The 57,304-nt window shown below is 73.6% G+C and carries 48 protein-coding genes (2 of these 48 cut by a window edge); 24 read left to right on the top strand and 24 right to left on the bottom strand.

Annotation, left to right across the window (positions count from 1 at the left end):
• From ACFVXH_RS12505 to ACFVXH_RS12490, 4 genes are all read right to left on the bottom strand, one after another.
• Positions 1-675, bottom strand: the 5' portion of a protein-coding gene (locus tag ACFVXH_RS12505; RefSeq protein WP_049652195.1) for an NAD-dependent epimerase/dehydratase family protein. Its footprint begins 447 nt before the window's first position; only the first 675 of its 1,122 coding nucleotides appear in the window; its start codon is at positions 673-675; the stop codon falls past the left edge of the window.
• 152 nt (positions 676-827) lie between these two features.
• On the bottom strand, positions 828-926 hold the full coding sequence (locus tag ACFVXH_RS12500) for a 30S ribosomal protein bS22 (RefSeq protein WP_003948845.1): 99 nt from the start codon (positions 924-926) through the stop codon (positions 828-830).
• A 189-nt stretch (positions 927-1,115) separates the two neighbouring features.
• Positions 1,116-1,325, bottom strand: coding sequence for a helix-turn-helix domain-containing protein (locus ACFVXH_RS12495; protein WP_045699258.1), 210 nt, complete (start codon positions 1,323-1,325; stop codon positions 1,116-1,118).
• A 225-nt stretch (positions 1,326-1,550) separates the two neighbouring features.
• Complete coding sequence (locus ACFVXH_RS12490; protein WP_049652196.1) at positions 1,551-2,747, bottom strand: acetoin utilization protein AcuC; 1,197 nt, start codon at positions 2,745-2,747, stop codon at positions 1,551-1,553.
• A 238-nt stretch (positions 2,748-2,985) separates the two neighbouring features.
• Between ACFVXH_RS12490 and ACFVXH_RS12485 the strand changes: the two genes are divergently transcribed.
• Together ACFVXH_RS12485 and ACFVXH_RS12480 are read left to right on the top strand one after the other, a co-directional pair.
• Positions 2,986-3,450, top strand: a complete 465-nt coding sequence (locus ACFVXH_RS12485) for a DUF11 domain-containing protein (protein ID WP_049652197.1) — start codon at positions 2,986-2,988, stop codon at positions 3,448-3,450.
• A 124-nt stretch (positions 3,451-3,574) separates the two neighbouring features.
• On the top strand, positions 3,575-4,108 hold the full coding sequence (locus ACFVXH_RS12480; RefSeq protein WP_107086457.1) for a hypothetical protein: 534 nt from the start codon (positions 3,575-3,577) through the stop codon (positions 4,106-4,108).
• Between the two features lie 53 nt (positions 4,109-4,161).
• On the opposite strand, the gene ACFVXH_RS12475 is transcribed toward ACFVXH_RS12480, so the two are convergent.
• Entirely contained in the window at positions 4,162-5,337 is a 1,176-nt protein-coding gene (locus ACFVXH_RS12475) for an MFS transporter (RefSeq protein WP_387822892.1), read from the bottom strand.
• A gap of 175 nt (positions 5,338-5,512) precedes the next feature.
• Complete coding sequence (gene proC / locus ACFVXH_RS12470; protein WP_049652199.1) at positions 5,513-6,340, bottom strand: pyrroline-5-carboxylate reductase; 828 nt, start codon at positions 6,338-6,340, stop codon at positions 5,513-5,515.
• 249 nt (positions 6,341-6,589) lie between these two features.
• On the opposite strand from proC, the gene ACFVXH_RS12465 reads away from it, so the two are divergent.
• Both ACFVXH_RS12465 and ACFVXH_RS12460 read left to right on the top strand, forming a co-directional pair.
• Positions 6,590-7,039: a hypothetical protein gene (locus tag ACFVXH_RS12465; protein ID WP_147409126.1), complete on the top strand. Its 450-nt coding sequence runs from the start codon at positions 6,590-6,592 to the stop codon at positions 7,037-7,039.
• Positions 7,040-7,163: 124 nt separating this feature from the next.
• On the top strand, positions 7,164-8,393 hold the full coding sequence (locus tag ACFVXH_RS12460; RefSeq protein WP_387822732.1) for a hypothetical protein: 1,230 nt from the start codon (positions 7,164-7,166) through the stop codon (positions 8,391-8,393).
• Positions 8,394-8,399: 6 nt separating this feature from the next.
• On the opposite strand, the gene ACFVXH_RS12455 is transcribed toward ACFVXH_RS12460, so the two are convergent.
• The 8 genes from ACFVXH_RS12455 to ACFVXH_RS12420 all read right to left on the bottom strand — a co-directional run bounded on the left by ACFVXH_RS12455 (position 8,400) and on the right by ACFVXH_RS12420 (position 19,891).
• On the bottom strand, positions 8,400-8,930 hold the full coding sequence (locus ACFVXH_RS12455; RefSeq protein WP_107418827.1) for a hypothetical protein: 531 nt from the start codon (positions 8,928-8,930) through the stop codon (positions 8,400-8,402).
• Between the two features lie 196 nt (positions 8,931-9,126).
• Entirely contained in the window at positions 9,127-10,971 is a 1,845-nt protein-coding gene (ilvD, locus tag ACFVXH_RS12450; RefSeq protein WP_074004027.1) for a dihydroxy-acid dehydratase, read from the bottom strand.
• Positions 10,972-11,152: 181 nt separating this feature from the next.
• Positions 11,153-11,923: a class I SAM-dependent methyltransferase gene (locus tag ACFVXH_RS12445; protein ID WP_375877599.1), complete on the bottom strand. Its 771-nt coding sequence runs from the start codon at positions 11,921-11,923 to the stop codon at positions 11,153-11,155.
• Positions 11,924-11,969: 46 nt separating this feature from the next.
• Positions 11,970-12,797, bottom strand: a complete 828-nt coding sequence (locus ACFVXH_RS12440) for a sugar phosphate isomerase/epimerase (RefSeq protein ID WP_079272395.1) — start codon at positions 12,795-12,797, stop codon at positions 11,970-11,972.
• A 564-nt stretch (positions 12,798-13,361) separates the two neighbouring features.
• Positions 13,362-14,324: a Ppx/GppA phosphatase family protein gene (locus tag ACFVXH_RS12435; RefSeq protein WP_117488326.1), complete on the bottom strand. Its 963-nt coding sequence runs from the start codon at positions 14,322-14,324 to the stop codon at positions 13,362-13,364.
• Positions 14,325-14,442: 118 nt separating this feature from the next.
• Positions 14,443-15,753: an SUKH-4 family immunity protein gene (locus ACFVXH_RS12430; RefSeq protein WP_387822727.1), complete on the bottom strand. Its 1,311-nt coding sequence runs from the start codon at positions 15,751-15,753 to the stop codon at positions 14,443-14,445.
• Positions 15,754-16,622: 869 nt separating this feature from the next.
• Positions 16,623-19,424, bottom strand: a complete 2,802-nt coding sequence (locus tag ACFVXH_RS12425; RefSeq protein WP_387822724.1) for a toxin glutamine deamidase domain-containing protein — start codon at positions 19,422-19,424, stop codon at positions 16,623-16,625.
• Positions 19,425-19,462: 38 nt separating this feature from the next.
• Positions 19,463-19,891, bottom strand: coding sequence for a hypothetical protein (locus tag ACFVXH_RS12420; protein ID WP_380739269.1), 429 nt, complete (start codon positions 19,889-19,891; stop codon positions 19,463-19,465).
• A gap of 252 nt (positions 19,892-20,143) precedes the next feature.
• On the opposite strand from ACFVXH_RS12420, the gene ACFVXH_RS12415 reads away from it, so the two are divergent.
• A complete protein-coding gene (locus tag ACFVXH_RS12415; RefSeq protein WP_387822721.1) occupies positions 20,144-21,040 on the top strand; it encodes a hypothetical protein in 897 nt (298 codons plus the stop codon).
• Positions 21,041-21,092: 52 nt separating this feature from the next.
• Here the strand turns inward: ACFVXH_RS12415 and ACFVXH_RS12410 are convergent, their stop codons facing one another.
• Entirely contained in the window at positions 21,093-22,262 is a 1,170-nt protein-coding gene (locus ACFVXH_RS12410; protein WP_387822718.1) for an NADH-quinone oxidoreductase subunit D, read from the bottom strand.
• Positions 22,259-23,275: an SAM-dependent methyltransferase gene (locus tag ACFVXH_RS12405; RefSeq protein ID WP_387822715.1), complete on the bottom strand. Its 1,017-nt coding sequence runs from the start codon at positions 23,273-23,275 to the stop codon at positions 22,259-22,261. The genes ACFVXH_RS12410 and ACFVXH_RS12405 overlap by 4 nt, the downstream gene beginning before the upstream one ends.
• A 165-nt stretch (positions 23,276-23,440) precedes the next feature.
• On the opposite strand from ACFVXH_RS12405, the gene ACFVXH_RS12400 reads away from it, so the two are divergent.
• From ACFVXH_RS12400 to ACFVXH_RS12365, 8 genes are all read left to right on the top strand, one after another.
• Positions 23,441-24,637 carry a sensor histidine kinase gene (locus tag ACFVXH_RS12400; RefSeq protein ID WP_380739296.1) on the top strand — a complete coding sequence of 399 codons (1,197 nt, stop codon included), beginning with the start codon at positions 23,441-23,443 and terminating at the stop codon, positions 24,635-24,637.
• Between the two features lie 38 nt (positions 24,638-24,675).
• A complete protein-coding gene (locus ACFVXH_RS12395; protein WP_074001698.1) occupies positions 24,676-25,365 on the top strand; it encodes a response regulator transcription factor in 690 nt (229 codons plus the stop codon).
• A 103-nt stretch (positions 25,366-25,468) separates the two neighbouring features.
• Positions 25,469-26,413, top strand: coding sequence for a Rossmann-like and DUF2520 domain-containing protein (locus ACFVXH_RS12390; RefSeq protein WP_074002121.1), 945 nt, complete (start codon positions 25,469-25,471; stop codon positions 26,411-26,413).
• The gene (panC, locus tag ACFVXH_RS12385; protein ID WP_074001699.1) at positions 26,400-27,305 is read left to right on the top strand and encodes a pantoate--beta-alanine ligase; all 906 of its coding nucleotides are present in this window, start codon (positions 26,400-26,402) and stop codon (positions 27,303-27,305) included. Before ACFVXH_RS12390 ends, panC begins: the two co-directional genes overlap by 14 nt.
• Positions 27,306-27,358: 53 nt before the next feature.
• Positions 27,359-27,808 (top strand): aspartate 1-decarboxylase, encoded by a 450-nt coding sequence (gene panD / locus ACFVXH_RS12380; RefSeq protein WP_387822710.1) that lies wholly within the window; start codon positions 27,359-27,361, stop codon positions 27,806-27,808.
• A gap of 15 nt (positions 27,809-27,823) precedes the next feature.
• Complete coding sequence (locus ACFVXH_RS12375; protein WP_387822707.1) at positions 27,824-29,494, top strand: L-aspartate oxidase; 1,671 nt, start codon at positions 27,824-27,826, stop codon at positions 29,492-29,494.
• A gap of 4 nt (positions 29,495-29,498) precedes the next feature.
• Entirely contained in the window at positions 29,499-30,467 is a 969-nt protein-coding gene (gene nadC, locus ACFVXH_RS12370; protein ID WP_387822704.1) for a carboxylating nicotinate-nucleotide diphosphorylase, read from the top strand.
• A 47-nt stretch (positions 30,468-30,514) separates the two neighbouring features.
• On the top strand, positions 30,515-31,303 hold the full coding sequence (locus ACFVXH_RS12365; protein WP_074001702.1) for a type III pantothenate kinase: 789 nt from the start codon (positions 30,515-30,517) through the stop codon (positions 31,301-31,303).
• Positions 31,304-31,310: 7 nt separating this feature from the next.
• On the opposite strand, the gene ACFVXH_RS12360 is transcribed toward ACFVXH_RS12365, so the two are convergent.
• Together ACFVXH_RS12360 and ACFVXH_RS12355 are read right to left on the bottom strand one after the other, a co-directional pair.
• Positions 31,311-32,234, bottom strand: a complete 924-nt coding sequence (locus tag ACFVXH_RS12360; protein ID WP_387822701.1) for a hypothetical protein — start codon at positions 32,232-32,234, stop codon at positions 31,311-31,313.
• A 50-nt stretch (positions 32,235-32,284) separates the two neighbouring features.
• Positions 32,285-32,839: a SigE family RNA polymerase sigma factor gene (locus ACFVXH_RS12355; protein ID WP_049661170.1), complete on the bottom strand. Its 555-nt coding sequence runs from the start codon at positions 32,837-32,839 to the stop codon at positions 32,285-32,287.
• Positions 32,840-33,001: 162 nt separating this feature from the next.
• Here ACFVXH_RS12355 and ACFVXH_RS12350 point away from each other — a divergent pair, with 162 nt between their 5' ends.
• The 7 genes from ACFVXH_RS12350 to ACFVXH_RS12320 all read left to right on the top strand — a co-directional run bounded on the left by ACFVXH_RS12350 (position 33,002) and on the right by ACFVXH_RS12320 (position 42,957).
• A complete protein-coding gene (locus ACFVXH_RS12350) occupies positions 33,002-33,742 on the top strand; it encodes a hypothetical protein (RefSeq protein WP_074001704.1) in 741 nt (246 codons plus the stop codon).
• Positions 33,743-33,837: 95 nt separating this feature from the next.
• Entirely contained in the window at positions 33,838-35,394 is a 1,557-nt protein-coding gene (gene lysX / locus ACFVXH_RS12345; RefSeq protein WP_387822696.1) for a bifunctional lysylphosphatidylglycerol synthetase/lysine--tRNA ligase LysX, read from the top strand.
• Between the two features lie 243 nt (positions 35,395-35,637).
• Positions 35,638-36,075 (top strand): BlaI/MecI/CopY family transcriptional regulator, encoded by a 438-nt coding sequence (locus ACFVXH_RS12340; RefSeq protein ID WP_074001706.1) that lies wholly within the window; start codon positions 35,638-35,640, stop codon positions 36,073-36,075.
• A 10-nt stretch (positions 36,076-36,085) separates the two neighbouring features.
• A complete protein-coding gene (locus ACFVXH_RS12335) occupies positions 36,086-36,622 on the top strand; it encodes an amino-acid N-acetyltransferase (RefSeq protein ID WP_049652520.1) in 537 nt (178 codons plus the stop codon).
• Positions 36,623-36,713: 91 nt separating this feature from the next.
• Positions 36,714-37,067: an Lsr2 family protein gene (locus tag ACFVXH_RS12330; RefSeq protein WP_049652521.1), complete on the top strand. Its 354-nt coding sequence runs from the start codon at positions 36,714-36,716 to the stop codon at positions 37,065-37,067.
• A 677-nt stretch (positions 37,068-37,744) separates the two neighbouring features.
• Entirely contained in the window at positions 37,745-40,264 is a 2,520-nt protein-coding gene (locus ACFVXH_RS12325) for an ATP-dependent Clp protease ATP-binding subunit (protein WP_049652522.1), read from the top strand.
• Between the two features lie 344 nt (positions 40,265-40,608).
• Positions 40,609-42,957: an immune inhibitor A domain-containing protein gene (locus tag ACFVXH_RS12320; RefSeq protein ID WP_049652524.1), complete on the top strand. Its 2,349-nt coding sequence runs from the start codon at positions 40,609-40,611 to the stop codon at positions 42,955-42,957.
• Between the two features lie 100 nt (positions 42,958-43,057).
• Here the strand turns inward: ACFVXH_RS12320 and ACFVXH_RS12315 are convergent, their stop codons facing one another.
• Positions 43,058-44,284 carry a threonine aldolase family protein gene (locus ACFVXH_RS12315; protein WP_387822691.1) on the bottom strand — a complete coding sequence of 409 codons (1,227 nt, stop codon included), beginning with the start codon at positions 44,282-44,284 and terminating at the stop codon, positions 43,058-43,060.
• Positions 44,285-44,638: 354 nt separating this feature from the next.
• Between ACFVXH_RS12315 and ACFVXH_RS12310 the strand changes: the two genes are divergently transcribed.
• Positions 44,639-45,571 carry a M23 family metallopeptidase gene (locus ACFVXH_RS12310; protein ID WP_375877322.1) on the top strand — a complete coding sequence of 311 codons (933 nt, stop codon included), beginning with the start codon at positions 44,639-44,641 and terminating at the stop codon, positions 45,569-45,571.
• Positions 45,572-45,608: 37 nt separating this feature from the next.
• Here the strand turns inward: ACFVXH_RS12310 and ACFVXH_RS12305 are convergent, their stop codons facing one another.
• Positions 45,609-46,241 carry a TetR/AcrR family transcriptional regulator gene (locus ACFVXH_RS12305; protein WP_053112112.1) on the bottom strand — a complete coding sequence of 211 codons (633 nt, stop codon included), beginning with the start codon at positions 46,239-46,241 and terminating at the stop codon, positions 45,609-45,611.
• A 222-nt stretch (positions 46,242-46,463) separates the two neighbouring features.
• Here ACFVXH_RS12305 and ACFVXH_RS12300 point away from each other — a divergent pair, with 222 nt between their 5' ends.
• Entirely contained in the window at positions 46,464-48,065 is a 1,602-nt protein-coding gene (locus tag ACFVXH_RS12300; protein WP_387822688.1) for an MDR family MFS transporter, read from the top strand.
• A 65-nt stretch (positions 48,066-48,130) separates the two neighbouring features.
• Here ACFVXH_RS12300 and ACFVXH_RS12295 read toward each other — a convergent pair whose 3' ends face one another.
• Positions 48,131-49,057 (bottom strand): A/G-specific adenine glycosylase, encoded by a 927-nt coding sequence (locus ACFVXH_RS12295; protein WP_375877324.1) that lies wholly within the window; start codon positions 49,055-49,057, stop codon positions 48,131-48,133.
• 193 nt (positions 49,058-49,250) lie between these two features.
• Here ACFVXH_RS12295 and ACFVXH_RS12290 point away from each other — a divergent pair, with 193 nt between their 5' ends.
• Positions 49,251-50,114: a hypothetical protein gene (locus ACFVXH_RS12290; RefSeq protein WP_074001711.1), complete on the top strand. Its 864-nt coding sequence runs from the start codon at positions 49,251-49,253 to the stop codon at positions 50,112-50,114.
• Positions 50,115-50,335: 221 nt separating this feature from the next.
• On the opposite strand, the gene disA is transcribed toward ACFVXH_RS12290, so the two are convergent.
• Both disA and radA read right to left on the bottom strand, forming a co-directional pair.
• Positions 50,336-51,394, bottom strand: a complete 1,059-nt coding sequence (gene disA, locus ACFVXH_RS12285) for a DNA integrity scanning diadenylate cyclase DisA (protein ID WP_049659060.1) — start codon at positions 51,392-51,394, stop codon at positions 50,336-50,338.
• 200 nt (positions 51,395-51,594) lie between these two features.
• Entirely contained in the window at positions 51,595-53,118 is a 1,524-nt protein-coding gene (radA, locus tag ACFVXH_RS12280; RefSeq protein ID WP_375877325.1) for a DNA repair protein RadA, read from the bottom strand.
• A gap of 297 nt (positions 53,119-53,415) precedes the next feature.
• Here radA and ACFVXH_RS12275 point away from each other — a divergent pair, with 297 nt between their 5' ends.
• Entirely contained in the window at positions 53,416-55,260 is a 1,845-nt protein-coding gene (locus ACFVXH_RS12275) for a sigma-70 family RNA polymerase sigma factor (protein ID WP_387822683.1), read from the top strand.
• Between the two features lie 845 nt (positions 55,261-56,105).
• Here the strand turns inward: ACFVXH_RS12275 and ACFVXH_RS12270 are convergent.
• Positions 56,106-57,304, bottom strand: partial view of a DUF1254 domain-containing protein gene (locus tag ACFVXH_RS12270; protein ID WP_117488356.1) — the 3' portion only. Its footprint extends 136 nt past the window's final position; 1,199 of the gene's 1,335 nt are visible here — the last part of the coding sequence; the start codon falls outside the window, past its right edge; it ends in the stop codon at positions 56,106-56,108.

The raw sequence follows: 57,304 nt of genomic DNA, 5'->3' as shown, positions 1-57,304 counted from the left end.
CCGGCAGAGCACCGCGACGGCGTCGTCCTCGTGCACGAACTGCAGCCGCGGGTCGTAGCCGAGCACGGTCGGCAGCACGGGCAGCGCGAAGTACTCGCTGAGCGGGGTGTCCGCGTTCGGGCCGACGATGTTGGCGAAGCGCAGCACCGTCACCGCGACGTCCGGGCGGCGCCGGGCGAAGCCGCGGACGTAGCCCTCGACCTCCGCCGCGTCCTTGGCGAAGCCGCCGCCGGGCGGGTCCTTGGGCTGCATCCGCTCGCTGAACACCGCCGGGTCGCGGGGCGCGGAGCCGTAGACACCGGTGGTGGACTTCACCACCAGCCGGCGCACCCCGGGGGCCTTCTGGCAGGCGCCGAGCAGCTGCATGGTGCCGATCACGTTGGACTCCTTCACCGCGGAGCGGTTGGTGGAGCCCAGGCCGGTGGCGCTGACGCTGAGGTGCACCACGGTGTCCACCCGGTGCTCGGCGAGCACCCGGGAGAGCGCCGGACGGCGCAGGTCGAGCTGGTGGAAGCGGTACGGGGCGGCCGGGCCGGACGGCTCCTCGGGCGGCAGCCGGGGCGGCTGCACGTCCACGCCGACCACCAGGTCGACGCCCGGCCGGCGGCGGACCTCGGCGGCGAAGCGGGCACCGAGCCGGCGCGCCACGCCGGTGACGAGCACGACCACGCCCACGGTGCTGCACCCCCGTTCCCTCGGCCCGAGCGGCCTGCGTGCACCGTACCGCGCCGCCCCACGGGGCCGTGAAACGACACCGCCCGCCCAGGCCACGACGGGCCTGGACGGGCGGTGGAAGCGCTGGGCGCGCTAGGCGCGGCCGGGGCCGCTTACTTCTTGTTACGACGCTGAACGCGAGTGCGCTTGAGAAGCTTGCGGTGCTTCTTCTTGGCCATACGCTTGCGACGCTTCTTGATGACAGAGCCCACGGAACAACCCTCGCTCACTGAGACTCTCGCCCGTGAGAGACGGAGTCCATACGACTGACGTGAGGGCCTAGCCTACCGTCGATGGTGCGAAGGCCGTAATCGTGTTCCCCGGGACCGGGAAACTCGCGGGAAATCCACGGCGAACGGGGGCGGGTCCAACGGTCGTGGACCCGCACCCGCGCGCCGCCGCTACGCGCTCTCGAGCCGCACGTAGGACTCCTTGAGGTACTCGTGCACCGCCTGCTGGGGCACCCGGAAGGACCGTCCGACCCGGATGGCCGGCAGCTCTCCGCTGTGCACCAGCCGGTACACCGTCATCTTGGACACCCGCATGACCGCGGCGACCTCCGCCACGGTCAGGAAGACGACTTCCTGAAGGGGGCGCTCGACGGAACTCATGACCATCACCCGACCCTTACCCGTGTGCAAGGCACCGGCTTCCCCTCCGGTGACTCCACCGGCACACGTGTATCCCCAGAGTAGTTATGGGTGGTACCAGTGGGAAGAGGGGAAGTGCAGTCCTCGTACGGTGGGAGATAGGACGGTTGCAGTACGTCGCCGCTCTGCGGATGGCACCGCCCCTCGTACGCACCTCCCGGGCTGGGCACTTCCGGGACGGCGGGTTCAGGCCAGCAGTCCGTGGTGGGGGAACACCGCGCGGCGGGTGGCGAGGATGGCCTGATCGAGTCGGTCGGCCGGATCGTAACCCGAGTCGAAGTCGCGCCAGGCCGGGCGGGCGCCGTCGGTCATCCGCAGCGGGGCCGGGCGGCGGGTGCGGCGGTAGACCTCGGCGCGCCAGGACTCGGGGGTCTCGGTGGCCGGGTCGACGGGCCGGGCGGCGGCGGTGGCGACCAGGTGGGTCCAGGTGCGCGGGACGACGTCCACCACCGCGTAGCCGCCCCCGCCGGTGGCCACCCAGCGGCCGCCGGCGTGCTGGTGGGCGAGGTCGTGCAGCGCCTCGGCGATCAGCCGCTGGGCGTCCACGGTGACGGCGAGGTGGGCGAGCGGGTCCTCCAGGTGGGTGTCGGCGCCGTGCTGGGTGACCAGGACCTGCGGCCGGAAGGCGTCGAGCAGTTCGGGCACCAGGGCGTGGAAGGCGCGCAGCCAGCCCGCGTCGCCGGTGCCCGCGGGCAGCGGCAGGTTGGCGGCGGAGCCGGGGGCGTCCTCGCCGCCGGTCTCGATCGACCAGCCGCTCTGTGGGAACAGCGTGGCGGGGTGCTCGTGCAGCGAGACGGTGAGCACCCGGGGGTCGTTCCAGAAGGCCGCCTGGACGCCGTCGCCGTGGTGGACGTCCACGTCGACGTAGGCGACCCGCTCGGCGCCGAGTTCGAGCAGCCGGGCGATGGCCAGCGCCGGGTCGTTGTAGACGCAGAAGCCGGAGGCCTTGCCGGGCATCGCGTGGTGCAGTCCGCCGGCGAAGTTGACGGCGTGCGGGGTCTCGCCGCGCCAGACCGCCTCGGCGGCGGCCACCGACTGGCCGGCGATCAGCGCGGAGGCCGAGTGGATCGCCGGGAAGGACCAGTTGTCGTCGGTGCCGAGTCCGTGCAGCGGGTCGGAGCGGTCGGGGTGGGCGGCGGCGTTCCGGACCGCCTCGACGTACTCCCGGGTGTGCACCAGCCGGAGGGTGGAGTCGCCGGCGGGCGGTGCGGAGCGGACGGTCACCCCGGGGCCGGTGTCCAGTCCGAGGGCCTCGACCAGGCGCATGGTGAGGGCCAGCCGGGTCGGGTCCATCGGGTGGCCGGGGCCGAAGTCGTAGGCGGTGACGGCCTCGTCCCAGAAGAGGTGCAGGCCGCAGGGGGTGTCACGCTCGGCTTCGGGCATGGCCTCCACCGTAGCGGGTGGCGGTGGCCGGGCCGCCGTCAGGGCGCGCCGGGGCGGCGCTCGTGGGGACGGCCGGGCGGCAGGTGCGCGATGAAACTACGGAAGTTGTGGGGCGACTGTGGAGGCGGGTGTTGAGGCGGTGCAGACAAAAGCTTTGCGACTCCATATCCTCTCCGCCATGAAGCCATTCAGCGTGCAACGCCTTGGGGTAATTCTCGCTGCAATACTGGGTTTTGGCGTGTTCTTTGCCGCCCAGCCGGCCTCCGCCGCGGTCAGCGGCACCACCTTCGCGGTCGACAAGTCGACGGCGAAGGCGGGAGACCAGCTGACCCTGACGCTGTCGCTCACCAACAGTGAGAACAGTCCCATCTACTTCGCCTACGAGGCCGTCCAGCCGACCTGGCCGGCCAACACGCAGGCCGGAGCGTTCACCATCACCGGCTGCACCGGTGACACCTCCGACTGCGCGTTCACCGGGAACAGCGCCAACTTCCACTTCAACGCGCCGATCGCACCCGGCGCGACGAAGAGCGTCACGCTCACCGTCAAGATCACCGACACCCCGGCGTGGGGCACCGCCCCGTACACGCTGAACTGGGCGCCGTACGTCTACTACGAGTTCGGCCAGGTGGGCACCACCGGCACCGCCAAGGACCAGACCTGGACCTTCGGGGTGCCCTCACTCCAGACCGTGATCAGCTGACCCCCGTCCCGTCGAACGCCCCCGCCGTCACCCGACGGCGGGGGCAAGGGCTTTCCGGCAACGGTTGAAGATGGCGTGAAGGAGCCGCAGACGCGGCCTTCACAACTCCCTATTCTCATCCGCCATGAAGCCATTCAGCGTGCAACGCGTCGGGGTAATTCTCGCCACGGTACTGGGACTTGGCCTGATCTTCGCCGCCCAGCCGGCCTCCGCCACCACCCGCGACGACGGCGTGATCACCGGCGTCTCGGCCTCCGTCGACAAGAAGACGGCGGCACCGGGCGATGAACTGACCCTGACCCTCTCCCTCACCAACACCGAATCCGCCCCCATCACCTTCGCGTACGAGTGGATCGGGCCGAGCTTCCCCTCCAACCAGCTGACCGGCGCGTTCACCTTCACCGGCTGCGGCGGGGACCAGGTGGACTGCGTGTTCGGCGGCAACTCCGTCAACTTCCATCCCACGGTGCCGATCGCGCCGGGCGCCACCCGCACCGTCACGGCCACCGTCAGAATCACCTCCACGCCGCCCTGGACCGGGTCGTACACACTGAACTGGGCCCCGTACGTCTACGCCGAGTACGGCTACCCGGTCGTCAAGACCAGGAGCGGCCCCTTCCTCGACGGCATGCCCGGCCTGCAGACCGTGATCAGCTGACCCCCGCCCCGCCGACCGCCCCCGCCGTCACCCGGCGGCGGGGGCCGGGAGCGTCACCCGGCGGCCGGGGCCACCGCCTGCGCCGGCGCCGGCGCCGGGGCGAAGCGGTCGGCCAGCGGCAGGACGGCGAGCACCAGCAGCATCGGGGCGAGCAGCGCCCAGCGGTACGAGCTCGCGTCCGCGATCGCCCCGACCAGCGGCGAACCGACCAGGAAGCCCACGTAGTTGAAGAGGTTGAGCCGGGCCACCGCGGCGTCCGAGTCGGCCGGGAAGAGCCGGCCGCCGGCCGCGAACACCTGCGGGATGATCGCGCAGATGCCGAAGCCCAGCACGGTGAAGCCGGCGATGCCCGCCCAGGCGGCGGGCGCGACCGCGGCGAGGCCGAAGCCGAGCGCGGCCAGCGCGGCACCGACGCGGACCACCGGGACGGCGCCGAAGCGCTGCACCGCGCGGTCGCCCAGGGCCCGGCCGAGCAGCATCGCGACCATGTAGCCCAGGTAGGAGAGCTTGGCGAGGTCCTCCCGGCTGCCCAGCCCGTCGGTGAGGTACTTGACGCTGTAGTTGGAGACCGAGGAGTCCGCGATGTACGCGAAGGCCATCGCCAGGCAGAGCGGCAGCAGCGGACGCCAGGGGACGGACCGGGCGGCGGCCTCGGCCGCCTCCCGGACGGCGTCGCCGAGTTCGGCCGGACCGGCGAAGAAGGCGCCGGCCAGCAGGGCGAGCGGGGCGATCACCGCCGCGGCCGTGCCGAACAGCAGCGGCAGCCCGAGGTCGTAGTGCGAGCCGAGGCCCGCGAGGGCCGCGCCGAGGATGCCGCCGAGGCTGAACGCGGCGTGGAAACCGATCATGATCGAGCGGCCGTAGCGGTGCTGGAGCCCCACCCCGAGCATGTTCATACTGGCGTCCAGCGCGCCCACCAGCAGCCCGAACGCGCCCAGTGCCAGGGCGAGTTGCCACAGCGCCCCGCCCAGTCCGGCGGCCGCCAGACTCAGGCAGACGGCGGGCTGGACCACCCGCAGCACGGCCCGCGCGCCGGTGCGCTTCACCAGCCGCTCGGAGGCGATCGACCCGACCCCGGCCAGCACCGGCACCGCGGCCAGGAAGACCGGCAGCAGCCCGTCGCTCAGCCCGTACCGGTGCTGGATCTCCGGGATGCAGGTGACCAGCAGGGCGAAGGTGACGCCCTGGAGCAGGAAGGCGGCGGCGAGCGCGGCCCGCCCGGTGCGCAGACCGGGCGCCGCCGGGGGCGGCGACGCGGCGGGCGGAACGGGCGGGACCACGGGCGGGGCGGCACTCAAGCGGACCTCCAGGCGGACTCCACACGAACCGCGCTACCGGCCGGTAGGACGATGTTGGCGAGAGCGTAGGGGGTGCGCCGCGATTACGGGAGGGGTCGCGCAGCGGTCATTTCCCGCCCGAGGCCAGTTCCCGGGAGCGGTCCCGGGCCGCCTCCAGGGCGCCGAGCAGGGCGGCCCGCACCCCGTGGTTCTCCAGCTCGCGGATCGCCGCGATGGTCGTGCCGGCCGGGGAGGTGACCGCCTCGCGCAGCTTCACCGGGTGCTCGCCGGAGTCCCGCAGCATCACCGAGGCGCCGATCGCGGACTGCACGATCAGGTCGTGCGCCACCTGCCGGGGCAGCCCGAGCAGGATGCCGGCGTCGGTCATCGCCTCCACCAGGAAGTAGAAGTAGGCCGGCCCGGAGCCGGACAGCGCGGTGGCCGCGTCCTGCTGGGACTCGGGCAGCCGCAGCGCCTTGCCGACCGAGCTGAAGATCTCCTCGGCCCGCGCCAGGTGCTCCTCGCCCGCGTGCGAGCCCGCCGAGATGACGCTCATCCCCTCGTCCACCAGGACCGGGGTGTTGGGCATCACCCGGACCACCGGGGTGCCCGCCGCGAGCCGCTCCTCGAACCAGGCGGTGGGAACGCCGGCCGCGGCCGAGATCACCAGCCGGTCCGCGCCGACGTGCGGGGCCAGCTCCTCCAGCAGGGCGCCCATGTCCTGCGGCTTGACCGCGAGGATCAGGGTGTCGGCGAGCTTGGCGGCCTCGGCGTTGGAGACGGCCACCACGCCGTAGCGGTCGGCGAGTTCGGCCGCCCGCTCGGGACGGCGGGCGGTCACCAGGACGTCGGCCGGGTCCTTGCCGGCCCGCAGCAGACCGGAGAGCAGGGCCTCGCCGATCTTGCCGGTGCCCAGGAAGGCGATCTTCTGTCCGTGTGCTCCGCTGCTGCCCATGGTCCGCTCCCGCTCCTTGCCTCGGTACTGCCGCCATCCTCGCACCGCCCGGCGGCCCGCGCGGGGACCGTCCGCTCCGTGGTCGCGGCCCGCGCGGGGACCATCGGCTCCGTGGTCGCCGCCCGTGCGGGGACCGTCCGCTCCGTGGTCGCCGCCCACCCGGCCGCCTGGCGGAGGACAGGCCCCTAGGGAGAAATCTCGGGGGTTTCCCCTATGGCCTCCCGGCTCCCACGGGCGCACCGTGGAGCCATGGCACACGACGAAATGTCCCGACGTGAGAACCGGCAACTCGCCGTCGCCTCGGCGACCGTGGGCCCGTGGCGGACCGCCGCGGGGGTCGGTGCGGTGGTGGGGGCGACGGCCCTGGGGATCGATGCGATCACCGGGGACTGGTCGCTGAGCATGCTGGCCTCACCGGCCGGCTGGGGCCTGTTCTTCTTCTTCCTGGTCGGCACCGTCGGCGGCCGGCTGCGGCGCGACACCACCGACCGGAGGCTGCGCCGCTGGGCGAACGAGCACCCGTGGCAGTCGGCGCTCCCGGCCGCCGGCGGGCTGCTGGTCCTGAACACGCTGGCCCAACTGTTCCTCGGCGACGAGGGCCTGTTCGGCGCCTTCTTCATCTCGCTGCTGCCGGCCGGCCTGCTGCTGGCGATCGCCGGGGTGGTCGGCTCGGTCAAGCAGGCCCGCGGCAAGGACTGAGCGGGCGCCCGCACCGGCGCGCTTCCGGACGAACGGCACCGGTCCCGCGGACGACGCACAGGTGTTCACCACACGGTGTGCCCCCGATCGAGGGATCGTCAGACCCCGTCGGCATACTGGCGCGATGCCGATCGCCGAAGAACCGGAACCGCGCCCCGCCGGGGGCGACGAGCCGAACGGGTCCGACCCGTCCGGGGCGGGCCGGAAGGACCCGTTCGCCGACCTCGTCCTGGACGAGGAGTTCGTCCGCAACGCCACCGTCAAGGAGCAGAGCGGGCGCACCCGCATGCTGTCCGCCCGGTGGAAGCACACCCCGCCGGTCGATCCGGGCGGCCGCCGCTCGGTCAACGACGGCCCCGCGGCGCGCGGGCGCCGCTTCCGCCGCAAGCCCGTCCGCCCGGCGCGGGCGGTCGACGCGTGGGGCGACCCGCGTCCGCGCCGCCGCCTGGAGTGGCGCACGCCGCTCTACGTCCTGCTGACCGTCGCCGTGCTGCTCGTGGCACTGAACATCGACGGGCTGAAGCTCTGGTACTCCACCCACTTCGGCTACGCCTCCGACCACCCGGTCTCCGCGAGCCCGGCGGCGGAGCGCGACGGACGGCAGCCGACCCCCGACCACCCGTGGGCCGGCTCCCCCGCCGAGGACTGGGCCGCCGGCACGGACGGGATCGAGCTGCCGAAGACCCCCCGGGCCACCGGCGCGTTCGGTGCCGACGAGGTGGCCGCCCGGCTGCAGTCGGTGCGGGCCTACCTGGCGGCGGCCCATCTGGACCCGAAGGTGGTGTCCGGCGGCCGCCCGGACGCCGCGCTGGCGATGCTCGACGGCCGCACCCGGGAGGCCGCGGCCGCGTCGCTGGACCACCCCTCGGCGACCAGTGACCCCACCGCCTGGTTCACCCGCTTCGACCCGCGGGAGGCCGTCCCGGTCACCGACGTGGTCAAGGTGCGGGGCCGGATCGACGTCACGGCCGACGGGGAGAACGGCGTCCTGATGCGGGCCGACGTCAGCTACGTGTACGCGCTGCGCCCCGGCCCGAAGACGGCCGACCAGGCGGCCTCGGCGAACGGCTCCGCGGACCTCGCGGAGACGGTCCGGACCATCGTCCGGCAGGTGGACACCTTCCACTTCTACGACCCGGCCAAGTACCAGGTCGATCCGGGGAAGCTCGCGATCGACGAGACCGTGGAGAGCTTCGGCAACAGCACCTGCGGCCGCTACGACGGCTTCCTGCACCCGGAGTTCGACCGGTCCACCCGGCCCGGCCCGGTACCGACCGGGCCGACCGCGGACCCGTACGACCGGGACCGGGTGCCGCCGGGCACCGGGAACTGCGGCTCCGCCAGCCGGACCTGACCGACGTCAGCGCTTGCGCTTGGCCCGGCCCGGCGCCTTGGTGTCGGGCCGGCGGCCGCGGCCCGCCTGGCGCTTCTCGTACTGGGCGACGGCCCGCTCGTGGGCGGCCCGCCGGACCGCCTCGCCGGGAGCCTCGACCAGGCTGCGGACGAAGTAGGCGGCCAGGCTGCCGGCCCCGCCGATCAGCCAGACCGCGCCGAGCGACTTGTCCTCGGCCATCCAGCCGGTCAGCTGGTCCCGGCCCTCGGTGAGCACCTTCCAGGTGCGCCGTACGGCCATCATCGAGCAGACCGCGATGGCGGCGGTCAGCAGCCCGTTGAGGAAGGTGCCGTCCTCGGAGAGCGCGATGCCCTCGATGCCGAAGCGCAGCACCAGCACGGCGGCGGCGGTCGCGGCCAGGGCACCGACCGAGACACCGACCCGGCGCGGCCAGTAGCCGTTGTCCCGGTTGAGCCAGGACGTGCCGAAGAAGCGGATCGGCTCCGGCTCGGGGGCGCCAGCGGGAGTGGGGGCGGGGGTGGGGGGCTGCTCGCTCACGCCGTCGATTATCACCCGAGCGCCGCACACGGCGGAGGAGCCGTCCCGGCCGGTGGGACGGCTCCTCCTCGTTCGGTGCGGGCCCGGTGTTCCGGTTCCGTACGGGCCCGGTGTTCCGCTTCCGTGCGGGCCCGGTGTTCCGTTTCCGTACGGCCCGGCGTTCCGGTTCCGTACGGGCCCGGTGTTCGCCTCGGGCTCAGCCGAGCTTGGACACGTCGCGGACGGCGCCCTTGTCGGCGGAGGTGGCCATCGCGGCGTAGGCCCGCAGGGCCTGGCTGACCTGGCGCTCGCGGTTCTTCGGCCGGTAGCCGCCCGTGGCCTCCAGGACGCGGCGGCGCTCGGCCAGCACCTCGTCCGGGACCTCCAGGGAGATCCGGCGGCCGGGGATGTCGATGGCGATGGTGTCGCCGTCCTCGACCAGCGCGATGGTGCCGCCGGAGGCCGCCTCCGGGGAGGCGTGGCCGATGGACAGGCCCGAGGTGCCGCCGGAGAAGCGGCCGTCGGTGACCAGCGCGCAGGCCTTGCCCAGGCCCCGGCCCTTCAGGAAGGAGGTCGGGTAGAGCATCTCCTGCATGCCCGGGCCGCCCCTGGGGCCCTCGTAGCGGATGACGACGACGTCGCCCTCCTTGACCCGCTTGGCGAGGATCGCCTCGACCGCGTCCTCCTGGGACTCGACCACGACGGCCGGGCCGCTGAAGGTCCAGATCGACTCGTCCACGCCGGCGGTCTTCACGATGCAGCCGTCCTCGGCGAGGTTGCCGTACAGCACGGCCAGGCCGCCCTCGACCGAGTAGGCGTGCTCGGCGCCGCGGATGCAGCCCTTGGCCGAGTCGGTGTCCAGCGACTCCCAGCGCTCGGACTGCGAGAAGGCCTCGGCGGAGCGGACGCAGCCGGGGGCGGCGTGCCACAGCTCCACGGCCTCGGCGGACGGCGAACCGCCGCGCACGTCCCAGGTCTTGAGCCACTCGGCGAGCGAGTCGGCGTGCACGGTGTGGACGTCCTCGTTGAGCAGCCCGGCCCGGTACAGCTCGCCGAGGATGGCCGGGATGCCGCCGGCCCGGTGCACGTCCTCCATGTAGTACGAGCCGTTCGGCGCGACCTTGGACAGGCAGGGCACCTTGCGGGAGATCGCGTCGATGGCCCGCATGTCGAAGTCCAGCTCGGCCTCCTGGGCGGCGGCGAGCAGGTGCAGGATGGTGTTGGTCGAGCCGCCCATGGCGATGTCCAGGGCCATGGCGTTCTCGAAGGCGGCGCGGGTGGCGATCGCCCGGGGCAGCACCGAGGCGTCGTCACCGCCGTAGTAGCGGTTCGCGATCTCGACGACGTTCTGCCCGGCCCGCTCGTACAGGGCCCGGCGGGCGGTGTGGGTGGCGAGCACCGAGCCGTTGCCCGGCAGCGAGAGGCCGATCGCCTCGGTCAGGCAGTTCATCGAGTTGGCGGTGAACATGCCGGAGCACGAGCCGCAGGTGGGACAGGCGTTCTCCTCGATGATCGCGATGTCCTCGTCGGAGACGTTCTCGTTGACCGCCTGGGAGATCGCGTCGACCAGGTCGAGCTTGCGCACGGTGCCGTCGACCAGGGTGGCCTTGCCGGCCTCCATCGGGCCGCCGGAGACGAAGACGGTCGGGATGTTCAGGCGCAGCGCGGCCATCAGCATGCCCGGGGTGATCTTGTCGCAGTTGGAGATGCAGATCAGGGCGTCGGCGCAGTGCGCGTTGACCATGTACTCGACCGAGTCGGCGATCAGGTCGCGCGAGGGCAGCGAGTAGAGCATGCCGCCGTGGCCCATCGCGATGCCGTCGTCCACGGCGATGGTGTTGAACTCGCGCGGGATGCCGCCCGCCTGCTTGATCGCCTCGGAGACGATCCGGCCGACCGGCTGGAGGTGGGTGTGCCCGGGGACGAACTCGGTGAAGGAGTTGGCCACCGCGATGATCGGCTTGCCGAAGTCCTCGCGGGCTACGCCGGCCGCCCGGAGAAGCGCCCGGGCGCCTGCCATGTTGCGACCGTGGGTGACCGTACGGGACCTCAGCTCGGGCACTGTGCTCCACTCCTTCGGGGCTCTCGCGGGCACCCCGCTGCTGGGAGGGTTCGGGGGCCGCTGTGGGTACCGAGCCTACGCCCGCCGTCCGGCCGGCGGACGGTCCGTCCGCGATGCGGGCAGGCGGGGACGCGGGCGGGCGGGCAGCGATGCGGACGGACGGCGGTGCGGGCTCCGGGCGTCAGCCGGGCTTGACGGCCACGGTGAGATCCAGGCTGAACGGCTCGACCACGACGCCGTCCGGGAACGCGGCGACCATGGCCTCCCGTTCGGCCGCCAGCACCGGCGCGCGCTCCTCGGGGCTGAGCGAGGCCAGGTAGGAGCGGGAGGTGAGGTCGGTGAGCACGTGCTCGACGGTGACCCGCCGCTCCCAGCGCAGTGCCGTCCGTTCGACCGCGAGGCCGGCCGGGGCGAAGTGCCCGACGTGGCCGCTGATCCCGCCGTAGCCGTGGAAGCGGCCGGGGAGGGCGGCGGCCATCCGCTCGCTCCTGGCCCGGATCCACGGCACGGTCTCGTCGTACACGTTCCACCAGGCGGCGACGGCGCCCCCGGGCCGCAGCACCCGGACCGCCTCGGGGACGGACTTCTCGGGGTACGTCCAGTGGAAGGCCTGGGCGTAGGCGACCAGGTCGACGGACCCGTCGTGGAAGGGCAGGTCGTCGCCGGTGCCCCGGACCAGCGGCAGGCCCGGCGAGGAGGCCAGGAACCGGGCGGCCATGCCGGGGCTGGGCTCGACGGCGACGACCTCCGCGCCACGCGCGGCCAGCAGCCGGGTGGCGATGCCCGTCCCGGCGCCGACGTCCAGGACCCGGGCACCGGCGAGGCCGCGACCCCAGAGCCGCTCCAGCGCGTCGAACAGCTCGTCGGGATAGCCGGGACGGCCCTGCTCGTACTCGGCGGCGACCCCGCCGAAGCTCGCGGCGGCCTCGCGGTAGTTCCGACTCTCCGTCATGCGTCCCCCTTCGTACGGCAGTTGACGCCCGGGCGGACCGGACGGCTCAGCGTACGCGCGAGGGGGTGGCCAGGTGCAAGCGGGTAAAAGCGAGGGCCTCGGCCAGGTCGGCCTCGCGTTCGGCGGGGGAGGCCGAGCGGCGGGTGTTGACCTCCAGCACCACGTGGCCGTCGAATCCGGTCCGGGCGAGGTGCTCCAGCAGCTCGGCGCAGGGCTGCTTGCCGCGGCCGGGGATCAGGTGCTCGTCCTTGCCGGAGCCGCTGCCGTCGGCCAGGTGGACGTGGGCGAGCCGGTCGCCCATCCGCTCGACCATGGCGAAGGTGTCGATCCGGGAGGTGGCCGCGTGCGAGAGGTCGATGGTGAAGTGCCGGTACTCCTCGTCGGTGACGTCCCAGCCGGGGGCGTACGCGAGCATCTCGCGGTCGCGGTAGCGCCACGGGTACATGTTCTCGACGGCGAAGCGGACGTCGGTCTCGCCCGCCATCCGGTGGATCCCCTCCACGAACTCCCGGGCGTACTGGCGCTGCCAGCGGAACGGCGGGTGGACGACCACGGCGCTCGCGCCGAGCTTCTCGGCCGCCGCCCGGGCCCGGACCAGCTTGGTCCACGGGTCGGTGCTCCACACCCGCTGGGTGATCAGCAGGCAGGGCGCGTGCACGGCCAGGATGGGCAGCCGGTGGGCGTCGGAGAGCCGGCGCAGGGCGTCGATGTCCTGGCTGACCGGGTCGTTCCAGACCATCACCTCGACCCCGTCGTAGCCGAGCTTGGCGGCCAGCTCGAAGGCGACGGCGGTGCTCGCCGGGTACACCGAGGCGGTGGACAGCGCCACCTTGGTGTCCGGGATGTGCAGGGCCGGATGCCGGGGCAGCACCAGCCGGTCGGTGGTGCGCAGCAGCGGCGGGCGGGCGGCGTCCCGCTTGGCGGCCTTGACCGAGCGGACGGACTGGACGGCGGCCTTGGCGGCGCCGGCGGCCCGGGCGGTGCGGGTCTCCTTCGGGGCGGCCTTGGCGGCGGGCTGCTTCGTCTTCGGGGCGGGCTGCTTCGCGGTGGACTGCTTCGTGGTGGGCGTCTTCGCCGTTCTCGCCGTCTTCGCCGCGGCGGTCTTCGCGGTGCGCTGGGCGGCCTTGACCGCCTTCGAGGCCTGCTTGGCGGCCTGGGCGGCGGTGGCGCCCGTGACCGCCTTGCCGAGCCTGCGGCGCGGGCCGTCCGGCCGCGACTGCCCGCTCCCGGGAGTGCGGTCCTCCTGCGTTCCGTCCTCGCCCGCTGGTTGCACCACGGGAGACAGCGTAAGCGGAGCACGCGGCGAACGGGGCGGGACGACCGGCGCAGTGACCATCGGCACGTTGCCCCGGGGCGGTCGGTCGGCGGTCGGTCGGGACGGGTCCGGACGACTGTCCGGGCGACCGCCCGGGTGCGCGCCCCGGGGTGCGCGCCCGGCTTACGGGGTGAGCGCCGGGCGGCGGCGGTCGGCCGGGCTGTCCATGGTGTCCAGGCGGCGCAGGATGATGCCCTCGCGCAGCGCCCACGGGCAGACGTCCAGCTCCTCCAGCCCGAACAGGTCCATCGCGGCGTCGGCGACCAGCGCGCCGGCCAGCAGCTGCTTGGCCCGGCCCTCGGAGACTCCGGGGATCCGGGCGCGCTCGGCGACGGTCATCGCGGACAGCCGGGGCAGCCAGGCGGCCAGCCCGCTGCGGGTGAGCCGGCGGTCGGTGTACGGACCGGCGTCGGCGGGGGCGGCGCCGGTCATCCGGGCCAGCTGCTTGAAGGTCTTGGAGGTGGCGACCGCGTGCCGGGCGGGGCCGAGCCGGGTGATCTCGCCGACCACGGTGGCGAGCTCGGCCCGGATGTGGCGTCTCAGCTCGCGCAGCCCCTCCGGGTCGGCGACGTCCCCCGGCAGCCAGCGGGCGGTCAGCCGGCCGGCGCCCAGCGGCAGCGAGCAGGCGACGTCCGGCTGCTCGTCCAGGCCGCAGGCGATCTCCAGCGAACCGCCGCCGATGTCCAGGTTGAGCAGCCGGCCCGAGGACCAGCCGAACCAGCGGCGGACGGCCAGGAAGGTGAGCCGGGCCTCGTCCTGCCCGGAGAGCACGCGCAGCTCGACGCCGGTCTCGGCGGCCACCCGGCGCAGCACCTCCTCGCCATTGGCGGCCTCGCGCACGGCGGAGGTCGCGAACGGGAGGATGTCGACGACGCCCTTGTCCTCGGCGACCCGCAGCGAGGACGCGACGTGGCCGACCAGCCGCTCGACCCCGGCCTCGCTTATCGCGCCGCCCTCGTCCAGCAGCTCCGCCAGACGCAGCTCGGCCTTGTGCGAGTACGCGGGCAGCGGAGCAGCGCCCGGATGGGCGTCCACCACGAGGAAGTGGACCGTGTTGGAACCTACGTCGAGCACACCGAGTCGCATAACTCTCCACGCTACGCGATCCGGGCCCTGGTGAGAGGGGGTGCGACGGTATTCGCGCCGGTCCGGAACCGGTCCGCGGGCCGGTGGGCGGGCCGGTCCTCCGGCGGCCCGCCGTCCGTCAGAGGAGGCCGTCCCACAGCTGCTCGACGATGACGGCCCACCAGTTCTCTGGGTCGGCGAAGACCGTGCCGTCCACGGCCGCCAGCGCGTGCTGCAGGGCGTCCACCGCCCCGCCCGCGGCCACCGGGTCGAGCCCGCGCAGGGCCGGCCACCAGCCGGCGAACACCTCCAGGCAGCGGACGAAGGCGCGCAGGTCCGCGTTGCAGTGGCGGGCGGTCGCGTAGTCCGGGTCCACCGCACGGACGGCGCCGTCCACCGGGTCGAGGGCCAGCAGTGCCCAGCCGTCCGTCCCCAGCACCAGCTGCCCGGCGAGCGCCAGGCGCTCCCGCTCGGCCACCCGGGTGCCGCGGCCGAGTCCGGCCAGGTGCGCGGCGAGCGGGGGCAGGACGGTGCCCTGGCGGGTGCCGTCGGCGATCGCCTCCGCGCCCGGGTGGTGCAGCGCGAAGAACCCCGGCACGGCCACCGGGACGCCCACCGCCAGCAGCAGCGCGGCCGCGTCCCCGGGCAGTTCGGCCCGGGCGACGTCGGCCGGCTCGAAGCGCTGGACGCCCGCCGGGCCGAACCGCTCCGCGAGCCGGGCGGCGAGCGCGGCGTCGGGCTCCCCGGATGTGCCGGGAGCGCCGGATGCGTCGCGCACCGCACGGGGGAAGGGCACCCGGTTGCGAGCCGGACCGTCCGGCGGCGCGGGCAGCGCCCGTACGGCGGCGGCCCGGTGGTCGAAGCGCGGGCCGTACGGAAGCTCGAAGTCGACCCGGACGTCCGGCAGTTCGACGGCCAGCGCGTACGACCAGTAGCCGCCGGGCAGGGCGCTCGGCCGCAGGTCGGTCCGGACGGCCAGCACGTCCTCGGCGGCGACGCCCTGCTCGCGCAGCCACCACCAGCCGCGCAGCGCCGGGTGCGGCAGGCCCGCCGCGGACCGCAGGGCCAGCGACCGCTCCTCGCCGGTGCCGTCCCGGTAGGTCAGCTCGGCCCGGGCACCCCGGCCAGTCGCCGGCGGGAGGGTCGGGTCGTAGCCGCCCGCGCCGACGAAGTCCCGGTACAGCCCCACCACTTCGTCCACCGGCACCGAGGGCCACACCGTGAACCGCCCGCTCTCCCGGTCCACCACGGCGCAGGCCGCCCCCACCTCCTCGGGCACCCGCCGCTCCCCCGTCCGCGGGTCGACCACCACCCGGGCGGGCTCCGCCCACACCACCCAGCCGAGCTCGAACTCATGGGTGCACACCCGCCGCACCACTCCGGCCCCCTGCGGCAGATCCCCGTTGATCCACCGCTGCCCCGCCTCCACCGCCTGCGCCCGCGAAATCATCCGGCCCTCCCCGACCCCGACCCTGCCCGACCCGCGACCCTACGCCCCCACCGACTCCCCGCCCCGCGCAGGAAGTCGGCCCGGCCGACTTCTCACGCATCCCCCACGAGGTATGCGACGACCGGCCTGCACGCCCTTACTGGCCCACACCCCCTGCACGAAAAGTCGACCCCACCGACTTCTGGCGTAGCTCCCTCTGCCGCCGACCCCACCCCTCTGCGCACGAGAAGTCGATCAGCCCGACCTTCCATGCACCCCTGGGGGACGCCCCACACCTCCCCCGCGCACGAAAAGTCGACCCCGCCGACTTCCTGTGCAGAACCCGGACAAATACGACGGCCGGCCTACCTGGCCCCAGGTACACCCTGGCCCGGCCAGCCCGAAAGCGCATAGGAAGTCGGCCCAGCCGACTTCTCATGCGAGCCCGTCCAATGCACGCGCGAGGGATATGACGGTCCGGACTACATAGATCGCCGCCGGCCTCGCCCCTCTGCGCGCGAGAAGTCGACTCCGCCGACTTCCTATGCAGCACCTGGTGAACCTCGACCTGGCCGGCCCGATCGCGCACAGGAAGTCGGCCGGGCCGACTTCTCACGCGGGCTACCCCCGGTTCCCGTGTGGCAAATATGGCGACCGGTCTACAGATTTCTCCGCAGAAGGGGTGTCGTGTGCGGCTGCGCAGGAAGTCGGGCGGGCCGACTTCCTGCGCGGGGTGCGGGGTCCGGGTCAGTGACGCGGGTCAGGCGGCAAGGGGGCAAGGGGGTGCGGCTCAGGAGGCGAGGTGGCAGGGGGCACTGCGTCCGGCTGCGCAGGAAGTCGGGCGGGCCGACTTCCTGCGCGGGGTGCGGGGTCCGGGTCAGTGGCGCAGGTCAGGCGGCGGGGGTGAGGGGGAGGGGGCGGCCTTCGGGGGTGAGGGCGATGGCCCAGAGGCCGTGGGTGGCGGGGTGGAGGGGGGTGGGGGCCTGGCGGGCGAGCTGGTGGTCGAGGTAGGTGACGGCGTCCTGGTGGTTGACGGCGTTCCAGGCGTGCGGGCGGCCGTAGGCGTCGAGCGTGAGGAGCACCGCCTGCGAGCCGTGGCCGGCGCGGCGGAGGTCGTCGGCGAGGCGGTCGAAGGCCGGGGCGCCGTCGCCCAGGTCCCGGAAGGGGGCGCCGAGTTCGCGTTCGGCGCGGTCGCGGCCCCCGCGTTCGCCGGCGTCGCCCTCGGTGGGGATTCGCGGGGCCGCGCAGGTGGGGCGGCCGGTGTAGCACTCGACCGCCGAGAGGGCGATCTCCAGGCTGTTGTTGGCCCGGCCCGGTTCGCGGTGGCCGCCGTCGTTGACGGCCTCCGCCCAGCCGCCGGCGGCCGGGTCGGGGTGGCGGACGGGCAGGCCGTCCGCGTCCCGGGGGGCGCGGCGTTCGAGTTCGGCCTGGTGCTCCGGGTCGACCGGTGCGAGCCCGCCCGGCAGGCCGTACGGACGGCTGTCGGCGATGCTGCGCGGCCGGAACGCCGGATCCTCCGGCTGGGCTCCGCGCCGGGCGCGCAGGGCGAGTTGGAGGGCCATCGCGTGGGCGGTCGCGACCGGGACCGCGCCCCAGGCGAGGGTCGGGTCGGCGGGGACCGCCGCGTTCTCCCGCCGTCGGGCCTCCACCGGGTGCGCCTCGGGGCGGCCGATCACCGGGGTGGTCCCGACGACCGGGGGTGCGGCCGGGGAAGGCGGCGCGGTGTGGACCGTCGGCGGTCCGACGACCGGGTGCGGCGCCGCGCCGACCGGGGTCCGGGCCACCGGCGCGCCGGTCTGCGGCCCTCCAGCGGCCGGACCGCCGACGGCCTGCCCACCGCCCACCACGCCGCCGGGGCCGCCTGGACTGCCGGTCGCCCCCGCCCCGACGCCGCTGCCGAACGGGGCCGCCACGTTCGCGGGTCCGCCGCCGGTGCCCGCCAGCGGCCCCGGCCCGACGGTGGCGACCGGACCGGCCGCCTGGTACGTGCCGTACCCGCCGCCGTACGCCGGGGTCCCGAACTGCCCGGGCACCCCGACCGGCCGGACCGCCGAGGGGGTCTCCGGCGCCGGGCCGTACGCGGGTCCTCCGGCGGACGGTGCGGTGACGGGCGCGATGGCGGGCGCGGGCGAAGCGCTCACCGAGTCCGTCCGTACGGCCACCGGCCCGCCCGTACTCCCGCCGCTGTGCGAGGCGGCCGCGGGCGCCTGGAGCGGGTAGTCTCCGTCCGACCAGCCCGCCGACCCGCCGCCCTGCCGGACCGGCGCGGCAACGGCCGGTACCGGCGGTGCCCAGTCACCGCCGCCCCCACCCCCACCGCCCGTCGCCCGGTGCTGCCCCGGCGAGCCCCCGGCCGCCACGGAACCGCCCGCCGACGCGCCCACGGGAGCGCTCGCCGCGCTCGCCACGTCCGACGCGCCGACGACCGCCCCCGGGTCCGCCACCGCGACCGCGGCCACCGTCACCGCGCCCGGCGCCGTCGGCACCGTCGGCCCGTCGGGCGCCGCACCCGCAAGCGGCTTGTCGCCACCCGGCCCGACCGCCGACGGCCCGACCACCCCCGGCCCGTCCGCCCCCGGTGTCAGCCCGGCGAGCGGCACCCCGCGGAGCGCCTTGCCGTCCTCGTCGGTGAGCACCGGCTGCCCGTGTTTGTCCAGCCGGACCGCCAGGTCCGCCACCCCGACCACCGGCTTGCCGTCCGGCCCCGGGACGACCAGCAGCCCGGTGGCGTCGGCCACCGGCGTGCCGTCGGCGCGGAGGATGACCGGCTGCCCGTCCGGGCCGAGGACGGGCTTGCCCTGCTCGTCCACCTTGACCGTCAGCCCGGGCACGCCGACCAGCGGCTTGCCGTCCTTCCCCGCGAGCAGCACCAGCCCGGAGCCGTCGGCGCCGAGCACGCCCGGTTCGCCGAGGGCGGCGGGCAGCCCGGCGGCGAGCGGGTCGAACGCGCCGTTGCGGTACGAGGCGGCGGTGACCTCCGTCCCCGGCGTGCTGCCGAGCTTCAGCAGGGCGACCGCGGCCGGCTCCTTGAGCACGCCGGACAGGGCGTCCTTCATGGCGCGGCCGAGTTCGGCGAGCAGTCCGCCGATCTTCAGCGCGGCAGTCTCGACGGCGACGGCCGCCACCCCCGCCGCGACCTGCTCGGTGGCGGCGTTCTCCACCGTGGCCGCGAGGCCGCCGACGGCCTTCCGCAATCCGCCGACCACCCCGTTCCCGGCCACCTCGCTCCCGGCCACCCCGTTCCCGGCCGGGTCGCCGCCGGTCACCGCCGCGGCGACCTTGCCGGCCGCCTCCTTGGCCTTGGCCGCCTGCTCCTCCGCCTGCCGGAGTTCGGCGGCGAGCTGCCGCAGGGTCGCGATGATCTCGGCCTTGCAGGTGTCCACGGCCCGCGCGGACGTGTCGAAGGCCCCGGCGACCAGCCCGACCGCGCTGTGCGCGTCGTCCAGGTGGCCCTTGCCGCCGCCGCTGAAGGCCTGCCAGTACGCGCCGAAGGCCTCGACCGCGTGGCCGGAGTTGTCGGCGGTGACCCGCCGGACGGACTCGCCGCAGCGGCGGGTGAGCCGGTCGGCCTCCTTGCCGAACTCGCGCCAGACTCCGGCGGCCTTGCGCAGGCCCTCCTCGTCGGCCTGCGGCCACAGCCGGCCGGTCCGGGCCAGCACCGGGACCAGTTCCTCGGGCAGTTTCCGGGACACGCGCTTCCCCCTTCGAGCCGGGCTTCGGGCCGGGTCCGTCAGACCGACATGTCCTTGGGGACGGCGGGCACCACCCCGGGGGTTGCCCCCGGCACCCCGGGAACTCCCGCGACCCCCGGCACCGCCGTCGCCCCGAACCCACCCGCCGCCGCGCTGTCCGCGTCCGCCGTCCGCGCGGCCATCGTGTGCAGCCCGGCCCCGACCCCGGCCACCCGCCCGGCCAACCCCCGCAGCCCGCCGACGAGTTCACCGCGCGCCTGCCCGTACACGGTGGCGAACCCGCTGCCCGGCTGGTCCGCGCCCCAGGGGGCGCCGAGCGCGGCGAGGCCCTGCTCCAGGGCGGCGACGGCCTTCGTCAGTTCGCCGCCGAGCTTCTCGAACTCCCGGCCCTCGCCGTGCAGTTCCCACGGCTTGAGGACGAACTCCCCGCCCGCGCCGCCGGACGCCCCGGTGCTGCCGCCTGCCATCCCCGTACCTCCCCGTAGCGGTCCCGTCGCGGACCCCGCCGCGGACCGGCCGCCATCCTAGGCGCGCCCCCGGGCCCGCCCGCAGCGCCCGACGGACCTCTTCACCCCGCCTTCACCCCGGCCGACCCCGCCACCACCGACCCCGCCCCGTGCTCCGCCGGGCCCCGCCGCAAACCCGCCCCGACCCCACCCCCGACCCCGCCACCGGTCCCGCCACCGCGCTCCCGCCCCCGAAAGCTCTACCCTTGCCGGGTGGCACCAGCAGAAACGTCCAAGAAGAAGTCCAAGGCGAAGCCCAAGGCCTCCCCCGCCCCCGTCGACCTCGCGATGCCGAGCCTGCGCCGCGAGATCCCGCGCGACGAGGTCCCGCTGGACTTCGCCCGCGCCTGGGTCGAGTTCGCCGACCCCGCCGACGAGGAGCAGGTCTTCCGCTGCGACCTCACCTGGCTGACCTCCCGCTGGTCCTGCGTCTTCGGCCAGGGCTGCCACGGCATCCGCGAGGGCCGCGGCGAGTCGGACGGCTGCTGCACGCTGGGCGCGCACTACTCGGACGAGGACGACGAGAAGCGCGTCCTGGGGCACGCGACCCGGCTGACCCCCGAGCTGTGGGAGAACTTCGCCGAGGGCACCGACGCCAAGGGCCGGATCGTCTCCGACGGCGGCATCACCATGCTGGACGAGGACGGCGACCGCCAGACCCGCCGGGTCGGCGGCGCGTGCATCTTCGTGAACAGCCCGGACTTCGCGGGCGGCGCCGGCTGCGCCCTGCACGCGCTCGCCCTCAAGGAGGGCCGCGAGCCGCTGGAGACCAAGCCGGACGTCTGCTGGCAGCTGCCGATCCGCCGCACCTACGACTGGATCGACCGCCCCGACGACACCCGCTACCTCCAGGTCACGATCGGCGAGTACGACCGCCGCGGCTGGGGCCCGGGCGGCCACGACCTGCACTGGTGGTGCACCGGCGCCCCGGCGGCCCACCAGGGCGCGGACGCGGTGTACGTCAGCTACCGCCCCGAGCTCACCGAGCTGATGGGCCGGAAGGGGTACGAGGTGCTGGCCCGGCTGTGCGAGGAGCGGATCGCCACCAAGGGCGACCGCAAGGTGGCCCCGCACCCGGCGGACCCGGTCAGAAAGGCCAAGAAGGACTGACCCGCCCCCCTGGTGCCCGCCCCCGGTGCCCGCCCCACGCGGCGGCACCGGCCTACTTGTCGATGTCCCCGACCACGAAGAACATCGACCCCAGGATCGCCACCATGTCCGCGACCAGCGTCCCCGGCAGCAGCTCGGTGAGCGCCTGGATGTTGTTGAAGGACGCCGACCGCAGCTTGAGCCGCCACGGCGTCTTGTCGCCGCGCGAGACCAGGTAGTAGCCGTTGATCCCGAGCGGGTTCTCGGTCCACGCGTAGGTGCTGCCCTCGGGCGCCTTGAGCACCTTGGGCAGCCGCTGGTTGACCGGGCCGGGCGGCAGCGTGGCGAGCTTGTCGAGGCAGGCGTCGGCGAGGTCGAGCGCGTTGAGGGTCTGTTCCAGCAGGCACTCGAAGCGGGCCAGGCAGTCGCCCTCCTCGCGGGTGACCACGGTGAGCACCTGCCGCAGTTCCTCGGAGCCGTACGCCAGGTACGGCTCGTCGCGGCGCAGGTCGAGGTCGAGGCCGCTGGCCCGGGCGATGGGGCCGCTGACGCCGTACGCCTCGGCCTGCGCCCGGGTGAGGACGCCGACCCCGGCGGTGCGGGCGCGGAAGATCTCGTTGCCGAGGACGAGGTCCTCGAAGACGGGCAGCTGCGAGCGCACGGTGGCGACGGCGGTGCGGGCCCGGCCGAGCCAGCCGGCCGGCAGGTCCTCCTTGAGGCCGCCGACCCGGTTGAACATGTAGTGCATCCGGCCGCCGGAGGCCTCCTCCAGCACGTGCTGGAGGTCCTCGCGACCGTTGAAGGCGTGGAAGACCGGGGTGATCCCGCCGAGCTCCAGGGGGTACGAGCCGAGGAACATCAGGTGGTTGAGCACCCGGTTGAGTTCGGCGAGCAGGGTGCGGATCCAGACCGCCCGCTCCGGGACCTCCATGCCGAGCATCCGCTCGACGGCCATGACGACGCCGAGTTCGTTGGAGAAGGCGGAGAGCCAGTCGTGCCGGTTGGCCAGCATGATGATCTGCCGGTAGTCACGGGCCTCGAACAGCTTCTCCGCGCCCCGGTGCATGTAGCCGATCACCGGCTCGGCGCTGACGATCCGCTCGCCGTCCAGCACCAGCTTCAGGCGCAGCACGCCGTGGGTGGCCGGGTGCTGCGGGCCGATGTTGAGCACCATGTCGGTGGTGCCCGCCGCGCCGGTGAAGTTCTCGGCTCCCGCCCCGATGCCGACCGTGGTCTCCCTCATGCCCCCAGAGTCTGCCATCCCGGCAGGCCCGCCAAGCTCACTGGTTCCGTCATGCGGACAGCCTGCACCAGCCACCCGAAGGCGCCCAGCCCGCCCGGGTCGGTCAGCTCGGCCCCCTCCCCCGCCCCGCTGAGCGCCCGCAGGTAGCCGACGGGGTCGCTGGTGGCCAGCGCGAGCGCCGGGCGCCCGCCGCTCACGCCGAGCGCCCGCAGCGCCTCCCGCTGCGTTGTCCACAGGCTGTGGAGACCGGGCACGGCGACGGAGTCCAGCGCGACGTGCGCGGTGACGTCGCAGGAGCCGTCCGGCACCGGCGCCACCTCCCGGCCGTCCCGGAATCCGGCGTACGTGCCGAACGGCGGCCGCCGCCCGGCGGTGTGCCCGTAGTCGACGGCGACGGCCAGGCCGCGCTCCAGCCTGGCCACCGCCCGCGCCCAGGCGGCGTCCCGGGGGCCGCCGAACTCCACGGCGTCGCCGGGCCCCGCGACCGGCCACCAGCGGCCGGCCCAGGCCGCGTCGGCCGCCGAGACCGGCTCGCCGAGGCGGGTCCCGCCGGTCGCGGTGTCCACCTCGACGTAGCGCAGCACCCCGTCCTCGTCGACCTCCCCGGCGTCCAGCGGGACGTTGTCCAGCCACTCGTTGGCGAACAGCAGCCCGGTCACCCCGCGCGGCGGCCGGTCCGTCCACAGGGCTGTGGACGGCAGGCCGGCCGGGCGGTCGGCGACCTCCACGCCGTACGGGCGCAGCCGCGCCAGCACCTCCGCGGGCAGTTCGGCCAGGACGCCGGTGAGCAGTTCGCCCCGCCCGGCCCCCATGTCGACCAGGGCCAGCTCCTCCGGACGACCGAGGGCCTCGTCAACCTCCAGCAGCAGCCGGGCCACCGCACGGGCGAACCTCGGCGAGGCGTGCACGGAGGTGCGGAAGTGGCCGGCGGGGCCCTCCGGCCTGCGGTAGAAGCCCTGCCCGGGGTCGTACAGGGCCCGTTCCATGGCGGGCGCCCACCGCATCCAAGTCATGGGGCTGGACGCTACCCGGCGCCCGGTCGACCCTCCCCATCGGATCGGGTGCTTCTCCGACCTACGGAGTAGGGCGGATCGCCCTACCGGCGGACCTGGGCACACGGAGCGACTGCCTACGCTGGACACGTGCATCGACTCAACGCCTGGCTCCGCCGTCACCCCATGGTGGTCGACGCCGCCTGGGCGGCGATGGTGCTCTTCGCCGGCCTGGTGCCGAACGACGGCCCGATCGACGACGGCTGGCGCTTCGACGTCTCGCTCGCGATCGCGGTGGTGCTGCCGCTGCTGATGGTCGTCCGGCGGCGCTTCCCCGACCTCACGGTGTCCGCCGCCGCCGCCATCGGCGTCGGCCAGGTACTCGTGGACATCTCGCCGGCCGGCTCCTCGATCGCCTACCTGGTCTTCGCCTACACCGGCGCCGCCTTCGGCCAGAAGTGGATCTCCCGGCTGGCCCTGACGGCCGGCCTGGCCTCCGGGCCGCTGGTGTTCTGGCAGATGATGCCGGTGAAGACGGTCTTCGACCGGGCCGGCGACGCCCACACCCGCCCGTACACCTTCGGCGAGGCGGCGCTGATCACGCTGCTGATGAGCACGCCGTTCATCCTCTGCTGGGCCTGGGGCCGGCTGACCAGGGTGCGCCGCGCCTACCTGACCGAGCTGGAGGACCGCGCCGCCCGGCTGGAGCGCGAGCGGGACGCCCAGTCCAAGGTGGCGGTCGCCGCCGAGCGCGCCCGGATCGCCCGCGAGCTGCACGACGTGGTCGCGCACAACGTCTCGGTGATGATCGTCCAGGCCGACGGCGCCGCGTACGTGCTGGACAACTCCCCGCAGCAGGCCAAGGAGGCGCTCGGCACGATCGCCTCCACCGGCCGCCAGGCGCTGGTCGAGATGCGCCGCCTGCTGGGCGTGCTGCGCACCGCCGACACCAAGGCCGAGGAGTACGTGCCGCAGCCGGGCGTCGAGGAGCTGCCGGAGCTGCTGGAGCAGGTCCGCACCGCCGGGCTCGACGTGGACTACGCCACCTCCGGGCACCCGCGCGAGCTGCCGCGCGGCGTCGAGCTGACCGTCTACCGGATCGTCCAGGAGGCGCTCACCAACGTCCGCAAGCACGGCGGCCCCGACGCGCACGCCCGGGTCGCGGTCGACTTCGGTGAGCGCGAGCTGGCCGTCCTGGTGGAGGACGACGGGCGCGGCAGCACCGACGAGCACCTGGCCGCCGGCGGCGCGGACGGCCTCGGCCACGGCCTGATCGGCATGCGCGAGCGGGTCGGCATGGTCAGCGGCAGCCTCGACGTGGGCCCCCGCCCCGGCGGCGGCTTCCGGATCCGCGCCGTCCTGCCGCTCAAGGCGGCCCACTAGCCCCGTCCGCCGTCCACCCCCCTCCAAGGAGTCCCACCTTGACCATCCGCGTGATGCTCGTCGACGACCAGGAACTGCTGCGCACCGGGTTCCGGATGATCCTCCAGTCGCAGGGCGACATCGAGATCACCGCCGAGGCGGGCGACGGCGCGCAGGCCCTGGAGCAGCTGCGGCGCACCGAGGTGGACGTGATCCTGATGGACGTCCGGATGCCGCGGCTGGACGGCGTGCAGGCGACCCGCCGGATCTGCCTCGCCGAGGACGGCAGCCCGCTGCCGAACGCCCCCCACGTGCTCATCCTCACCACCTTCGACCTGGACGAGTACGCCTTCGCCGCGCTCAAGGCCGGCGCCAGCGGCTTCCTGCTCAAGGACGTCCCGCCGACCGAGCTGGTGGCCGCGATCCGCGCGGTGCACGGCGGGGACGCGGTGGTCGCCCCGACCACCACCCGCCGGATGATCGACCGCTTCGCCGAGGTGCTGCCCACCCCGCAGAGCGCGCCCGGCTCGGACGTCCTCGGCCCGCTGACCGAGCGCGAGCGGGAGGTGTTCCTGCTGGTCGCCCAGGGCCTGTCGAACGGCGAGATCGCGGCCCGGCTGGTGCTCTCCGAGGCCACCGTGAAGACCCACGTCGGCCGGATCCTGGCCAAGCTGGGGCTGCGCGACCGGGTCCAGGCCGTGGTGCTGGCGTACGAGGCCGGGCTGATCCGGGCCGGGGCCGGCGACTGAGCCGCTTCGGCGTCCGGGCGCCCCCGTAGACTGGGGCGGTACGTCCGGTACCCGTGGAGCGGACTGGAACGGTCATTCAGGACAAGGCAGGACAAGGGTGGACGTGAATCCGTCCGACTTCGCCGACCAGGCTTTCGGCGACCCAGGCGACCCCGGCAACCGCCCCGCCCGGCTGGCCGTCGGCGTGGTCGGCACCGGCCGGGTCGGCCCCGCGCTGGGCGCGGCGCTCCAGCTCGCCGGGCACACCGTGGTCGCCGCCTCCGGGGTCTCCGCCGTCTCCCGCCGCCGCGCCGAGGCGCTGCTGCCCGGCGTGCGGATCGTCACCCCGCCGCAGGTGCTGGCCGCCGCCGACCTGGTGCTGCTGACCGTCCCGGACGACGCGCTGGCCGACCTGGTGGCCGGGCTGGCCGCCACCGGCGCGGTCCGCCCCGGCCAGCTGGTCGTGCACACCTCCGGCGCCCACGGCGTCGCCGTCCTGGAGCCCGCCACCCGGGCCGGGGCGCTGCCGCTGGCCCTGCACCCGGCGATGACCTTCACCGGCACCTCGGTGGACCTGGCCCGGCTGGCCGGCTGCCCGTTCGGCGTGACCGCCCCCGAGGAGCTGCGGCCGGTCGCCGAGGCGCTGGTGGTGGAGATGGGCGGCGAGCCGGAGTGGGTGCCCGAGGAGGTCCGCCCGCTCTACCACACCGCCCTCGCGCACGGCTCGAACCACCTGGTCACCCTGGTCGCGCAGGCGATGGAGCTGCTGCGCTCGGCCGGCGTCGCCGAGCCCGGCCGGCTGCTCGGCCCGCTGCTGGGCGCCGCCCTGGACAACAGCCTGCGCTCCGGTGACGCGGCCCTCACCGGCCCGGTCGCCCGGGGCGACGCGGGCACCGTGCGGCGCCACCTGGCGCAGCTCAGTACGGTGTCCCCGGACATCCCGGCGGCCTACCGGGCGATGGCCCGCGCCACCGCGCAGCGGGCGCTCGCCAACGGAACCATCGACGAAACGTCGGCGGCGGCACTGCTGGACGTACTGAACGAGGAGAGCACTGATGGCACGCGGTAAGCAGCCGAACAAGCCCCAGCGGACGCCGAAGGTCCACCGGGCCGTCGTCACCCGCACCGTGGACGACTTCGAGGCCGCGTTCTGGCCGGACGAGCAGCCGGTCGACAACGCCGTCGTGATGACCATGGGCGCGCTGCACGAGGGTCACGCCGCGCTGATCCGGGCCGCCCGCAAGCAGGTCGGCCGCGAGGGCCGGGTCGCGGTGACGGTCTTCGTCAACCCGCTCCAGTTCGGCCCGGGCGAGGACCTGGAGCGCTACCCGCGCACCCTCGACGACGACGTGCGGCTGGCCGAGGAGCACGGCGCCGACGTGGTCTTCGCGCCGTCCGCCGAGGAGGTCTACCCGAACGGCGAGCCGCAGGTGCGGATGGCGGCCGGCCCGATGGGCGAGCGCTTCGAGGGCGCCACCCGGCCCGGCCACTTCGACGGCGTGCTAACCGTGGTCGCCAAGCTGCTGCACATCACCGACCCGGACTTCGCCTTCTTCGGCGAGAAGGACGCCCAGCAGCTGGCGATCATCCAGCGGATGGTCGCCGACCTGGACTTCGACGTCGAGATCGTCGGCGTGCCGACCGTCCGCGAGGAGGACGGCCTGGCGCTGTCCTCGCGCAACCGCTACCTCTCGGCGGAGGACCGCGAGCACGCGCTCGCCCTGTCCAAGGCCCTGTTCGCCGGCCGGGACGCCGCCGCGCAGGGCCCGAAGGCCGTCCGCGAGGCCGCCTCGGCCGCCCTGGACGGCGCCGAGGGCGTCACCCTGGACTACCTCGCCCTGATCGACCCGCACGACTTCTCCGAGGCGGCGGACGACTTCCAGGGCGAGGCGGTGCTGGCCGTCGCCGCGAAGGTGGGCCCGACCCGCCTGATCGACAACGTCCGCATCATCGTTCGGTAGTACCGCAGTAAGAACCCCCTTCAGGCATGCACTCACAGGAGGCGTGACCCGCAATGCTCCGCACCATGCTCAAGTCCAAGATCCACCGGGCCACCGTGACCCAGGCCGACCTGCACTACGTGGGATCCGTCACGGTGGACGAGGACCTGCTCGACGCCGCCGACCTGCTCCCCGGCGAGCTGGTCCACATCGTCGACATCGACAACGGCGCCCGGCTGGAGACGTACACCATCGCCGGCCCGCGCGGCTCCGGCGTGATCGGCATCAACGGCGCCGCCGCCCGCCTCGTCCACCCGGGCGACCTCGTCATACTCATCGCCTACGGGCAGATGGACACGGCCGAGGCCAAGGGCTACGAGCCGAAGATCGTCTTCGTGGACGGGCAGAACCGGATCACCGGCCTGGGCGGGGACCCGGCGGAGGCCCCGGAGGGCAGCGGACTGCTCCGGGGTGACAGGGCGTACGGTGACGGCAACGGCGCGGCCGACGCCGTCTCGCGCTGAAGGAGCCAGCCACCCATGTCCACGCACCGCCTCACCGCACCGGCCCCCGGCTGGACCGCCGCCACCGACGTGGTCGTGGTCGGCTCCGGGGTCGCCGGCCTCACCGTCGCGCTCAACGTCCGCAAGGCCGGCCTGCGGGCCATGGTGGTCACCAAGGCCGTGCTGGACGAAGGCTCCACCCGCTGGGCCCAGGGCGGCGTCGCCGCCGCCCTGGGCGAGGGGGACACCCCCGAACAGCACCTGGACGACACCCTGGTGGCCGGCGCCGGCGTCTGTGACGAGGAGGCCGTCCGCACCCTGGTCACCGAGGGCCCGGACGCCGTCCGCCGGCTGATCGCCACCGGCGCCCTGTTCGACCGGGGCGAGGACGGCGAGGTCCTGCTGACCCGCGAGGGCGGCCACCACCGCCGCCGGATCGTCCACGCGGGCGGGGACGCGACCGGCGCCGAGATATCGCGCGCCCTGGTCGCCGCCGTCCGCACCGACCCGGGCATCGAGCTGATCGAGCACGCGCTCGTGCTCGACCTGCTGACCGACGCGGCGGGCCACGCCGCCGGGCTCACCCTGCACGTGATGGGCGAGGGCCAGCGCGACGGCGTCGGCGCCGTCCGGGCCCGCGCGGTGGTGCTCGCCACCGGCGGCATGGGCCAGGTCTTCTCCGCCACCACCAACCCGGCGGTCTCCACCGGCGACGGCGTGGCCCTGGCCCTGCGGGCCGGCGCCGCCGTCACCGACCTGGAGTTCGTCCAGTTCCACCCCACCGTGCTCTGGCTCGGTCCGGAGGCCGAGGGCCAGCAGCCGCTGGTCTCCGAGGCGGTCCGCGGCGAGGGCGCCCACCTGGTGGACGCGGACGGCGTCCGCTTCATGGTCGGCCAGCACGAGCTGGCCGAGCTGGCCCCGCGCGACATCGTCGCCAAGGCGATCACCCGGCGCATGCAGGAGCAGGGCGCCGAGCACATGTTCCTGGACGGGCGGCACTTCGGCGCCGGGATGTGGGAGCACCGCTTCCCGACCATCCTCGCCTTCTGCCGCGCCAACGGCATCGACCCGGTCACCGAGCCGATCCCGATCGCCCCGGCCGCGCACTTCGCCTCCGGCGGCGTCCGCACCGACCGGCACGGCCGCACCAGCGTCCCCGGCCTGTACGCCTGCGGCGAGGTCGCCTGCACCGGGGTGCACGGCGCCAACCGGCTGGCGTCCAACTCGCTGCTGGAGGGCCTGGTCTTCGCCGAGCGGATCGCCGCCGACCTGGCGGGGCTGGACGCGGCCGGTGACCTGCCCGAGCGCGCGGTGGACGTCGCCGCCGCGCGCGCCGCGCAGCCCGTCCCGCTGCCCCCGTCGGAGGCGCGCGCCGAGATCCAGCGGCTGATGTCGCGCGGCGCGGGCATCCTGCGCTCCGCCGCGTCGATGGCCGACACCGCGGCCGGACTGGCCCTGCTCGCCGAGCAGGCCCGCTCCCACGTGGCCGAGGAGAAGCCGGCCGACCCCCGGGTGGAGACCTGGGAGGCCGCCAACCTGCTGCTGGTCGCGACCGCCCTGGTCGCGGCCGCCGCGCAGCGCGAGGAGACCCGCGGCTGCCACTGGCGCGAGGACTTCCCCGAGCGCGACGACGCCCACTGGCGGCGCCACCTGATCACCACCCTCGCCGCCACCGGCGGTCCCGTCAGCACCCCTGAGGAGCAGTAGAACCATGACCCACTCCCACGAGGAACTCCCCCTGGCCGACCAGGGCGGCTGCGGCGACGGCTGCGCCTGCGGGGACGGCGAGGGCTACGAGACCGGTCTGGACCCGCAGCTGGCCGAGCTGCTGGAGCAGGCCGGGCTGGACCCGGTCGAGGTCGAGGACATCGCCACCCTGGCGCTCGCCGAGGACCTGGCCGGCGGCGAGGACGTCACCTCGGTGGCGACCGTGCCCGCCGAGGCCGTCGCGACCGCCGACTTCACCGCCCGCCAGGCCGGCGTGGTGGCCGGCCTGCGGGTCGCCGAGGCCGTCGTCTCGCTGGTCTGCGAGGAGGAGTTCGAGGTCGAGCGGCACGTCGAGGACGGCGACCGGGTCGAGGCCGGCCAGGTGCTGCTCTCGGTCCGCTCCCGCACCCGCGACCTGCTGACCGCCGAGCGCAGCGCGCTCAACCTGCTCTGCCACCTGTCCGGCATCGCCACCGCCGCCCGCGCCTGGGCGGACGCCCTGGAGGGCACCGGCGCCGTCGTCCGGGACACCCGCAAGACCACCCCGGGCCTGCGCGCGCTGGAGAAGTTCGCGGTGCGCTGCGGCGGCGGCGCCAACCACCGGATGGCGCTCTCGGACGCCGCGCTGGTGAAGGACAACCACGTGGTCGCGGCCGGCGGCGTGGCCGAGGCCTTCCGGGCCGTCCGGGCCGCGTACCCGGAGCTGCCGGTCGAGGTCGAGGTGGACACCCTGGAGCAGATCACGCCGGTGCTGGAGGCCGGGGCGGACCTGATCCTGCTGGACAACTTCACCGTCGGCCAGCTGAAGGAGGCCGTCGCGCTGGTGGCAGGCCGGGCGAAGCTGGAGGCCTCCGGCGGTCTGACCCTGGCCAGCGCGCGCGAGGTCGCCCAGACTGGTGTCGACTACCTGGCCGTGGGCGCGCTCACCCACTCCTCGCCGATCCTGGACATCGGCCTGGACCTGCGCGCCTGACCGTCAGGTCGGCCGCAGTCCCGTCCCGACTCGCAGAAAGCGTCCCCGTGCTCCTCACCATCGACGTCGGCAACACCCAGACCACGCTCGGCCTGTTCGACGGCGAGGACGTGGTGGAACACTGGCGGATCTCCACCGATCCGCGCCGCACGGCCGATGAACTGGCGGTGCTGCTGCAAGGGCTGATGGGCAGCCACACCGCGGTGAAGGAGGCCGCGGTGGAGGGCCTGGCGATCTGCTCGTCCGTCCCCGCCGTGCTCCACGAGCTCCGCGAGGTGACCCGCCGCTACTACGGCGACGTCCCCGCGGTGATCGTGGAGCCCGGCGTGAAGACCGGGGTGCACGTCCTGATGGACAACCCCAAGGAGGTCGGCGCCGACCGGATCGTCAACGCGCTGGCCGCCAACCACCTGTACGGCGGCCCGTGCATCGTGGTCGACTTCGGCACCGCGACCACCTTCGACGCCGTCAACGCGCGCGGCGACTACGTCGGCGGCGCGATCGCCCCCGGCATCGAGATCTCGGTCGAGGCGCTCGGCGTCCGCGGCGCCCAGCTGCGCAAGATCGAGCTGGCCCGCCCCCGCAACGTGATCGGCAAGAACACCGTCGAGGGCATGCAGTCCGGCATCCTCTACGGCTTCGCCGGCCAGGTCGACGGCCTGGTCGAGCGGATGGCCCGGGAACTCGCCAAGGACCCGGACGACGTCCAGGTGATCGCCACCGGCGGCCTGGCCCCGCTCGTCCTCGGCGAGGCCGGCACCATCGACGTGCACGAGCCCTGGCTGACCCTGATCGGTCTGCGCCTGGTGTACGAGCGCAACCGCCCCGCCAGCTGAGCGGCGCTCAGCTGGCGGGCGTCGGGGTGGCCGGCAGGGTGATCGGGCCGCCCCCCGGCGGCGGGGTCAGGCCGGACCACGGGGGCACGTCGACGGTGAACTGCGTCGGCCCCGTCAGCGGGGTCGGCAGCGGCACCGAGACCCCGAACCGGGGGCTCGGGAGCGAACCCACCACCGAGGCCTGCGGAATGGCCGCCATGACCTGCTTCCAGCGCGGGTCCGTGACCACCTCGGCGAGCTTGTCCATGGTCAGCGGCGGGTCGGTCCTGGTGATCGGCGTGCCCTGCTCCAGCGGCTTGCGGTTCCATTCCTGGAGCATCAGCTGGTACCCGTCCACGGTCAGCTTGGCCGACCAGGTCTTCGATCCGGCCGGCTCTCCGTCCCGGGTGCCGGCCTGGTAGAGGCGCAGGTGGCCGCCGCCCGGGAGGGTGGTCTCGGTGCAGGTGTCGTCACCGGTCGGCACGGCCGGGCAGTCGGCGTCCTCGCCACCCGGGAAGCGGGTGATCCAGAACAGGTACTGCGCCGGGCCGTGGCCGTCGTCCACCACCAGCCGCAGCTGCGGGGTGTCGCTCTCGGTACCCCGGGCCTCGCCGACCTGCACCGTCGGCGACGGCAGGAGTTCGGTGAGCATCCGCTGGAACTCCGCGCCGGAGACCGGACCGGCGGACGGGGCCGCCGCCGGCCCGGCCACCGCCGTACCCCGCCCGGGCAGCAGGCCGCCGAGCGCGACCCCGCCCACCCCGACCAGGGCCAGCGCGGCGGCGCCCGCCACGGTGCCGATCCGCCGCCTGCGGCGCAGCCGGCGGCCGTGCGACCAGCCGGTGTCGACCAGCGGGCCGGGTTCGGCGTCGTAGGCCTCGCCGGCCCGGCCGAGGGCCTCGGTGAAGGCCCGCTCGAACCGCTCCTCGGGCCCGTCGTGCTCTGCGGACATGCTGAACCAACCTCTCTACCAAGTGGGTTGACGTGACGTGACGCGCCGGCTCAGCGCTCGGCGAGGTCGTCGAGGCTGCTGCCGAGCACCGTGCGGATCCGGCCGAGCGCGCGGAAGGCCTGGGTCCGGACGGCGCCCGGGGTGCTGTGCAGGACCGCGGCGGTCTCCTCGACGCTGCGGTCCTCCCAGTAGCGGAGCACCAGCACCGCCCGGTCGCGCGGGGCGAGCCGGCCGAGCGCGTCCACCAGGGCGAGCCGCAGTTCCGGGTCGCCCTGCGGGGCCGCACCGTCCGGCACCGCCTCGACCGGCCGCTCGCCGCTGGAGCGGCGGACGCGGTGCGAGAGGAAGGCCCGCACCAGCACGGTGTGCGCGTACCCGGCCGGGTTGTCGATCCGGCGCTTGGCCCCGAACCAGGAGGTGCGGTGCCACTGGGCGTAGATCCGCCCGAGGGCCTCCTGCACCAGGTCCTCGGCGAGGTGGGTGTCCCCGCCGGTGAGCAGGCAGGCCGACCGGTAGAGCGGTCTGGCGCGGGCGGCCGCGAAGGCCTGGAAGTCCTCGTCCCGCCGCCCGCCCCGGGCCGCCTTCCCCTGACCGTCCGGTCGCATCCTGCCCGGCCCCCTCGCTCGTTCTCCCCTGACACCTGGATGACCAGGTGCGCCCCGGGCGGCGTTACAGGTGGCGGCGAAAGGCTTCTTCGCCGGGCCGACCGTGGGTGGTTCGGCGCGACGTTACCGACAAATCGGATATTCGTCACGTAGTGTCAGCCCATGCCTACGCCACACGGATCGCGCGGCGGCATGGCCTTCAGCGCCGACGAAGTCCGCGTGCTGCGCCGCGCCCTCGCCCAAGCCCTCCACCCCGCCGTGCCCGTCCACCTCCAGGGGCCCGTCCGGCCCGCCCTCGCCGGGCCGGGCGCCGAACTCTGGGCGGAGGACGTCCAGGACGCCCTGCGCCTCACCGAGGCGATCGACGAGGCCGTCCAGGAGGGCGGCCGGCTGCGCGCCTTCCTGCTCGCCGACCTCGGACGCTACCGCTCCGCCCTGCCCGGCAGCGCCCCCGGCTACCTGGAACGGCTGGAGGAGGCGGTGTCCGACGGGTACCTGCCCGGGCCGGAGGACCTCACCGCACTGCGCGGACTGAGCCGCCAGCCCTGCGGCCAGGGCGAGCGGGCCCGCCGCTCCCGGCTGGCCGGGCGCTGCCACGCGCTGGCCGAGGCCGCCGTCCGCGAGCGGCTCGCCCTCCACAGCGGACCGCCCCGCCACCTGGTGGCCGTACCGAGTCCCGCCGCACCGCCGCACAGTCACCCCACCCCTGTAGGAGGACGGACCCCCATGAGCAGCACCGACTCCCGCCCGGAGCAGCCCGCCGCCGCGAAGACCCCGCCCCGTCCGCACCGGATGCCCACCCCCGCCGAGCTGTTCGGCCGCCGCCCCAAGCCCCCCGCCCACCCCGCCCCGCCCGCCGACGACGCCCCCGAGGACGTCGAACTCGCCACCGGCACCGGCTGAGCCGTCCGCGTCCGATCCGGGGGAGGCCGCCGTCGCGGCCTCCCCCGCGGCAATCCCGGCGCGGAGCACCGTGTGTGGCTGGCTACCCTTGTGGGGTGAGCGATCAGAGCCTTGTTCCCGCGACCGACGACCTTCCCGAGCAGATGCGCGTCCGGCGCGAGAAGCTCGACCGGCTCCGGGCGGCCGGTGTCGACCCGTACCCGGTCGGTTTCCCCCGCACCACCACCATCGCGGACCTGCGTGCCAAGCACCCCGACCTGGAGCCGGACACCGCGACCGGCGAGCGGGCCGGCGTCACCGGCCGCGTGATCCTCTCCCGCACCGGCGGCAGGCTCTGCTTCGCCACCCTGCGCGACGGCACCGGCGACCTCCAGGTGATGTTCTCCCTCGACAAGCTGGGCCCGGAGCGGCTGGCGGCCTGGAAGGCCGACATCGACCTCGGCGACCAGGTCGGCGTCGAGGGCGAGGTGATCACCTCCAAGCGCGGCGAGCTGTCCGTGATGGTGGACCGCTGGGAGCTCACCGCCAAGTGCCTGCGTCCGCTGCCGGACAAGCACAAGGGCCTGACCGACCCGGAGGCCCGGGTCCGCCAGCGCTACGTGGACCTCATCGTCAACCCCGAGGCCCGCGAGATCCTGCACCTGCGCAGCAAGGTCGTCCGCTCGATCCGCCGCACCTACGAGGACCGCGGCTACATCGAGGTCGAGACCCCGATGCTCCAGCCGGTGCACGGCGGCGCCAACGCGCGTCCGTTCAAGACGCACATCAACGCGTACGACATCGACCTCTACATGCGCATCGCCCCCGAGCTGTACCTCAAGCGGCTGGTGGTCGGCGGCGCCGAGAAGGTCTTCGAGATCAACCGCAACTTCCGCAACGAGGGCGCGGACTCCACCCACAACCCGGAGTTCACCTCGCTGGAGTCGTACGAGGCGTACGGCGACTACGACACCCAGGCCGAGCTGATCCGCGAGACGATCGTCAACGCGGCCCGGGACGCGCTGGGCACCACGGTGATCAGGGGCGTGGACGCGCACGGCGTCGAGCACGAGATCGACCTGGCCGAGCCGTGGGAGGAGATCGGCGTCTACCCGGGCATCTCGGCCCGCCTGGGCGTCGAGGTCACCCCGGAGACCGGCGTCGAGGAGCTGCGCAAGCTGGCCGCCGAGCACGGCATCCCGTTCGAGAAGGACTGGGGCCACGGTCAGATCGTGCTGGAGATGGTCGAGCGCCTGCTGGAGGAGAACGCCGTCCGGCCGACCTTCATCAAGGACTACCCGACCGAGGTCTCCCCGCTGACCCGCCAGCACCGCTCGCGGCCCGGCGTGGCCGAGAAGTGGGACCTGGTGATCTTCGGGACCGAGATCGGCACCGCCTACTCCGAGCTGGTCGACCCGGTCGAGCAGCGCGCCCGCCTCACCGCCCAGTCGCTGCTGGCGGCCGGCGGCGACGTCGAGGCGATGCAGGTGGACGAGGACTTCCTGCGCGCCCTGGAGTACGCGATGCCCCCGACCGGTGGCCTCGGCCTCGGCGTGGACCGCCTGATCATGCTGCTGACCGGCAAGAACATCCGGGAGACGGTGCTCTTCCCGCTGGTGAAGCCGGAGCCGAAGGCTTCCGCCGCGACGGCGGAGAAGACCGAGGAGGAGTGACCTGATGGACTACGTCAGCGCGATCGTGCCGCCGCTGGTCATGGCGATCGGCTTCGGATTCCTGGTGCGGGCCATCGTCCGCAGCCAGGGCGGGGCCCAGCGGGCCAAGGAAGACCTCGACTGACCCCGTCAGCCGCCCCGAACGACCGGCGCGCCGCCATTCCCGATTCCCGGGGGTGGCGGCGCGCCGGTTTGGCGCACTTCACAAGATTTGCCCCATTCACTCCCTATCCTGGCCGCACTATGGTCCGGCAACTCGGCGAACTTGAGAACGCCATCATGACCCGGGTGTGGCAGTGGAACCGACCGGTCACGGTTCGCGAGGTTCTCCTGGATCTGCGGTCGGAACGCGAAATCGCGTACACCACGGTGATGACCGTCCTGGACAAGCTCCACAGAAAGGGCTGGCTGCGCCGCGAGCGGGTCGGCCGGGCCTATCGTTATGAACCGGTCTCCTCGCGTGAGGCGTACACGGCGGCCCTGATGAACGACGCCTGGGCCACCGGTGACAATCCGGCGGCGGCCCTGGTGCACTTCTTCGGCCTGATGTCGCCCGAGCAACGCGAAGCGCTCCGGGACGCCTTGCGGGTGGCCGCTCTGTTCCCGCCCGATCCGGCCGGCGCGGATTCCGCGGACGGCGGACCGGATACCGGTGGGACGGAACCGGGAGCGGCGCGATAACGTCCCGACCATGGAGGTCACCATCCGCCGGGCGCGGACCACGGACGTGCGGGCAGTGCGCAGGCTCATCGACACCTACTCACGCGACGGCATTCTGCTGGACAAGCCCACAGTCACACTGTTCGAATCCGTCCAGGAGTTCTGGGTCGCGGAACGGGACGACAACGGCGTGGTGGTGGCCTGCGGCGCACTGCACGTGATGTGGGAGGACCTCGCCGAGGTCCGCACGCTCGCGGTGGATCCGGTCGCCCGGGGCACCGGGATCGGGCACCTGCTGCTGGAGAAGCTGGTGCAGACCGCGCGCTGGCTGGGCGTCCGTCGGATTTTCTGCTTGACGTTCGAGGTCGCGTTCTTCGCGAAACACGGTTTCGTCGAGATCGGCGAGGTCCAGGAAACCGATGATGGTACGACAGACCCGGCGGCGATCGCTACGGATGTCTATGAAGAACTCCTCCGCTCGTACGATGAAGGCGTCGCCGAGTTCCTCGACCTGGAGCGGGTGAAGCCCAACACACTGGGCAACTCGCGCATGCTGCTGCACCTCTGAGCCGCTCCAACCGGGTCAAGGGTTTGTGTTTTCCGGAGAAAGGCGCTTTCCTTTCCTTAGGCAATGGGTCGTTTAGCGGAAAGGGAAGCCCGTGGCACAGAGGGTGCAGGTCATTCTTGAAGACGATCTCGACGGCGGTTCGGCGGACGAGACGGTGACGTTCGCCCTCGACGGCGTTGCCTACGAGATCGACCTGAAGAGCGCCAACGCGGACAAGCTCCGCGGCCTGCTGGCGCCGTACGTGGAGAAGGGCCGCAAGCAGAGCGGCCGGCTCGCCGGTGCCCGTCGTCCGGGCCGCGGCACCGCGGCGCGTCCGGCCGGCGGCGGCGCCCCGGACACCGCCAAGATCCGCGCGTGGGCCAAGGAGCAGGGCCTGGAGGTCAACGACCGCGGCCGCGTTCCGAGCAACGTCCGCGAGGCCTACGAGAAGGCCAACGCGTCCTGATCCCGGCGCCGCGGGCCCGCCGGAGCGGGTGCGGGGCCCGGCGGCCGGGCACGGCCGCCACCATCACACGCACGGGGCGCGGAGGGGTCTCCTCCGCGCCCCGCGGCGCGTACCCGGAGGAGCCCGCCGCGGCCGGCCCCGGGGGCCGTCCCGGGCAGCGGCCCGGGTAGCGGCTCGGGTAGCGGCTCGGGCGGCGGAACAATCACGGGCCGTGCGACGCTGTAGGGGCGAAGCGGCAACGCGGACGGCACCGGGGCGACGTGCCCGGCACCCCGTCCGCCGTCGAACCGCCGTCACCGCGGCCCGACTTCTCGCCAGGCGAACACCGCCACCGCGGAAACTGCGCGAGAACCGCCCCGATACCGGGTATGAATGCAGGTGGACGGGTTCTTCGGCCCGTCCAGGGGCAGTATGTGCGACCGGCCGGAGGGGTTCCGGCGGCGGCGTCGGCGGCACGTGTTCGCCGATGGCGTAGCGGAATCCGGTGCATCCGGCCCACCTGTGGGAACACCGTTTCCCAACACCAGGTTGGGATTGGTGTCGGCTGGTCGCGCAGCATCTCGCTCCTCTACCGGGGAGTGAATCCGTGGGCCGCGCCGCTGAGCGGGACTAGCATGCGGAAGGACAGGGCGGGGACGGACCCCGAACTGCCCGACCGCTCTGAGGAGCGATAAACGATGTTCGAGAGGTTCACCGACCGCGCGCGGCGGGTTGTCGTCCTGGCTCAGGAAGAAGCCCGGATGCTCAACCACAACTACATCGGCACCGAGCACATCCTCCTGGGTCTGATCCACGAGGGCGAGGGCGTCGCCGCCAAGGCCCTGGAGAGCCTCGGGATTTCTCTTGAGGCCGTTCGCCAGCAGGTCGAGGAGATCATCGGCCAGGGTCAGCAGGCCCCGTCCGGTCACATTCCCTTCACCCCCCGGGCGAAGAAGGTCCTGGAGCTCTCGCTCCGCGAGGCCCTTCAGCTCGGCCACAACTACATCGGCACCGAGCACATCCTGCTCGGCCTGATCCGCGAGGGCGAGGGCGTCGCCGCCCAGGTCCTGGTGAAGCTGGGCGCCGACCTCAACCGGGTGCGCCAGCAGGTCATCCAGCTGCTCTCCGGCTACCAGACCGGCGGCGGCAAGGAGTCGGCCACGGCCGGCGGGCCCGCCGAGGGCACCCCGTCGACCTCCCTGGTCCTGGACCAGTTCGGCCGCAACCTCACCCAGGCCGCCCGCGAGGCCAAGCTCGACCCGGTCATCGGGCGCGAGAAGGAGATCGAGCGGGTCATGCAGGTGCTGTCCCGCCGCACCAAGAACAACCCGGTGCTGATCGGTGAGCCCGGCGTCGGCAAGACCGCCGTGGTCGAGGGCCTGGCCCAGGCGATCGTCAAGGGCGAGGTCCCGGAGACGCTCAAGGACAAGCAGCTCTACACGCTGGACCTGGGCGCCCTGGTGGCCGGCTCGCGCTACCGCGGTGACTTCGAGGAGCGCCTGAAGAAGGTGCTCAAGGAGATCCGCACCCGCGGCGACATCATCCTGTTCATCGACGAGCTGCACACCCTGGTCGGCGCGGGCGCCGCCGAGGGCGCCATCGACGCCGCCAGCATCCTCAAGCCGATGCTGGCCCGTGGCGAGCTGCAGACCATCGGTGCCACCACCCTGGACGAGTACCGCAAGCACCTGGAGAAGGACGCCGCGCTGGAGCGCCGCTTCCAGCCGATCCAGGTCGCCGAGCCCTCGCTGCCCCACACGATCGAGATCCTCAAGGGTCTGCGCGACCGCTACGAGGCCCACCACCGGGTCTCCATCACGGACTCCGCCCTGGTCGCCGCCGCCACCCTGGCCGACCGGTACATCTCGGACCGCTTCCTGCCGGACAAGGCGATCGACCTGATCGACGAGGCCGGCTCCCGAATGCGCATCCGCCGGATGACCGCGCCGCCGGACCTGCGCGAGTTCGACGAGAAGATCGCCGACGTGCGCCGCGAGAAGGAGAGCGCGATCGACGCGCAGGACTTCGAGAAGGCCGCGTCCCTGCGCGACGACGAGAAGCAGCTCCTGCAGGCCAAGGCCAAGCGCGAGAAGGAGTGGAAGGCCGGCGACATGGACGTCGTCGCGGAGGTCAACGAGGAGCTCATCGCCGAGGTCCTGGCCACCGCCACCGGCATCCCGGTCTTCAAGCTGACCGAGGAGGAGACGTCCCGCCTGCTGCGCATGGAGGACGAGCTGCACAAGCGCGTCATCGGCCAGAAGGACGCCATCAAGGCGCTCTCCCAGGCCATCCGGCGCACCCGTGCGGGCCTCAAGGACCCGAAGCGCCCCGGCGGTTCGTTCATCTTCGCCGGCCCGTCCGGTGTCGGTAAGACCGAGCTGTCCAAGACGCTGGCGGAGTTCCTGTTCGGCGACGAGGACGCGCTGATCGCGCTCGACATGTCCGAGTTCTCCGAGAAGCACACCGTCTCCCGGCTGTTCGGCTCCCCGCCCGGCTACGTGGGCTACGAGGAGGGCGGCCAGCTGACCGAGAAGGTCCGCCGCAAGCCGTTCTCGGTCGTCCTCTTCGACGAGGTCGAGAAGGCCCACCCGGACATCTTCAACTCGCTGCTGCAGATCCTGGAGGACGGTCGCCTGACCGACTCCCAGGGCCGCGTGGTCGACTTCAAGAACACCGTCATCATCATGACGACCAACCTCGGCACCCGGGACATCTCGAAGGGCTTCAACCTCGGCTTCGCGGCCGCGGGTGACACCCAGACCGGGTACGAGCGGATGAAGGCGAAGGTCGGCGAGGAGCTCAAGCAGCACTTCCGCCCCGAGTTCCTGAACCGTGTCGACGACATCGTGGTGTTCCACCAGCTGTCCGAGGAAGACATCATCCAGATCGTCGACCTCATGATCGACAAGGTGGACGAGCGGCTCAAGGACAAGGACATGGGCCTGGAGCTCAGCGTCGAGGCCAAGAAGCTGCTGGCCAAGCGCGGCTACGACCCGATCCTGGGTGCCCGTCCGCTGCGCCGCACCATCCAGCGCGAGATCGAGGACCACCTCTCCGAGAAGATCCTCTTCGGCGAGCTGCGGGCCGGCCACATCGTCGTCGTCGACGTCGAGGGCGAGGGCAAGGAAGCCAAGTTCACCTTCCGCGGCGAGGAGAAGTCGGCCGTCGCGGACACCCCGGCCGCGGTCGCCTCGTCCGGTCCGGACCTGACGAAGTAACCCAACTTTTAACAGACAACTTCACAGCCACCGAGCCCCCGGCGTTGACGCCGGGGGCTCGGTGCGTTCACTCCCGCCGCCAGCCGAACCGGTGCGGGCCGGGTCGGCTGGCCCCCGCGCTGGCTGGTGCGGGTGCGCTCGGTTTCTCACCGACCTTTCACGAACATACGGTTGACAGGCGGTCAGATGATGGGAAGTCGCGGAGGATAGCGCCGTGACCATGTCATGGTCAAGGTCTATCTTTTCCGTGCACGCTTGGATCAAATGACGTCCACCTGTCTTTCATTTTGGTTTGCCGGGCTTTGGCCAAGAGCTGGGCCCTGGTCGGGGAGGACGTCACAACGTTGAAGAACACCAGGAGAACCGCTGCGGCTGCCACGGCCGCAGCGGTCATAGTCGCGCTCGGCACGGGCCTGTTCCCGGCCTCCGCCGTCGCCGCCGGCTCGGCCCCGGTCCCGCGGGACCCGGCCGACGCCGTCCAGAACACCGAGCACAACCTTCCGGGTCCGCTGACCGCGAAGGTGGAGGCGGAGCAGAAGGCCGCCACCGAGAAGCTCCTCAACGGCACCGCCGAGGTCGAGCAGCACAACGGCAGCACCAGCGTGAAGCTCGGCAAGGACAAGTACGTCGAGCTCGCTCGCGAGCGCACGGACAAGATCTTCACCATCCTGGTCGACTTCGGTGACCAGGTGGACAACACCACCAAGACGCCGGACGGCAAGGTCAAGTACGGCGGCGAGGCCGGCCCCAAGCACAACGAGATCGAGAAGCCGGACCCGGCCACCAACAACTCGACCGAGTGGCAGGCCGACTACAACCAGCAGCACTACCAGGACCTGTACTTCGCCAAGGACAAGCCCTCGCTGAAGACCTACTACGAGAAGCAGTCCTCGGGCCGCTACTCGGTCGACGGCGTGGTCTCGGACTGGGTCCGGGTGCCGTGGAACGAGGCCCGGTACGGCTCCGACTACTGCGGCTCCAACGTCTGCGCCAGCGCCCAGGACCTGATCCGCGACGCCGTGGACATCTGGTACAAGGACCAGCAGGCCAAGGGCCAGACCGAGGCCCAGATCAAGGCCACGCTGGCCCAGTACGACCAGTGGGACCGCTACGGTTCGCACCACGACGGGAACTTCAACCAGCCCGACGGGTACATCGACCACTTCCAGATCGTGCACGCCGGCGAGGACAAGTCGGCCGGTGGCGGCAAGCAGGGCAGCAAGGCCCTGTGGGCGCACCGCTCGTACGTCTACGGCAACCTGCAGGGCACGGCCGGTCCCGAGGGCAACAAGCTCGGCGGCGTCCAGGTCGGCAACAGCGGCCTGTGGATCGGCGACTACACGATGCAGCCGGAGAACGGCGGCCTCGGCGTCTTCGCCCACGAGTACGGCCACGACCTCGGTCTGCCGGACCTCTACGACACCGCCGGCAAGGGCATCGACAACTCGGTCGGCTTCTGGTCGCTGATGTCCTCCGGTTCCTGGCTCGGCGAGGGCAAGGACAGCATCGGCGACATGCCGAACGACCTCGACGCCTGGAGCAAGTACAAGCTGGGCTGGCTGAAGGCCGACCACGCCAAGGCGGGCACCGAGTCGACCCACCACATCGGCCCGGCGGAGTACAACAGCAACCTGCCGCAGGGTCTGATCGTCGACCTGCCGAAGAAGAGCATCACCACCGAGATCAACAAGCCGTTCGGCGGCACCGGTGAGTGGTGGAGCGGCAGCGCCGACAACCTGAACGTCACGCTCACCCGTGACATCGACCTGACCGGCAAGACCAAGGCCAGCATCAACGCCAAGGCCTGGTACGAGCTGGAGCAGGACTTCGACTACGCGTTCGGCGAGGTCTCCACCGACGGCGGCAAGACCTGGACCGTCGTCGACGGCACCTGGAACGGGACCGCGCTGCCGCGCGAGAACGGCCGTCCGGCCATCAGCGGCCAGGTGGCCGCCTGGGGCGACCTGTCCTTCAACCTGGACGCCTACGCGGGCCAGAAGGTCAAGTTCCGCTACCACAACACCACCGACGGCGGCCTGCACTTCCGCGGCCTGACGCTGGACAACATCGCGGTCGTCGCCGACGGCGCCACCGTGTTCAGCGACGACGTCGAGAACGGTGACAACGGCTGGGTGGCCGACGGGTTCTCCCGCTTCGGCGGCTCGTACACCAAGGACTACGCGCAGTACTACATCGCGGAGAACCGGCAGTACGTGTCCTTCGACCAGACCCTGAAGACCGGCCCGTACAACTTCGGCTTCGCCGACAAGCCGAACTGGGTCGAGCACTACTCGTACCAGCCCGGCCTGCTGATCTGGTACTGGGACGAGTCGCAGACCGACAACAACGTCAGCGCCCACCCGGGCCAGGGCCTGATCCTGCCGGTCGACTCGCACCCGGCTCCGCTGAAGTGGACCGACGGCACCCTGATGCGTCCGCGCATGCAGGGCTACGACTCCACCTTCGGCTCGCGCCGCACCTCCGGTCTGACCCTGCACAAGGCCGGCGTCGAGACCGTCATCCCGAAGGCCAAGGGCGTCGACGAGTTCAACGACCTGAAGTCGTGGTGGAACAAGGACAACCCGTACAGCGGTGTCAACGTCCCGAAGACCGGGACCAGCATCGAGGTCGAGAACGAGTCCTCGAACTACCTGGAGACCTGGATCCGGGTCCGCCCGGTCGACAACTTCTGATCGTCGCCCCCCGGGTAGCGATCGGCCTGTGACCAGGCAGCTCTGACAACTCCACGTCCGGCCCGTCCCCGCAGCACGCGGGGGCGGGCCGGACGCTTTGTCAGGCCCGGACGGCCGGCAGCCGGTCCAGGAAGGCGGCGGAAGCCACCGCGACGTCGACGGCGGTCCAGCCGAGGGCGGACGCGGCGACCGTGACCTCGGTCACCGACAGCCCCGGCGGCCCGCCCGCGCGCCAGGCGCCGAACAGCCCGATCCCGGTGTCCTCGGCCAGCCCCAGCCCGGCCTCCTCCAACTCCCCGACCGGGTACGGCAGCCACAGCTGGAACTGGTGGGTGTGCGGCGGGGCCGGATGCACCCGGGCGCCGGGGACAGCGGCGAACGCCCGGGCCAGCGCCCCGGCGACCGTCCGGGCGTGCGCCACGTACCCGGCCAGCCGCGGCAGTTCGCGCTCCAGCCCGGCCAGCGCGGCGAGCGCGAACGGCCACTGCTGGTAGAGCTGGCCGCCGTAGCGGTGCCGCCAGGCCCGGGCGGTGCGGACGAAGCCGCCCGGGCCGGCCAGCGCGGCGCCACTGATCCCGCCGAGCGTCTTGTAGAAGGAGACGTAGACCGAGTCGGCCAGGCCGGCGAGCTCCGGCAGCGGCCGGCCGAGGGCGACCGCGGACTCCCAGATCCGGGCGCCGTCCAGGTGCAGCGCCGCGCCGTGCTCCTCCCGCACCACCGCGGCCAGCTCCACCAGCTCCGGCCAGCCGGGCAGCACGAACCCGGCGTCGCGCAGCGGCAGCTCCAGGCTCAGCGCGGCGTACGGCTCGTCCAGGGCGCGCAGCTCCTCGGCGGTGGGCTGGCGCGGCTCGGCGGTCGGCCAGAGGCTGCGCAGCCCGGTCAGCACGCCGAGCGCGTGCCGCTCGTGCCGGTCGGTGTGGGCCAGCGGGTGGGTGACCACGGTGCGGCACCCGGCGGCCTCGGCGTGGATCCGCAGGGCGATCTGCTGGGCCATCGTGCCGGTCGGGAAGAAGGCCGCGTCCTCGGTGCCGAGCAGCTCGGCGACCCGGTGCTCCAGGGTGCGGACCACGCCGTCGCCGTACTGGTCCGGGCGGCCGTCCAGGTCGGGGGCGCCGTGCGGCTCGGGGGCGGCGTCCGGGTCGGGTGCTCCGTCCGGGTCGGGGGCGGCGCCCGGCGGCGGGCCGGCCAGGTCGGCGAGGCGTTCGCGGATGCTCTGCGGCCGGGCCCCGGACAGCAGTCGCTCGCAGCCGCGCAGGGCGGCGAAGCGGCGGTCCGGCAGGCTCGGGCGGTCACCGGCGTCGGTGTCTTCGCTCCTGTTGCCATACATGGCTCGATGGTCCCGCAGCGGGCCGGACCGGTCAGCGGTGCGGACGGAAAGCGGTTCGAGCCCGCGAAACCCCGGCCGCGCGTGGTGCTGGTCACAGGCCTCCGGCACGGTACGACCGGCGGTAGTAGCGGGGCCGGGGAAGCGGCGGACGGCCCGGAGCGGTCATGGGCGATCCGATCTCATGATCATTGCTCCGTCGGTTTGAATCTCCGGCGCCACGATGACTACACGCCGTAGTACATCACCGCGTTTGGGACTCCGCCCGGTGACCGTTACACCTGAGTGGTCCCCCGCTCAGCACGCGCCCGAACGGGCGCTTCGTGCTGCCCTCGTACGATCCGTGAGGTACGGCAGATGTCCACCGTCCCACCCGTGGGGCCGGCCCTGCGCCGGCTCGCCGCCCAGGCGGCGGCCCGGGCCGCCGTCTGGCAGCCCCGGATCGGCCACGCCGTCCGCACCCAGGCCGCGCCGCTGCGCGCCCTCGGGGCGCCCCGGCACACCACCCTGCCCGGCAGCCGTCAGCGAGCCGAGCACGACCACGCGCTGGCCTCGGCCGGAGCGGTCGCCACCCTGCTCGCCGGCGTGCTGCTGGTGGCCACCCCGGGCACGGCCTCGGCGCAGACCGTACGGCCCACCACGCCGGGCAGCTCGGCCTTCACCGTGCCGCGGGCGGAGGTGCCGAGCGCGGGGCTGGTCCAGGTGGCCGGCCCCAGCCCGTACAAGCTGCCCGACGACGGCGACTCGGCGCAGGAGTTCGTGACGGTGGCGCCCAACCTGCTGCCGTTCGAACCGCCGGCACCGGAGCCGGAGCCGGATCCCGCCGACGAGCCGGCCCCGGAGGCCGGACCCGCGCCGGAGCCCGGGCCCGCGCCGACTCCCGGGTGGTCGGCCCCGGTGCCGAACGCACCGACCAGCAACCCGTACGGGAAGGCCAACCGCAGCTACGCCGCCGGTTACCACACCGGGGTGGACTTCGCGGTCTCCCCGGGCACGCCGCTGCTGGCGGTCGGCGACGCGAGCGTGGTGTCGGCCGGCTGGGACGGCGCGTACGGCAAGGAGGTCGTGCTGCGGCTGGCGGACGGGCACTTCGCGCAGTACGCCCACATGTCCTCGGTCACCGTCTCGGCGGGCCAGCGGGTGTCCGCGGGCGAGCGGATCGGGCTGTCCGGGAGCACCGGCAACTCGACCGGCCCGCACCTGCACTTCGAGATCCGCACCAGCAACCGCTACGGCGCGGTGGTCAACCCGATCGCGTACCTCGCGGGGCACGGCGTCACGGACTTCTGAGCCGCCCCGGGCGCCGGGCCCTGCGGGACCGGCGCCCTCAGCCGGTGGTGCGGGCGGGGTGGCTGATCCCGGCGCCGATCTCCAGCGCGATGTCCCGGGCCGCCCCGATCGCCTCGTCCAGGCCGGCGGGGGGCGGCTGCTCGCCCCACACGTTCGGGGTGTGGCCGCAGTCCGCCTTGTCCTGCTTGAGCAGGAACAGCGACGAGTGGACGGTGAACAGCGCCATCGCGGCCCGCAGCCGGTCGTGGAAGTCCGCCCCCGGCCCGTGCACCAGCTGCATCATGGTGATCATGCGGTCCCGGAAGGCCAGCCCGGCCGGGGACTCGCGCAGCGCGGGCTGGTTCTCGTGGAAGAAGCGCAGCAGCGGGGCCCGCTCGGCCATCCCGTCCGCGAAGCGGCGGATCAGCTCGTCGCGCATCTCCGGGCTCCAGGCCTGCTTGCGGCCCCACGCGATGGACTCGTCGATCGGCGCGGCCATCCGCTCGACGATGCCCAGGACGATGTCGTCCTTGGTCTTGAAGTGGTAGTAGAGCGCGGCCTTGGTGACGCCCAGGCGGTCGGCGATCTCGCGCAGTGAGGTCTGCTCGTAGCCCTGCTCGGCGAAGAGCTCCAGTGACACCTCGATGATGCGAGCCCGGGTGTCGCTGCGGGGGCTGTGCGGAGTGCCCATGGCCTGCCTCATGACTGCGTCGGTGACTACTGCGGACCCCGGAGCGGTGTCCGCCCCGGGCCCATTCTCCCTGCCCAGAAGGCCGGTCGGGAAACTGGCTTGACGACCGGCTAGGAAACAACCTACCGTGCCGACGGTCGATAAACTAGCCGGGCGACAAGTAAGTGAGCCGCCGCACGGCACGACGCTCCGTCCGAACCACCCTCCGGGAGACCCCACCTCATGTCACAGTCCAAGACCGCCGGCCCGGTGCCGGAGGACAAGACGACCGAGGAGGAGCAGCCGCGGTCGCCCCGCGAGATCCGCCTCGTGATGGTCGGCCTGGTCGTCACCATGCTGCTGGCCATGCTCGACAACCTGATCGTCGGCACCGCGATGCCGACCATCGTCGGCGACCTCGGCGGTGCCGAGCACCGGTCCTGGGTGGTCACCGCCTACACCCTGACCACCGCCGCCTCCACCCCGATCTGGGGCAAGCTCGGCGACATGTACGGCCGCAAGGGCAGCTTCCTCACCTCGATCGTGATCTTCCTGGTGGGTTCGGCGCTGTCCGGCCTGTCGCAGAACATGACCGAGCTGATCGGCTTCCGCGCCGTGCAGGGCCTGGGCGCCGGCGGTCTGATGGTCGGCGTCATGTCGATCATGGGCGCGCTCGTCCCGCCGCGCGACCGCGGCAAGTACCAGGGCATGTTCGCCGCGGTGATGGCCCTCGCCACCGTCGGCGGCCCGCTGGTCGGCGGCTTCATCACCGACCACCTGAACTGGCACTGGACCTTCTACATCAACCTGCCGCTCGGCGTGGTCGCGCTCGCCGTGGTCATCGTCACTCTGAAGCTGCCGAAGGTCCGCAGCACCGCCAAGATCGACTACCTGGGCGCCATCCTGCTCACCGTCGGCATCACCTCGCTGGTGCTGATGACCACCTGGGGCGGCCAGCAGTACGCCTGGGGCTCCAAGGAGATCCTCGGCCTGGTCGCGCTCTCCGTCGCCTCGCTGATCGGCTTCTGCTACGTGGAGCAGCGCGTCGAGGAGCCGATGCTGCCGCTGGCCCTGTTCAAGAACCTGAACTTCACCCTGGTCTCGATCATCGGCTTCATCGTCGGCTTCGTGATGTTCGGCTCGACGTTCTTCCTGCCGTTCTACCAGCAGATCGTCCAGGGTGCCTCGGCGACCAACTCCGGCCTGCTGCTGATGCCGTTGATGTTCGGCATGCTGGTGGTCTCGCTGGTCGTCGGCCAGGCCGTCACCAAGACCGGGAAGTACCGGATCTACCCGATCATCGGCACCATCGTGATGACCGGTGGCATGATCCTGCTCTCCACCATGGGCGTCGGGACCAGCAGCTTCACCTCGGCCTGCTGGATGGTCGTACTCGGCGCCGGCATGGGCTTCCTGATGCAGATCACCATGCTGGTCGCGCAGAACAGCGTCGAGCTCAAGGACATGGGCGTGGCCAGCTCCACCGCCACCCTGTTCCGCACCATCGGCGGCTCCTTCGGTGTCGCGCTGTTCGGCGCGCTGTTCAACAACCGGGTGAAGGACACCATGACCGCGCGGCTGGGCGAGCAGGCCTCGGCCGGCGGCGGGGCCAAGGACCCGGGCGAGATGAGCCCGGCCGAACTGCGCAAGCTGCCGGAGCACGTCCAGGACGCCTTCCACCACGCGGTGTCCAACGGCACTCACACCGTCTTCCTGTGGGGCGCCGGGTTGGCCGTGGTCGCGATCGCCGCCGCGGTGTTCATGCGCGAGGTGCCGCTGCGCGGTACCGGCACGGGCAAGGCGGACAAGTCCGCCGAGGCCTCGCTGGAGGCGGCGGCCGTCTGACGGTCCCCGCGCACGAAGGCGCCCCCGGGAGGTCCTCTCCCGGGGGCGCCTTCGTGTTCCGCCGCCTACTGGGGCAGCCGGTAGACGCCCTGCTCGACCGGCTCGACCAGGCCGTCCGCCACCAGGCCGTCCAGCGCCCGGGCCCGCTGCACCGAGTCCGGCCAGACCGCGTCCAGCCGGGCCTGCGGCACCGTTCCGTGCGCCTCGCGCAGCACCGCGAGCAGCTTGCCGCGCACCTGGCGGTCCGTCCCCTCGTAGGACTGGCCGCGCCGGGCCGGGCCCTCGTACGGCGGGCGGCCGGCCCGCTGCCAGGCGCAGGTGGTGAACAGCGGGCAGTCCCCGCACTCCGGGCCGCGGGCGGTGCAGACCAGCGCGCCCAGCTCCATCACGCCGACCGCCCAGGTGGCGGCCGTCTCGGCGTCGTCCGGCAGCAGCGCGGTGGCGGTGCGGCGCTCGGCGGCGGTGGTGGCCTGGGCCGGGTACTCGACGCCGGTCACCGCGCGGGCGAAGACCCGGCGGACGTTGGTGTCCAGCACCACGTGCCGCTGGCGGAAGGCGAAGGAGGCGACGGCGGCGGCGGTGTACTCCCCCACGCCGGGCAGCGAGAGCAGGGTGGCGTGGTCGTCCGGGACCTCGCCGTCGTGCTGCTCGGTGATCGCCACCGCGGCCGCGTGCAAGCGCAGCGCCCGGCGCGGGTAGCCCAGCCGGCCCCACATCCGGACCGCCTCGCCGGGCGCGTCGGCGGCGAGGTCGGCCGGGGTCGGCCAGCGGGTGAGCCAGGCCTCCCAGGCGGGCAGCACGCGCTTGACCGGGGTCTGCTGGAGCATGAACTCGCTCACCATGACCGCCCAGGGCGTCGCGTCGGGGGTCCGCCAGGGCAGGTCCCGCTTGCTCGCCTCGTACCAGTCCAGGACGGTCGAGTGGAACAGCGGCAGGGGCATCGGCGGCCGGGCGGCGTCGGCGGCGGTGGCAGGGGTGGTGATGGCAGTCATGGCCCTTCGATCCTCCCATGCCCGCCGACCGGGCCGAAGTGGATCAGTCTGCTCCGGACCGACCGGCGGACCGACCGGAAATCGTCCGATTGGGGCTCGCTCGAACGGATCAAATGGCGGATCATGTGAAGGAAGGGGCGACTGTGCGGTGTTGGTGAGTCAATCGCCACACACAGTCTCGTAGAGTTTGGTCGTGCCTTCTCTGCGTCAACCCGTCGGACCACTGCCGGCCTCGATCTACTGGCGTCGGCGCGTCATCGTGCTCGTCGCCGTCGCGGCGGTCGTCGCCCTGATCGCCTGGCTGATGATCGATCAGGGCGGGGGCGGTGACGGCGGCTCACCGGGCAACGCCGCACAGGCCGTTCCCTCCCAGTCCCAGAACCAGACACCGGCTCAGGCGATCACGCCCGGCGCCTCACCGAGCGGCCCCGCGGCGCGCCCGGGCGGCGGCTCCGGGGGCGGACCGGTGGCGGGCGGTGGCGGCACCGAGGTCAACCTCAGCGGCGGCACCGGCGCCGGCGGCGCCAACCCGGCCCCCGGGGGCGGCGCCGCGCCGGCGACCGGCGGCGGCACCGGAGGCGGCACGGGCGGCTCCGGCGGTACGGGCGGCGGCGCTCCGCCGGTCAACACCCCCGAGGTCATGGCGCTGCCGGTCTGCGCCTCCTCGCAGGTGGCGCTGGAGCTGGCCGGCACCCAGAACTCGTACCAGCCCAAGGACAAGCCCCGGCTGGCGCTGACGGTCAAGAACTCCTCCGGCACCAACTGCCGGGTGGACCTGGGCCGCACCGCCTCCGTGATCACGGTGAGCGGCAGCAACAACGACCGGGTCTGGTCCTCCGGCGACTGCCCGACCGACAAGGGCAGCATCTGGGTGCAGCTCGGCGCGAACGGCAACCAGACCGAGACCTTCACCTGGGACCGCAGCCGCAGCAAGCCGCAGTGCGCGACCGCCGACCAGACGCCGCCGCCGAGCGGCACCTACGTGGTGCTCGCGGAGCTCACCGGGCTCTCCGGGGACAAGGTCTCGGCGCGGGCCTCGATCCGGCTGGACGGCTGAGAACCGGTCACCTTCCTTCGGAGCCCCCGGCCGTCGCTCGGCCGGGGGCTCCGCCGTGTCCGGGGTGCCGGGCGGGGGCGGACGGCGGACGCGGGCGGGGGCGGACGCGGGCGGGGTGCGCGGGGCGGGCCGGGGTGCGGTGCGGACGTGCGACGGCCCCCGGGGAGGTTCCCCCCGGGGGCCGTCGCGGTGTTCGGGTGTCCGTACGGTGGCGCGTCCGGTCAGACGTAGCGCTCCAGGATGGACGATTCGGCAAGGCGGGACAGGCCCTCGCGGACCGAGCGGGCGCGGGTCTCGCCGACGCCCTCGACGGTCTGCAGGTCGTCGATGCTCGCGGCGAGCAGCTTCTGGAGGCCGCCGAAGTGCTCGACCAGGCGCTCTATGACCGTGTTGGGCAGGCGCGGGATCTTCGCCAGCAGGCGGTAGCCGCGCGGCGAGACGGCCGAGTCCAGCGACTCCGGCGAGCCCGAGTAGCCGAGCGCCTTGGCGACGGTCTGGAGGTCCAGCAGCTCGGCGTGGGTGAGCGCCTCCAGGTCGGCCAGCACCTCGGTGACCGTCCGGCCCTTCTTGGCGGCCCGCTCCGGGAAGTAGTCCCGGGCGACCAGCTCGCGCTCCGGCTCCACGCCCGCGATCAGCTCGTCCAGCTGGAGCGAGAGCAGTCGGCCGTCGATGCCGAGCTCCAGCACGTAGCCGGCGATCTCGGTGGCGATCAGCCGGACCATCTCCAGGCGCTGGGCCACGGCGGTGACGTCCCGGACCGTCACCAGGTCCTCGATCTCCAGCGCGGAGAGCGTTCCGGCCACCTCGTCCAGGCGCAGCTTGTAGCGCTCCAGGGTGGCCAGCGCCTGGTTGGCGCGGGACAGGACGGTGGTGGAGTCCTCCAGGACCCGGCGGGTGCCGTTGACGTACATCGCGATCAGCCGCATCGAGTGCGAGACCGCGACCACCGGGTAGCCCGTCTGCCGGTTGACCCGCTCGGCGGTGCGGTGGCGGGTGCCGGTCTCGTCGGTCGGGATGGTCGAGTCCGGCATCAGGTGCACGCCGGCCCGGACGATCTTGGTGATGTCCTTGTCGAGCACCACCGCGCCGTCCAGCTTGCACAGCTCGCGCAGCCGGGTGGCGCTGAACTCGACGTCCAGGACGAAGCCGCCGGTGCACAGGGACTCGACGGTCCGGTCGAAGCCCAGCACGATCAGACCGCCGGTGTTGGCCCGCAGGACCCGCTCCAGACCGTCACGAAGCGCGGTACCGGGCGCGATGGCGGTGAGGGAGGCCCGCAGCAGGGCCTCCTCGCGGGAGGCCTTGTCCGCCCCCCGGTCGCTGGCTGCCACGTGACTCCTCCGGTCGACCCGTGCCGCGCGCCTCACGCCGTGCGCCGGTCCGCGGTCTGTTGCTCTGTCGCTCAGTACCGCTCGGTACTGCCTTCTGGCCAATGAGACTGGGGAAAGTCTAACTGTGTGTGGCCTCGGCAGGGCTTGGGTCAGCGCAGTTCGTCGGAGTCGAGCGGCTCCCAGCCGTCCATCAGCTCCTCGGGGTACGCCGCCGGGCGGTCCGCGGCCCGGGCGGAACGCGGGGACGGCGGCGCCGACGGTGCCTCACCGCGCGGCTCGGTGCGCGGCTTGGCGGCCGAACGGCGGCGGCCCGGGATGGCCCGCAGCGCCTCGCCGATGTCGGCCACCTCGACCACCTTCATGCCCGGCGGCACCTTGCCCGGGTCCGGCGGGACCAGGGCGTGGGTGAAGCCCAGCCGGTGCGCCTCGGCGAGCCGCCGCTGCACACCCGTCACCCGCCGTACCTCGCCCGCCAGGCCGACCTCGCCGATCGCCACCAGGTTGCTGGGCAGCGGGGTGTCGGTGGAGGAGCTGGCCACCGCGAGCGCCACCGCGAGGTCCGCGGAGGGCTCGGTCAGCTTCACCCCGCCGACCGTCGCGGTGTAGATGTCCTGCTTGCCGAGCTTCACCCCGCCGTGCCGCTCGACCACGGCCAGGATCATCGCGATCCGGGGGGACTCCAGGCCCGAGGTGGTGCGCCGCGGGGAGGGGATCTGCGAATCCACCATCAGCGCCTGCACCTCGGCCACCAGCGGGCGCTTGCCCTCCAGGGTGACGGTGAGGCAGGTGCCCGGGACGGGCTTGTCACGCCTGGTCAGGAAGAGGCCGGACGGGTCGGCCAGGCCGACGATGCCCTCGTCGTGCAGCTCGAAGCAGCCGACCTCGTCGGTGGCGCCGTAACGGTTCTTGACCCCGCGGATCAGCCGCAGCCGGGCGTGCCGGTCGCCCTCGAAGCTCAGCACCACGTCCACCAGGTGCTCCAACAGGCGCGGACCGGCGATCTGGCCGTCCTTGGTGACGTGGCCGACCAGCAGGGTGGCCATGCCGCGCTCCTTCGACGCCCGGATCAGCGCGCCCGCCACCTCGCGGACCTGGGCCGGGCCGCCGGGGGCGCCGTCCAGCTCGGCGGAGGCGATGGTCTGCACCGAGTCCAGGATCAGCAGGCCGGGGTTGACCGCCTCGATGTGCCCGAGCACCGCGCCGAGATCCTGCTCGGCGGCGAGGTAGAGGTGCTCGGAGAGGGCGTTGATCCGGTCCGCGCGCAGCCGGACCTGGCCGGCCGACTCCTCGCCGGTGACGTAGAGCGTGCGGTGCTGCGCGGTGGCCGCCTTGGCGGCGACGTCCAGCAGCAGGGTGGACTTGCCGACGCCGGGCTCGCCGGCCAGCAGCACCACCGCGCCGGGCACCAGGCCGCCGCCGAGCACCCGGTCCAGCTCCGGCACGCCCGTCGAACGGGCCGTCGCGACCTGGCCGTCCACCTGGGCGATCGGGCGGGCGGGCGCGCTGACCGGGCCGGCGGCCGTGGTGCGGATCGGCACCGCGCCGTACTCCTCGACCGTGCCCCAGGCGTTGCACTCCGGGCAGCGGCCGACCCACTTGGGCAGCTGGTTGCCGCACTCGGTGCAGCGGTACGCCGGGCGGGGCTTGGCGGTGGTCTTGGAACGCGGAGGCATGCCGCCCACCGTAGCGTCCGGGTCCGACAACGGCGGCAGCGTCCGGGTCCGGGTCGGGGCCGACGACCAGGGTCCGCGGGCGGGCCGGCCGCGCGTCCACACAGATGGGCGATGTTGTTACCCGAAAGAAGTACATACGCGGCGAATGGCCGGGGTCAGCCGTCCGCGTTCTCTACCGTCGGACGGGTGACGACGAGAACTGTGGGGCCGGACGGGCCTGCCCGGTCGACCCGATCGGTCAGGCCGGGCAGGTCGGGTAGACCTGCCGGGTCGGGCGGGTCCGGCGGGTCAGCCGGGGTGCGGGCCGCCGCCGTGCTCGCGGCGTACGACCGGCAGCTGGACGGCCTGTTCACCTACTGCCTCTCGGTGCTCTGCGAGCACGACGCGGCCGCCGACGCCCTGCGCGAGGTCCGCGAGCTGGCACGACGGCACGGCGCCCGGCTGGCCGAGCCCGGGCTGCTGCGCGCCTGGCTGTTCTCCCTCGCCCGGTACTGCTGTCTGCGCCGGCTCGCCGGCGACGCCCCGGGTCCGACCGGTGCCGAGGCCAGGCTGACCACCCGGGCCGAGCCCGGCGAGGCCGAGGCGGCCCGGCGGCGGCGCGAGCTCTCCTCGCTCGCCTGGCCCGAGGCGGCCGGCACCGACCCGGAACAGCGCGAGGCGCTGGAGCTGTCCGTCCGGCACCGGCTGACCCCGCTCGAAGTGGCGGCCGTACTGGGCCAGCCGTTCGAACGGACCCGCGCGCTGCTGGCCGCGGCCGAGGCCGAGGTCGCCCGGACCAGGGCGGCGCTGCTGGTGCTCGGCGTGGGCAGCTGCCCGGAACTGGACCGGCTCGGCGGGGCCGGGGCGGAGTCCTGGCGGGACTGGGTGCTCGGCCCGGCGCTGCGCCGGGAGCTGGTGCAGCACGTGGTGGACTGCCCGACCTGCCGGGGGACGGCGGAACGGGTGGCCGCGGGCGAGGCGGCGGAGGGTACGGCGGGGGCGGCGGGGCTGTCCGGGTTGGCGCTGCTGCGGGCTCCGGCGGACCTCCTCGGGGACGTCGCGGTCACCGGCGGGGCTGCCGCGGTCACCGGCGGGGCGGCTGCTCCGGCGGCGGCTGCTCGGGCTGTGGGTCCTCGGGTAGCGGGTGCTCGGGGCGCGGAGCCGGGGCTGCGGTTCGACCAGAGCGGCTTCCCCCGGCACCGGGCGCCGGACGCGGGGCGCGGGTTGGCGGTGCGTCGGCGGGTGGTGACCACCGGCGTGCTGGCGGCCGTACTGGCGGCGCCGGTGATCGCTCTCTGGGCCGGGCACCGGGGCGGTGTCGGGTCGGGGTCGGCGGCCTCGGTGTCGGCGGTACGGGTGGACGCGGCCGGGCAGCCGACCGGGCAGCGGCCCCGGCCCGCGGTGGACGGCCCGGCTGGGGCGGGTGCGCCCGGCATGCCCGGGATGGAGCTGGCGGGGGCCGGGCCCGGGATGGTCGCGGGCGGTGCCCGCGGAAGCGATGCAGAAACGTTGCCTCCCGGATTTCCGCGGCTCACCTTCCAGGGCGCGGCCATCCCGGTCCCGGCCCACGGCGCCACCCCGCTCAGCAGCCCGACCCTGGTCGCCGCACCGGCCCCGGCTGCCGACCAGGCCTCCACGACGGGCACCGGCGAGCCGGCCCCGGCCGGGCTGCTCACCGTCGAGGCCGGCGAGTACGGCAGCCGGACCATCCTCACCCTCACCAACTCCGGCGCCACGGAGATCCGTTGGCACGCGGTGACGGACGCCGGCTGGCTCCGGCTCAGCCGCGACGCCGGCACCCTGGCGCCCGGCCAGCGGATCACCGTGATCGTCACCGTGGACGAGGACCAGGCGCCGACGACCCACTGGACCGCCCGGATCGCTCTGCCGCCCTCCCAGGCGGTGGTCACCCTGGAGGGCGGGCCGCACAACCGAGGCGGCTCCGCCTCCTCCCCGGCCGATCCGTCACCGTCGTCGACGCCGTCCTCGACGCCGGCGACACCGGTGCCCAGCGGTTCCACCACCACCTCGCCCACGGCGGCACCCACCGCGTCCCCGTCGCCCTCCGGCCCACCGACGAGCACCCCGTCCCCCTCGGGCACAGCGACGAGCTCCTCGCCACATCCGACAGGCACGGCAACGGCCTCCCCGTCGCCGCACTAACGGCCCGCGCAACGCGGCAGCCCTCCCTCCCGGTCAGCACCCGGAGGGCACGGGCGCGCGAGAAGTCGACCTGGCCGACTTCTCGCGCGCGGCGAGGGCGGGCCAGGGGCCGAATATGTAGACCGACCGCCATAATCCCGCCCGCAGTAGCCGGCAAGGCCGCACAGGAAGTCGGCCCACCCGACTTCCCGCGCAACACCAGCGGGCAAATACACCGACCTGCGTGCTTCTCCAGAGCCCCAGGCCGAGGATGCACGAAAAGTCGACCCGGCCGACTTCTCATGCGCAACAGGGCCCAGCCTGGCTGGTTTTGTAGACCGACCTGCATATTTCACCGGCCAGCCCGAAGCCGGGAGCGCGCGAGAAGTCGACCAGGCCGACTTCTCGCGCGCGGCGAGGGCGGGCCAGGGGCCGAATACGTAGACCGACCGCCATAATTCCGCCCGCAAAACCGGGAACGCACGAGAAGTCGGCCCACCCGACTTCTCGTGCGCGGCGGGATCCGAGGTGCTGGCGGGGCGTGCGGAGTGGGGCCCGAGGTGGGTGGCGGCGGGGCGGGCGCAGCAGGGACCCGGGGTGGGAGCCGGGATCGCGGCGGAGCGTGCGTGGTAGGTCCGGGGTGACGGTGGGGCGTGCGCGGTAGGGGCCGGGGTGCTGGCGGGTTGGGGTCTGGGGGTGGCGGGGCGTGCGGGGGTGGGAGCTCGGGTGGCGGGGTGTGCGCGGCGGGGTCACGGGGCAGCGCGGCTTGCGGGGTGGGAGCTGGGGCGGCGGCGCAGCGGGCGCGGTAGGGGCCGGGGTGCCAGCGGGTTGTCCGGGGCGGCGGGGCGGGGTGGGCCCGGGGGGAGTCAGAGGCGGTGGATCGGGGGGACTTGGTAGGTGCCGTCAAGGACGGCGGGTTCGGGTTGGTAGATGCGGAGGATGGGGCGGAACTCGCCGGGTGGGGTGGGGAGCCAGTTGGCGGCGGCGGTCGGGTCCTCGGGCTGGTCGTGCCGGAGGGTCAGGGTGAGGGAGCCGTCCTCGCCGTGGACCAGTCCTGGGGTGCGGTCGCCGATCGAGTAGCGGTCGATCGGGTTCTCCACCAGGTAGTAGTCCGGGACGGAGTACATCGTGACGGACCAGAACGCCCCGGCCGGGGGCGGCTGGTCGAAGCGCAGGGTGTAGTCGTGGAGGCCGGTGAGGGGGCGGCCGTCGGAGTCGTCGTAGGTCATCGCGTACGAGGCCTCGTAGGCGTGGTTGCCCCAGAGGCCGGCCCGGGCGGCGGCGGCCCGGCTGAGGTAGGCGGCGCGGCGGTCGGGGATGCGCCACTCGGGGTCGTCGAGGGTGCCGGGGCCCAGGTGGTCGGTGTTGTAGTCGAAGAGGTGGAGCGCGCTGCGCCACTCGCCGGGCGGGTGGTCCTCGGGCGGGCGGGTGGCGTCCTCGACCCGTTCGCGGCCGGCGGCCAGGCCCTTGGCCAGCGCCAGTGTCCATTCGGCGGCGGCCGCGCGGTACGGCGAGGCACCGTCGTCGAGCAGGCCGAGCGGGGCGAAGCGGCGCTGGTACTCGATGTCGGCGGTGGCGGGCGGGAAGGCCTGCATCCAGACCCGCAGCCGCTCGAAGAAGGCCAGCCGCTCGGGGACGTCCGCGTCCGGTTCGGGGAGTCCGGCGACCAGGCCTCCGGGTTCCAGCGGTTCCAGTTCGAGGGCGGCCTGGAGGGCCCGGACCCGGGGGAAGTCGTCCGGGCCGGCGCAGGCGAAGCGGCCGACGAGGGTGCCGACGGTGGTCGGCAGTTCGATCACCCGGTCGGGGTCCGAGGGGGTGCCGTGCCAGCCGGGCGGGACGATCAGCCAGGTCTGCGCGCCGGTGCCGGTGGCCCGGCGGCCGAGGTAGGCGACGTTGTCCGTCCAGGCGTCGATGATCTGCAGCACGTAGTAGGCGCCGGCGGTGTCCGGGACGCGCAGCACCTGCGGGCCCTCGGAGAGGTCGAGCTGGGCGATCGAGTAGACCGTGTCGTTGTTGACCGAGACGAAGCGGTCGGCCGGACCGGCCAGCCGGGTGGCGTGGCTGA

Source organism: Kitasatospora sp. NPDC058184 (assembly GCF_042883725.1).
Lineage (GTDB): Bacteria > Actinomycetota > Actinomycetes > Streptomycetales > Streptomycetaceae > Kitasatospora.
Note: the sequence above shows the minus strand (reverse complement) of the source record. Positions and strands in the feature narration are given on the sequence as shown.

Excerpts from the sequence above, each read along its gene's own strand:
- ACFVXH_RS12495 (WP_045699258.1), bottom strand. The coding sequence starts at position 1,325 with ATGAGTTCCGTCGAGCGCCCCCTTCAGGAAGTCGTCTTCCTGACCGTG.
- ACFVXH_RS12490 (WP_049652196.1), bottom strand. The coding sequence starts at position 2,747 with ATGCCCGAAGCCGAGCGTGACACCCCCTGCGGCCTGCACCTCTTCTGG.
- ACFVXH_RS12480 (WP_107086457.1), top strand. The coding sequence starts at position 3,575 with ATGAAGCCATTCAGCGTGCAACGCGTCGGGGTAATTCTCGCCACGGTA.
- proC (WP_049652199.1), bottom strand. The coding sequence starts at position 6,340 with ATGGGCAGCAGCGGAGCACACGGACAGAAGATCGCCTTCCTGGGCACC.
- ACFVXH_RS12465 (WP_147409126.1), top strand. The coding sequence starts at position 6,590 with ATGGCACACGACGAAATGTCCCGACGTGAGAACCGGCAACTCGCCGTC.
- ACFVXH_RS12460 (WP_387822732.1), top strand. The coding sequence starts at position 7,164 with ATGCCGATCGCCGAAGAACCGGAACCGCGCCCCGCCGGGGGCGACGAG.
- ACFVXH_RS12445 (WP_375877599.1), bottom strand. The coding sequence starts at position 11,923 with ATGACGGAGAGTCGGAACTACCGCGAGGCCGCCGCGAGCTTCGGCGGG.
- ACFVXH_RS12435 (WP_117488326.1), bottom strand. The coding sequence starts at position 14,324 with ATGCGACTCGGTGTGCTCGACGTAGGTTCCAACACGGTCCACTTCCTC.
- ACFVXH_RS12430 (WP_387822727.1), bottom strand. The coding sequence starts at position 15,753 with ATGATTTCGCGGGCGCAGGCGGTGGAGGCGGGGCAGCGGTGGATCAAC.
- ACFVXH_RS12420 (WP_380739269.1), bottom strand. The coding sequence starts at position 19,891 with ATGGCAGGCGGCAGCACCGGGGCGTCCGGCGGCGCGGGCGGGGAGTTC.
- ACFVXH_RS12410 (WP_387822718.1), bottom strand. The coding sequence starts at position 22,262 with ATGAGGGAGACCACGGTCGGCATCGGGGCGGGAGCCGAGAACTTCACC.
- ACFVXH_RS12405 (WP_387822715.1), bottom strand. The coding sequence starts at position 23,275 with ATGACTTGGATGCGGTGGGCGCCCGCCATGGAACGGGCCCTGTACGAC.
- ACFVXH_RS12400 (WP_380739296.1), top strand. The coding sequence starts at position 23,441 with ATGGTGGTCGACGCCGCCTGGGCGGCGATGGTGCTCTTCGCCGGCCTG.
- panC (WP_074001699.1), top strand. The coding sequence starts at position 26,400 with ATGGCACGCGGTAAGCAGCCGAACAAGCCCCAGCGGACGCCGAAGGTC.
- panD (WP_387822710.1), top strand. The coding sequence starts at position 27,359 with ATGCTCCGCACCATGCTCAAGTCCAAGATCCACCGGGCCACCGTGACC.
- ACFVXH_RS12375 (WP_387822707.1), top strand. The coding sequence starts at position 27,824 with ATGTCCACGCACCGCCTCACCGCACCGGCCCCCGGCTGGACCGCCGCC.
- nadC (WP_387822704.1), top strand. The coding sequence starts at position 29,499 with ATGACCCACTCCCACGAGGAACTCCCCCTGGCCGACCAGGGCGGCTGC.
- ACFVXH_RS12360 (WP_387822701.1), bottom strand. The coding sequence starts at position 32,234 with ATGTCCGCAGAGCACGACGGGCCCGAGGAGCGGTTCGAGCGGGCCTTC.
- ACFVXH_RS12355 (WP_049661170.1), bottom strand. The coding sequence starts at position 32,839 with ATGCGACCGGACGGTCAGGGGAAGGCGGCCCGGGGCGGGCGGCGGGAC.
- ACFVXH_RS12350 (WP_074001704.1), top strand. The coding sequence starts at position 33,002 with ATGCCTACGCCACACGGATCGCGCGGCGGCATGGCCTTCAGCGCCGAC.
- ACFVXH_RS12340 (WP_074001706.1), top strand. The coding sequence starts at position 35,638 with ATGGTCCGGCAACTCGGCGAACTTGAGAACGCCATCATGACCCGGGTG.
- ACFVXH_RS12335 (WP_049652520.1), top strand. The coding sequence starts at position 36,086 with ATGGAGGTCACCATCCGCCGGGCGCGGACCACGGACGTGCGGGCAGTG.
- ACFVXH_RS12325 (WP_049652522.1), top strand. The coding sequence starts at position 37,745 with ATGTTCGAGAGGTTCACCGACCGCGCGCGGCGGGTTGTCGTCCTGGCT.
- ACFVXH_RS12315 (WP_387822691.1), bottom strand. The coding sequence starts at position 44,284 with ATGTATGGCAACAGGAGCGAAGACACCGACGCCGGTGACCGCCCGAGC.
- ACFVXH_RS12310 (WP_375877322.1), top strand. The coding sequence starts at position 44,639 with ATGTCCACCGTCCCACCCGTGGGGCCGGCCCTGCGCCGGCTCGCCGCC.
- ACFVXH_RS12305 (WP_053112112.1), bottom strand. The coding sequence starts at position 46,241 with ATGGGCACTCCGCACAGCCCCCGCAGCGACACCCGGGCTCGCATCATC.
- ACFVXH_RS12300 (WP_387822688.1), top strand. The coding sequence starts at position 46,464 with ATGTCACAGTCCAAGACCGCCGGCCCGGTGCCGGAGGACAAGACGACC.
- ACFVXH_RS12295 (WP_375877324.1), bottom strand. The coding sequence starts at position 49,057 with ATGACTGCCATCACCACCCCTGCCACCGCCGCCGACGCCGCCCGGCCG.
- radA (WP_375877325.1), bottom strand. The coding sequence starts at position 53,118 with ATGCCTCCGCGTTCCAAGACCACCGCCAAGCCCCGCCCGGCGTACCGC.